At 67.4% G+C, this 55251-nt stretch carries 64 protein-coding genes and 2 tRNA genes (1 of these 66 only partly in view); 32 read left to right on the top strand and 34 right to left on the bottom strand.

Annotation, left to right across the window (positions count from 1 at the left end; all coding sequences use genetic code 11):
• Together ABN028_RS29825 and ABN028_RS29820 are read left to right on the top strand one after the other, a co-directional pair.
• A protein-coding gene (locus ABN028_RS29825) for an N-acetylmuramoyl-L-alanine amidase (RefSeq protein WP_349698904.1) crosses the window boundary here: on the top strand, nt 1–821 show its 3' portion. 325 nt of this gene lie to the left of the window's left edge; 821 of the gene's 1146 nt are visible here — the last part of the coding sequence; the start codon falls outside the window, past its left edge; the stop codon is at nt 819–821.
• Nucleotides 822–969: 148 nt separating this feature from the next.
• Entirely contained in the window at nt 970–2037 is a 1068-nt protein-coding gene (locus tag ABN028_RS29820; RefSeq protein WP_349698903.1) for a glycerophosphodiester phosphodiesterase family protein, read from the top strand.
• A 3-nt stretch (nt 2038–2040) separates the two neighbouring features.
• Here ABN028_RS29820 and ABN028_RS29815 read toward each other — a convergent pair whose 3' ends face one another.
• The gene (locus ABN028_RS29815; RefSeq protein WP_349330351.1) at nt 2041–2670 is read right to left on the bottom strand and encodes a GNAT family N-acetyltransferase; all 630 of its coding nucleotides are present in this window, start codon (nt 2668–2670) and stop codon (nt 2041–2043) included.
• A 343-nt stretch (nt 2671–3013) separates the two neighbouring features.
• Between ABN028_RS29815 and ABN028_RS29810 the strand changes: the two genes are divergently transcribed.
• On the top strand, nt 3014–4333 hold the full coding sequence (locus ABN028_RS29810; RefSeq protein WP_349330350.1) for an aminotransferase-like domain-containing protein: 1320 nt from the start codon (nt 3014–3016) through the stop codon (nt 4331–4333).
• Nucleotides 4334–4370: 37 nt separating this feature from the next.
• A complete protein-coding gene (locus ABN028_RS29805) occupies nt 4371–5336 on the top strand; it encodes a D-alanine--D-alanine ligase family protein (RefSeq protein WP_349330349.1) in 966 nt (321 codons plus the stop codon).
• Between the two features lie 82 nt (nt 5337–5418).
• Here the strand turns inward: ABN028_RS29805 and ABN028_RS29800 are convergent, their stop codons facing one another.
• From ABN028_RS29800 to rpmH, 8 genes are all read right to left on the bottom strand, one after another.
• Entirely contained in the window at nt 5419–6387 is a 969-nt protein-coding gene (locus ABN028_RS29800) for a ParB/RepB/Spo0J family partition protein (protein ID WP_349330348.1), read from the bottom strand.
• On the bottom strand, nt 6384–7715 hold the full coding sequence (locus ABN028_RS29795; RefSeq protein WP_349698902.1) for a ParA family protein: 1332 nt from the start codon (nt 7713–7715) through the stop codon (nt 6384–6386). Before ABN028_RS29795 ends, ABN028_RS29800 begins: the two co-directional genes overlap by 4 nt.
• A gap of 69 nt (nt 7716–7784) precedes the next feature.
• Nucleotides 7785–8411 (bottom strand): 16S rRNA (guanine(527)-N(7))-methyltransferase RsmG, encoded by a 627-nt coding sequence (gene rsmG / locus ABN028_RS29790; protein WP_349698901.1) that lies wholly within the window; start codon nt 8409–8411, stop codon nt 7785–7787.
• A 55-nt stretch (nt 8412–8466) separates the two neighbouring features.
• The gene (locus ABN028_RS29785) at nt 8467–9045 is read right to left on the bottom strand and encodes a Jag family protein (protein WP_502879224.1); all 579 of its coding nucleotides are present in this window, start codon (nt 9043–9045) and stop codon (nt 8467–8469) included.
• Nucleotides 9046–9132: 87 nt separating this feature from the next.
• The gene (yidC, locus tag ABN028_RS29780) at nt 9133–10101 is read right to left on the bottom strand and encodes a membrane protein insertase YidC (RefSeq protein ID WP_349698900.1); all 969 of its coding nucleotides are present in this window, start codon (nt 10099–10101) and stop codon (nt 9133–9135) included.
• Nucleotides 10102–10104: 3 nt separating this feature from the next.
• Nucleotides 10105–10350, bottom strand: a complete 246-nt coding sequence (gene yidD, locus ABN028_RS29775) for a membrane protein insertion efficiency factor YidD (protein ID WP_502877621.1) — start codon at nt 10348–10350, stop codon at nt 10105–10107.
• An 11-nt stretch (nt 10351–10361) separates the two neighbouring features.
• Complete coding sequence (rnpA, locus tag ABN028_RS29770) at nt 10362–10730, bottom strand: ribonuclease P protein component (RefSeq protein ID WP_349698899.1); 369 nt, start codon at nt 10728–10730, stop codon at nt 10362–10364.
• A 37-nt stretch (nt 10731–10767) separates the two neighbouring features.
• The gene (rpmH, locus tag ABN028_RS29765) at nt 10768–10902 is read right to left on the bottom strand and encodes a 50S ribosomal protein L34 (protein ID WP_092883951.1); all 135 of its coding nucleotides are present in this window, start codon (nt 10900–10902) and stop codon (nt 10768–10770) included.
• Between the two features lie 567 nt (nt 10903–11469).
• Between rpmH and dnaA the strand changes: the two genes are divergently transcribed.
• From dnaA to ABN028_RS29720, 9 genes are all read left to right on the top strand, one after another.
• The gene (dnaA, locus tag ABN028_RS29760; protein WP_502879223.1) at nt 11470–12990 is read left to right on the top strand and encodes a chromosomal replication initiator protein DnaA; all 1521 of its coding nucleotides are present in this window, start codon (nt 11470–11472) and stop codon (nt 12988–12990) included.
• Nucleotides 12991–13413: 423 nt separating this feature from the next.
• Nucleotides 13414–14562: a DNA polymerase III subunit beta gene (gene dnaN / locus ABN028_RS29755; protein WP_349330342.1), complete on the top strand. Its 1149-nt coding sequence runs from the start codon at nt 13414–13416 to the stop codon at nt 14560–14562.
• On the top strand, nt 14562–15512 hold the full coding sequence (gene gnd / locus ABN028_RS29750; RefSeq protein ID WP_502877620.1) for a phosphogluconate dehydrogenase (NAD(+)-dependent, decarboxylating): 951 nt from the start codon (nt 14562–14564) through the stop codon (nt 15510–15512). The genes dnaN and gnd overlap by 1 nt, the downstream gene beginning before the upstream one ends.
• Before the next feature lie 123 nt (nt 15513–15635).
• Nucleotides 15636–16760, top strand: coding sequence for a DNA replication/repair protein RecF (gene recF / locus ABN028_RS29745; RefSeq protein ID WP_349330340.1), 1125 nt, complete (start codon nt 15636–15638; stop codon nt 16758–16760).
• Nucleotides 16750–17433: a DciA family protein gene (locus ABN028_RS29740; protein WP_349698898.1), complete on the top strand. Its 684-nt coding sequence runs from the start codon at nt 16750–16752 to the stop codon at nt 17431–17433. The genes recF and ABN028_RS29740 overlap by 11 nt, the downstream gene beginning before the upstream one ends.
• A gap of 421 nt (nt 17434–17854) precedes the next feature.
• The gene (gyrB, locus tag ABN028_RS29735) at nt 17855–19867 is read left to right on the top strand and encodes a DNA topoisomerase (ATP-hydrolyzing) subunit B (protein ID WP_502877619.1); all 2013 of its coding nucleotides are present in this window, start codon (nt 17855–17857) and stop codon (nt 19865–19867) included.
• Nucleotides 19868–20065: 198 nt separating this feature from the next.
• Nucleotides 20066–22588: a DNA gyrase subunit A gene (gene gyrA / locus ABN028_RS29730; RefSeq protein WP_502877618.1), complete on the top strand. Its 2523-nt coding sequence runs from the start codon at nt 20066–20068 to the stop codon at nt 22586–22588.
• Between the two features lie 542 nt (nt 22589–23130).
• Nucleotides 23131–23451, top strand: coding sequence for a DUF3566 domain-containing protein (locus tag ABN028_RS35535; protein ID WP_502877613.1), 321 nt, complete (start codon nt 23131–23133; stop codon nt 23449–23451).
• A 139-nt stretch (nt 23452–23590) separates the two neighbouring features.
• Nucleotides 23591–23664, top strand: a tRNA-Ile gene (locus ABN028_RS29720).
• Between the two features lie 345 nt (nt 23665–24009).
• On the opposite strand, the gene ABN028_RS29715 is transcribed toward ABN028_RS29720, so the two are convergent.
• Nucleotides 24010–24369 carry a YciI family protein gene (locus tag ABN028_RS29715; RefSeq protein WP_349330335.1) on the bottom strand — a complete coding sequence of 120 codons (360 nt, stop codon included), beginning with the start codon at nt 24367–24369 and terminating at the stop codon, nt 24010–24012.
• Between the two features lie 548 nt (nt 24370–24917).
• Nucleotides 24918–25358 (bottom strand): DoxX family protein, encoded by a 441-nt coding sequence (locus ABN028_RS29710; protein WP_349698897.1) that lies wholly within the window; start codon nt 25356–25358, stop codon nt 24918–24920.
• 110 nt (nt 25359–25468) lie between these two features.
• Here ABN028_RS29710 and ABN028_RS29705 point away from each other — a divergent pair, with 110 nt between their 5' ends.
• The 3 genes from ABN028_RS29705 to ABN028_RS29695 all read left to right on the top strand — a co-directional run bounded on the left by ABN028_RS29705 (nt 25469) and on the right by ABN028_RS29695 (nt 26709).
• Nucleotides 25469–26212, top strand: a complete 744-nt coding sequence (locus ABN028_RS29705; RefSeq protein ID WP_349698896.1) for a TetR/AcrR family transcriptional regulator — start codon at nt 25469–25471, stop codon at nt 26210–26212.
• Between the two features lie 243 nt (nt 26213–26455).
• Nucleotides 26456–26596 (top strand): DLW-39 family protein, encoded by a 141-nt coding sequence (locus ABN028_RS29700; protein ID WP_349330332.1) that lies wholly within the window; start codon nt 26456–26458, stop codon nt 26594–26596.
• Between the two features lie 37 nt (nt 26597–26633).
• Nucleotides 26634–26709, top strand: a tRNA-Ala gene (locus tag ABN028_RS29695).
• 91 nt (nt 26710–26800) lie between these two features.
• Here ABN028_RS29695 and ABN028_RS29690 read toward each other — a convergent pair.
• Complete coding sequence (locus ABN028_RS29690) at nt 26801–27391, bottom strand: tyrosine-type recombinase/integrase (protein ID WP_349698895.1); 591 nt, start codon at nt 27389–27391, stop codon at nt 26801–26803.
• Between the two features lie 3 nt (nt 27392–27394).
• Between ABN028_RS29690 and ABN028_RS29685 the strand changes: the two genes are divergently transcribed.
• Entirely contained in the window at nt 27395–28096 is a 702-nt protein-coding gene (locus ABN028_RS29685) for a GntR family transcriptional regulator (protein ID WP_349698894.1), read from the top strand.
• Complete coding sequence (locus ABN028_RS29680; RefSeq protein WP_349698893.1) at nt 28093–28632, top strand: GNAT family N-acetyltransferase; 540 nt, start codon at nt 28093–28095, stop codon at nt 28630–28632. The genes ABN028_RS29685 and ABN028_RS29680 overlap by 4 nt, the downstream gene beginning before the upstream one ends.
• 27 nt (nt 28633–28659) lie before the next feature.
• Here the strand turns inward: ABN028_RS29680 and ABN028_RS29675 are convergent, their stop codons facing one another.
• Nucleotides 28660–29022: a hypothetical protein gene (locus ABN028_RS29675; protein ID WP_349698892.1), complete on the bottom strand. Its 363-nt coding sequence runs from the start codon at nt 29020–29022 to the stop codon at nt 28660–28662.
• Nucleotides 29023–29551: 529 nt separating this feature from the next.
• Between ABN028_RS29675 and ABN028_RS29670 the strand changes: the two genes are divergently transcribed.
• Nucleotides 29552–30037: a hypothetical protein gene (locus ABN028_RS29670; protein ID WP_349698891.1), complete on the top strand. Its 486-nt coding sequence runs from the start codon at nt 29552–29554 to the stop codon at nt 30035–30037.
• Between the two features lie 1020 nt (nt 30038–31057).
• Here ABN028_RS29670 and ABN028_RS29665 read toward each other — a convergent pair.
• The 5 genes from ABN028_RS29665 to ABN028_RS29645 form a co-directional block, all read right to left on the bottom strand.
• The gene (locus tag ABN028_RS29665) at nt 31058–31396 is read right to left on the bottom strand and encodes a hypothetical protein (RefSeq protein WP_349330331.1); all 339 of its coding nucleotides are present in this window, start codon (nt 31394–31396) and stop codon (nt 31058–31060) included.
• A 244-nt stretch (nt 31397–31640) separates the two neighbouring features.
• On the bottom strand, nt 31641–32003 hold the full coding sequence (locus ABN028_RS29660; RefSeq protein ID WP_349330330.1) for a fluoride efflux transporter FluC: 363 nt from the start codon (nt 32001–32003) through the stop codon (nt 31641–31643).
• Nucleotides 32000–32347 (bottom strand): DUF190 domain-containing protein, encoded by a 348-nt coding sequence (locus ABN028_RS29655; RefSeq protein WP_349698890.1) that lies wholly within the window; start codon nt 32345–32347, stop codon nt 32000–32002. The genes ABN028_RS29660 and ABN028_RS29655 overlap by 4 nt, the downstream gene beginning before the upstream one ends.
• Nucleotides 32344–32739: a fluoride efflux transporter FluC gene (locus ABN028_RS29650; RefSeq protein WP_349698889.1), complete on the bottom strand. Its 396-nt coding sequence runs from the start codon at nt 32737–32739 to the stop codon at nt 32344–32346. The genes ABN028_RS29655 and ABN028_RS29650 overlap by 4 nt, the downstream gene beginning before the upstream one ends.
• 230 nt (nt 32740–32969) lie before the next feature.
• Entirely contained in the window at nt 32970–33557 is a 588-nt protein-coding gene (locus ABN028_RS29645; RefSeq protein WP_349698888.1) for a dihydrofolate reductase family protein, read from the bottom strand.
• 214 nt (nt 33558–33771) lie between these two features.
• Here ABN028_RS29645 and ABN028_RS29640 point away from each other — a divergent pair, with 214 nt between their 5' ends.
• The gene (locus ABN028_RS29640; protein ID WP_349698887.1) at nt 33772–35379 is read left to right on the top strand and encodes a 4a-hydroxytetrahydrobiopterin dehydratase family protein; all 1608 of its coding nucleotides are present in this window, start codon (nt 33772–33774) and stop codon (nt 35377–35379) included.
• Nucleotides 35380–35408: 29 nt separating this feature from the next.
• Here ABN028_RS29640 and ABN028_RS29635 read toward each other — a convergent pair whose 3' ends face one another.
• Both ABN028_RS29635 and ABN028_RS29630 read right to left on the bottom strand, forming a co-directional pair.
• Entirely contained in the window at nt 35409–36110 is a 702-nt protein-coding gene (locus ABN028_RS29635) for a M23 family metallopeptidase (RefSeq protein ID WP_349698886.1), read from the bottom strand.
• A 4-nt stretch (nt 36111–36114) separates the two neighbouring features.
• Nucleotides 36115–36585, bottom strand: a complete 471-nt coding sequence (locus tag ABN028_RS29630) for a MarR family winged helix-turn-helix transcriptional regulator (RefSeq protein ID WP_349330323.1) — start codon at nt 36583–36585, stop codon at nt 36115–36117.
• 117 nt (nt 36586–36702) lie between these two features.
• On the opposite strand from ABN028_RS29630, the gene ABN028_RS29625 reads away from it, so the two are divergent.
• Nucleotides 36703–36927, top strand: a complete 225-nt coding sequence (locus ABN028_RS29625; protein ID WP_349698885.1) for an LPXTG cell wall anchor domain-containing protein — start codon at nt 36703–36705, stop codon at nt 36925–36927.
• A gap of 142 nt (nt 36928–37069) precedes the next feature.
• Here ABN028_RS29625 and ABN028_RS29620 read toward each other — a convergent pair whose 3' ends face one another.
• The 5 genes from ABN028_RS29620 to ABN028_RS29600 all read right to left on the bottom strand — a co-directional run bounded on the left by ABN028_RS29620 (nt 37070) and on the right by ABN028_RS29600 (nt 39909).
• On the bottom strand, nt 37070–37390 hold the full coding sequence (locus ABN028_RS29620; protein ID WP_349330321.1) for a VOC family protein: 321 nt from the start codon (nt 37388–37390) through the stop codon (nt 37070–37072).
• 67 nt (nt 37391–37457) lie between these two features.
• Nucleotides 37458–38399: a P-loop nucleotide/nucleoside kinase family protein gene (locus tag ABN028_RS29615; RefSeq protein ID WP_349698884.1), complete on the bottom strand. Its 942-nt coding sequence runs from the start codon at nt 38397–38399 to the stop codon at nt 37458–37460.
• A 154-nt stretch (nt 38400–38553) separates the two neighbouring features.
• On the bottom strand, nt 38554–38937 hold the full coding sequence (locus ABN028_RS29610; RefSeq protein ID WP_349698883.1) for a hypothetical protein: 384 nt from the start codon (nt 38935–38937) through the stop codon (nt 38554–38556).
• A gap of 19 nt (nt 38938–38956) precedes the next feature.
• Nucleotides 38957–39421 carry an HIT family protein gene (locus ABN028_RS29605; protein WP_349698908.1) on the bottom strand — a complete coding sequence of 155 codons (465 nt, stop codon included), beginning with the start codon at nt 39419–39421 and terminating at the stop codon, nt 38957–38959.
• 113 nt (nt 39422–39534) lie between these two features.
• On the bottom strand, nt 39535–39909 hold the full coding sequence (locus tag ABN028_RS29600; protein WP_349698882.1) for a VOC family protein: 375 nt from the start codon (nt 39907–39909) through the stop codon (nt 39535–39537).
• Here ABN028_RS29600 and ABN028_RS29595 point away from each other — a divergent pair.
• A complete protein-coding gene (locus ABN028_RS29595; RefSeq protein WP_349698881.1) occupies nt 39908–40513 on the top strand; it encodes a DUF1990 domain-containing protein in 606 nt (201 codons plus the stop codon). The genes ABN028_RS29600 and ABN028_RS29595 overlap by 2 nt on opposite strands.
• 13 nt (nt 40514–40526) lie before the next feature.
• Here the strand turns inward: ABN028_RS29595 and ABN028_RS29590 are convergent, their stop codons facing one another.
• The 5 genes from ABN028_RS29590 to ABN028_RS29570 all read right to left on the bottom strand — a co-directional run bounded on the left by ABN028_RS29590 (nt 40527) and on the right by ABN028_RS29570 (nt 44808).
• The gene (locus ABN028_RS29590) at nt 40527–41462 is read right to left on the bottom strand and encodes a S66 peptidase family protein (protein ID WP_349698880.1); all 936 of its coding nucleotides are present in this window, start codon (nt 41460–41462) and stop codon (nt 40527–40529) included.
• A 104-nt stretch (nt 41463–41566) separates the two neighbouring features.
• Nucleotides 41567–42463 carry a PAS domain S-box protein gene (locus tag ABN028_RS29585; protein WP_349330315.1) on the bottom strand — a complete coding sequence of 299 codons (897 nt, stop codon included), beginning with the start codon at nt 42461–42463 and terminating at the stop codon, nt 41567–41569.
• 57 nt (nt 42464–42520) lie between these two features.
• Complete coding sequence (locus ABN028_RS29580) at nt 42521–43774, bottom strand: RNA polymerase sigma factor (protein ID WP_349698879.1); 1254 nt, start codon at nt 43772–43774, stop codon at nt 42521–42523.
• A gap of 7 nt (nt 43775–43781) precedes the next feature.
• The gene (locus ABN028_RS29575; RefSeq protein WP_349330313.1) at nt 43782–44135 is read right to left on the bottom strand and encodes a YciI family protein; all 354 of its coding nucleotides are present in this window, start codon (nt 44133–44135) and stop codon (nt 43782–43784) included.
• A gap of 205 nt (nt 44136–44340) precedes the next feature.
• A complete protein-coding gene (locus tag ABN028_RS29570) occupies nt 44341–44808 on the bottom strand; it encodes a GNAT family N-acetyltransferase (protein WP_349698878.1) in 468 nt (155 codons plus the stop codon).
• Nucleotides 44809–44857: 49 nt separating this feature from the next.
• On the opposite strand from ABN028_RS29570, the gene ABN028_RS29565 reads away from it, so the two are divergent.
• A complete protein-coding gene (locus ABN028_RS29565; protein ID WP_349330311.1) occupies nt 44858–45211 on the top strand; it encodes a VOC family protein in 354 nt (117 codons plus the stop codon).
• A gap of 14 nt (nt 45212–45225) precedes the next feature.
• Here ABN028_RS29565 and ABN028_RS35530 read toward each other — a convergent pair whose 3' ends face one another.
• Complete coding sequence (locus tag ABN028_RS35530) at nt 45226–45432, bottom strand: GrpB family protein (protein WP_502879225.1); 207 nt, start codon at nt 45430–45432, stop codon at nt 45226–45228.
• Nucleotides 45433–45596: 164 nt separating this feature from the next.
• Between ABN028_RS35530 and ABN028_RS29560 the strand changes: the two genes are divergently transcribed.
• From ABN028_RS29560 to ABN028_RS29540, 5 genes are all read left to right on the top strand, one after another.
• Nucleotides 45597–46235: a LysE family translocator gene (locus ABN028_RS29560; RefSeq protein ID WP_349698877.1), complete on the top strand. Its 639-nt coding sequence runs from the start codon at nt 45597–45599 to the stop codon at nt 46233–46235.
• Nucleotides 46236–46327: 92 nt separating this feature from the next.
• The gene (locus ABN028_RS29555; RefSeq protein ID WP_349698876.1) at nt 46328–46960 is read left to right on the top strand and encodes a MarR family winged helix-turn-helix transcriptional regulator; all 633 of its coding nucleotides are present in this window, start codon (nt 46328–46330) and stop codon (nt 46958–46960) included.
• The gene (locus ABN028_RS29550) at nt 46957–47817 is read left to right on the top strand and encodes an ATP-binding cassette domain-containing protein (RefSeq protein WP_349698875.1); all 861 of its coding nucleotides are present in this window, start codon (nt 46957–46959) and stop codon (nt 47815–47817) included. Before ABN028_RS29555 ends, ABN028_RS29550 begins: the two co-directional genes overlap by 4 nt.
• Nucleotides 47774–48604 carry an ABC transporter permease gene (locus ABN028_RS29545; protein WP_349330307.1) on the top strand — a complete coding sequence of 277 codons (831 nt, stop codon included), beginning with the start codon at nt 47774–47776 and terminating at the stop codon, nt 48602–48604. The genes ABN028_RS29550 and ABN028_RS29545 overlap by 44 nt, the downstream gene beginning before the upstream one ends.
• A gap of 130 nt (nt 48605–48734) precedes the next feature.
• Nucleotides 48735–50012: a sulfatase family protein gene (locus ABN028_RS29540; RefSeq protein WP_349698874.1), complete on the top strand. Its 1278-nt coding sequence runs from the start codon at nt 48735–48737 to the stop codon at nt 50010–50012.
• Between the two features lie 99 nt (nt 50013–50111).
• On the opposite strand, the gene ABN028_RS29535 is transcribed toward ABN028_RS29540, so the two are convergent.
• Nucleotides 50112–50981: a DUF5324 family protein gene (locus tag ABN028_RS29535; RefSeq protein WP_349330305.1), complete on the bottom strand. Its 870-nt coding sequence runs from the start codon at nt 50979–50981 to the stop codon at nt 50112–50114.
• Nucleotides 50982–51250: 269 nt separating this feature from the next.
• Between ABN028_RS29535 and ABN028_RS29530 the strand changes: the two genes are divergently transcribed.
• Both ABN028_RS29530 and ABN028_RS29525 read left to right on the top strand, forming a co-directional pair.
• Nucleotides 51251–51781, top strand: coding sequence for a peptidylprolyl isomerase (locus ABN028_RS29530; protein ID WP_349330304.1), 531 nt, complete (start codon nt 51251–51253; stop codon nt 51779–51781).
• A gap of 77 nt (nt 51782–51858) precedes the next feature.
• Complete coding sequence (locus tag ABN028_RS29525; RefSeq protein ID WP_349330303.1) at nt 51859–52758, top strand: rhomboid family intramembrane serine protease; 900 nt, start codon at nt 51859–51861, stop codon at nt 52756–52758.
• A gap of 219 nt (nt 52759–52977) precedes the next feature.
• Here ABN028_RS29525 and ABN028_RS29520 read toward each other — a convergent pair whose 3' ends face one another.
• Nucleotides 52978–53232, bottom strand: a complete 255-nt coding sequence (locus tag ABN028_RS29520) for a cell division protein CrgA (protein WP_349330302.1) — start codon at nt 53230–53232, stop codon at nt 52978–52980.
• 99 nt (nt 53233–53331) lie between these two features.
• On the opposite strand from ABN028_RS29520, the gene ABN028_RS29515 reads away from it, so the two are divergent.
• Nucleotides 53332–54147: a DUF881 domain-containing protein gene (locus ABN028_RS29515; protein WP_349330301.1), complete on the top strand. Its 816-nt coding sequence runs from the start codon at nt 53332–53334 to the stop codon at nt 54145–54147.
• A 22-nt stretch (nt 54148–54169) separates the two neighbouring features.
• Nucleotides 54170–54793: an aminodeoxychorismate/anthranilate synthase component II gene (locus ABN028_RS29510; RefSeq protein ID WP_349330300.1), complete on the top strand. Its 624-nt coding sequence runs from the start codon at nt 54170–54172 to the stop codon at nt 54791–54793.
• 77 nt (nt 54794–54870) lie between these two features.
• Here ABN028_RS29510 and ABN028_RS29505 read toward each other — a convergent pair.
• Nucleotides 54871–55251 (bottom strand): PASTA domain-containing protein (locus tag ABN028_RS29505; RefSeq protein ID WP_349330299.1); only part of this gene is annotated, 381 nt, incomplete at its 5' end.

The raw sequence follows: 55251 nt of genomic DNA, 5'->3' as shown, positions 1-55251 counted from the left end.
TGGGATTCGGCGTCGACCGGGTCGACGGGGTCTACGGTCCATCCACCGAACGTGCCGTCAAGGAGTTCCAACGCAGCGTTGGGGCGCCGCCCGACGGCACCTGCGGCCCCGCGACGTTCAAGGCCCTGGCGCGCCTCTCCCCGATCGTGACCGGCGGACGCGCCGACGCCCTGCGCGAGTCCGAACGCATCCACCGGGCCGGCCCGCAACTTCCAGGCAAGGTCGTCGTCATCGACCCGGGCCACGGCGGTGTCGACCGCGGCTGCTTCTCCCACGGCCTGTCCGAAGCGGAGATCGCATTCGACCTGGCATCCCGGATCGAGGGTCGGCTCGCCGCCACCGGCGTACGGGTCTTCCTCACCCGCGGTCGCGACACCAGCCCTGACGAGGCGGAGCGGGCCAGGTTCGCCAACGAGACCCGCGGCGACCTGGTGGTCTCCCTCCACGTCGACGAGCACCCCAGTCCGGAGGCGGGCGGCGTCGCGACGTACTACTACGGCACGGTGGGCGACGACGACATGCGGTCGACGCTCGGCGAGCGGTTCGCCGGCCTGGTGCAGCGGGAAGTGGTTGCCCGTACGGACCTTCGGGACTGCCGTACGCATGCCAAGACCTGGGATCTGCTCCGCTACACGAAGATGCCGGCCGTGCGCATCGAGCTCGGCTACGTCACCAACGCAGGCGACGCACTCCGGTTGTCCGATCCGGGATTCCGCGACGTCGTCGCCGAGGCCATCGTCGTCGCCGTCCAGCGGGTCTACCTCCCACCGGACATGGACTCACCGACCGGGGTTCTCCAACTCGGCCAGCTCATCCGCTGATCGAGGACACGCCCCCGCCGCGCACCCCTGCACCCTCACCAGGTCACCTGGCCAGCCTTGCCGTTCCGTAGGACAATTCGTTCGCCGTCCGGTATCTCTTTCTCCCGTCGTCGTGCATCGTTTCGCCGCTCGCGGGAGGTTCCTCGACATGAAGTCTTGGCGCACCATCGCGGTCACTGTCGCCGCCACATCGCTCCTGCTCGCCGGACCTGCGTCCGCGGCACCACAGGTCGACGCCGGGCACGGGCGCAAGGCCTTCGACCTGCAGGCGCATCGGGGCGGCCTCGGCCTCGTGGTCGAGAGCACCCTTCCCGCGTTTGCCCACGCACTCGAACTCGGTGTCAGCACCCTCGAGCTCGACATCCAGATCACCGAGGACGGCGAGGCCGTCGTCACCCATGACCGGCGGATCAGCGACCGCAAGTGCCAGGACACGGCGCCGGTGGTGGCGGGCGACCCGGAGTTTCCGTACGTCGGCAAGTACATCAACACGCTCACCCTCGCCCAGGTCAGGACGCTCGACTGCGGGACGCTGACGCTGCCGGAGTTTCCCGGTCAGCAGGCGTTCCCCGGCGAGCGCATGCCGCGCCTTCGGGAGGTGTTCGCGCTCGTCCACCGGTACAGGGCATACGGTGTGACGCTCAACATCGAGACCAAGGTCGAGGCCGGGGCACCCAGCGAGACGGCTCCGCGGGAGCAGTTCGTCCAGGTGGCGGTGAAGGAGATCCGGCGGGCCCGAATGCTCGGCCAGGTGACGATCCAGAGCTTCGACTGGGGCGCCCTCATGCGGATGCGTGAGGTCGAACCCCGGCTACCGATCGTCGCCCTGACCAACCGGGACTTCCTGCAGACCGGGCAGGCCGGAGCGTCACCGTGGCTCGGCGGTCTCGACATCGACGACTTCGGCGGTGACCCGCTGGCGGCGATCGCGTCGTTCGGTGCGGACGCCTTCTCGCCGGTCCACGGCTTCCCTCAGAACGGCAAGGTCACCGACCCTGGCTACGAGCCGTACGTCACCGCCGACATGGTCGCGGCCGCCCATGCACGTGGGATCCAGGTGATCCCCTGGACCGTCGACGACGAACCGACCATGAACAAACTCATCGACGACGGTGTCGACGGGATCATCACCGACTACCCCGACCGGCTGCGGTCGGTGATGACAGAGCGAGGGTTCCGGCTGCCCCGCGCGTACGCTCCCCCACCGGAGAGCTGAGCATCAACTCCGGACCGGACGGAACGCACCTTCGGGTGTCATCGAGCCGAGGAGCTTCTCCAACGCCGCCTCGACATCTTCCTTCCAGGTAAGGGCGTTGCGGAGTTCGAGCCGGAGCCGGGGATAGCGGTGGTGCGGGCGTACCGTCTTGAAGCCCACGGACAGCAGGTAGTCCGCCGGGACGACGCACGACGGCTTGCGCCACTTCGCGTCACCGAAGGCCTCGATCGCGCGGATTCCACGCTTGACCAGGTCCTTGGCAAGGCCCTGGACCAGCATGCGTCCCAGGCCGGCACCCGCGAACTCCGGTATGACGTAGGCCGTCATCAACAAAACGGCGTCCCCGCTCACCGGAGAGGTGGGAAAGGCGACCGAACGCGGGACGTACGTCGGTGGTGCGTACACGACGAATCCGGCCGGCGTCCCGTCGACGTAGCAGACCTTGCCGCAGGAGCCCCATTCGAGGAGTACGGCGGAAATCCACGCCTCCTTCTCGAGGGCTGGATCACCGGCCTCCTCGGCCCGACGGCGCGCCACCGGGTCCAATTCCCAGAAGACACAACGACGACATGGCCGCGGCAGATCGTCGAGGTTGTCCAGAGTGATGTTGGCAAGGCGGCGCATCGTACTCATATCGCGGTATGTGGTGTGGTGCCAAAGGGTGCTATTCCCGATAATTACTGACCGGGTTGGACGGCGGTGTGATCGTCAGACGGCGTGGGCGCGAAATATCCACCCGCATAGTTCGTCACGAGAGGTTCCGGATGCTTCGGCCGACGACGGAGCAGACCCGTGGCAAAGCCGGCCAGAACGCCGGCACCTATTCCGCACAGAATCCAGGACACGATCCGCATGACAACCCTTCCAGCGAGCACCCACTCCCCAAGGGGACGCCTCATGAGGCATCGTAGTAGCTGGGTGGCCCGCCTGGTGACAACGGCTGGGCCGCTCTCGAACGGAGAGGAGCCGTATCCCCATGGAGGAGAGCCCGGATCGTCAACCCTTGCACCGTGAGACGCGTTTCGACGCCGACGTCGCACGGTACGCATCCCGAGCTCGCGGCATGGTCGCCTCCGAGATCCGCGCACTCTTCTCCGTCGCCAACCGGCCCGAGGTGGTGTCGCTCGCGGGCGGTTCGCCCAATATTTCCGGACTGCCCCTCGACGTCGTGAGCTCCCTGATCGGGGACCTGGTCCTGCATCGGGGCACCACGGCTCTGCAGTACTGCACCGCGCAGGGCGACCAGACCCTGCGGGAGCAGATCACCGACGTGATGCGGCTCGTCGGCATCGAGGGGTCGGCCGACGACGTGGTGGTGACCGTTGGGAGCCAGCAGGCACTCGACCTGGTCACGCGGATCTTCTGCGATCCGGGCGACGTGGTGATCTGCGAGGCGCCCAGCTATGTGGGGGCGCTCGGGGTGTTCGCGTCGTACGAATGCGACGTCGTTCACGTCGCCATGGACGACGACGGGCTGATCCCCGAGCACCTCGACGCCGCTCTCCGCAGCGTGGCGGCCAGTGGACGGCGCGCCAAGTTCCTCTACACGATCCCGAGCTACCACAACCCGGCCGGTGTCTCCCTCAGTGCCGAACGCCGGGCTGCTGTGCTGGAGATCTGCCACCGGTACGACGTCCTGGTGGTGGAGGACGATCCGTACGGCCTGCTCGGGTTCGACGGTGAGCCCTACCGCGCGCTCCGCGCGGACGACCCGGGACGTGTGGTCTACCTCGGGTCGTTCTCCAAGACGTTCTCCCCCGGGCTCCGGGTGGGGTGGGCGCTCGCGCCACATGCCATCAGGGACAAGCTGATCCTCGCCCAGGAGTCGGCGACGCTGTGCCCGCCGGCGTTCAACCAGATGGCCGTGTCGACCTATCTCGCCAACCATGACTGGCACGGCCAGATCAAGGCGTTCCGCGAGATGTACCGCGAACGCCGGGACGCCATGCTCGAGGCACTCGCCGACCTGATGCCGGCCACGACGACGTGGACCACGCCCAAGGGCGGGTTCTTCGTCTGGGTGACACTGCCAGACGGCATCGACGCCAAGGCCATGTCACCACGTGCTGTAACCGCTCGCGTCGCCTACGTACCCGGCACGGCGTTCTACGCCGACGGGTTCGGCAGCCAGTGCATGCGCCTGTCGTATTGTTTCCCGCCACCTGATCGGATCCGGGAAGGGATCCGTAGGCTCGCCGCCGTCGTCGAACATGAGATGGAACTTCGGGAGACCTTCGGACCGCTTCATCTGGGTAGAGGTCAAGGTGTCGAGTTTCCCGGGCCAGATCTGCGATGAGTGGCCGGCGACCCGGGTGGAAGTGAAGGGGCAACAGATGAGCGATCTCGGACGGGTCCAGGTGTTGGCCGGCGGACTCTCCCATGAGAGAGACGTGTCCCTGCGGTCCGGGCGGCGGGTGAGTGAGGCGCTGCGGGCGGTCGGCGTCGAGGTCGAGGAACGCGACGCCGATGCAGGCCTCATCTCCGCACTGGAGAACGATCCACCTTCGGCGGTCTTCCCGCTCCTGCATGGCGCCGCCGGCGAGGACGGTGCGTTGCGGGAGGTCCTCGACCTGCTCGACGTGCCGTACGTCGGATCCACGGCGGTCGCGTGCCGAGCGGCGTTCGAGAAGCCGGTGGCGAAGACGATCGTGGCCGCCGCCGGTGTGCGGACTCCGCCGTCGGTCGTTCTCCCGCACGACACCTTCCGGGAACTCGGCGCACAGACGGTCCTCGAACGCATCGCCGACCGGCTCGGTCTGCCGTTGGTCGTGAAGCCGTCCCGCGGCGGATCCGCGCTGGGCTGCACGGTGGTCCACACGATCGCGGACCTTCCGGCGGCCATGGTGAGCTGCTTCGCCTACGGCGAGGTGGCGCTGCTCGAACGCCACGTGGCTGGCACCGAGGTCAGCGTGGCCGTGATCGATGTCGGCGACGGACCTCGCGCCCTGCCTGGTGTGGAGATCGTTCCCGACAGTGGGATCTACGACTACGCGTCGCGCTACAACGCCGGCGCGACGGAGTTCGTCGCTCCTGCCCGGCTCCCCGATTCGGCGGCCGACGCCTGCGAGGAAGCCGCGCTCGCCGCGCATCGGGCGCTGGGGTTGCGCGACCTGTCGCGTACCGACCTGATCGTGGACTCCGCGGGGGTCCCGTGGTTCCTCGAGGTCAACGTCGCGCCTGGGATGACCGAGACCTCACTCGTGCCGCTCGCCATCGAGTCGGCCGGTCGGGATCTCGGGGTGCTCTGCCGCGACCTGCTCCAGGCCGCCGCCCAGCGGTCCGAGATTCGACGTTCCTGACGATCGGCCCACCCGACGCCGGTCGACCCTCCCGGGTCGGTCGGTCGCGGTCCGGCGGGGACCAGGGCGGCTCCGGCTAGCGTCAGGCGCCGCGCGGATCCATCAGGTCGACGATCCGCTCGAGGTCCTCGAGCGACGCGAACTCCAGCGTGATCTTGCCCTTCTGACGACCCAGATCGACCTTCACCCGGGTGTCGAAACGGTCGGTGAGCCGGGCCTCCAGATCGCCGAGCCGAGGGGCGACCGGCTTCGGTGAACGGGCGGCCTTGCTCTTGCGTTCCTTTCCGCCGGCGCTCACCGTGACGATCTCTTCGAGCGCCCGGACCGAGAGTCCTTCCGCGACGACTCGGTGCGCAAGCTTCTCCTGCGCCTCCTCTTCGGCGACGGACAACAGCGCTCGCGCGTGACCAGCCGAGAGGATCCCGGCCGCCACTCGGCGCTGCACCGCTGGTGGCAGCTTGAGCAGTCGGAGCGTGTTCGTGATCTGAGGGCGCGACCGTCCGATCCGCTGGGCGAGTTCGTCGTGGGTGCAGCCGAAGTCGTCGAGCAGCTGCCCGTAGGCCGCCGCCTCCTCCAGCGGGTTGAGCTGCGCGCGGTGCAGGTTCTCCAGCAGCGCGTCACGCAACATGTTCTCGTCGCCGGTGTCGCGCACGATCGCCGGGATGACGTCGAGGCCCGCCTGCTGCGTGGCGCGCCAGCGCCGTTCGCCCATGACGAGCTCGTAGCGCTCATCCCCCAGCCGGCGTACGACGACGGGCTGGAGAAGGCCGATCTCCTTGATCGAGTGAACCAGCTCAGCCATCGCCTCCTCGTCGAAGACCTGGCGCGGCTGGCGCGGGTTGGGCGAGATCGCGTCGATGGGCAGTTCGGCGAAGTGTGCACCCTGAACCAGTGCCGGCTCGTCGGGAGCAGACGGGGAGGGGTGGTCGACATCCACCGCCGCACGATGCGCCGGTTCGGCGCCGCGCTCCGGCGGGGCCACCTCGCTGGCGGGTGGAGCGGACTGGATCAGGGCGCCGAGTCCACGCCCCAAGCCACGTCGAACCGTCATCTGAGATCCCCTCGATCGACTCCAGTCGCGGTCGCCGAGCCTAGTACTTCCTGCCGAGCGACGTCGGGTGCCGCGATCGAACGGTTGGCGCCGGCCGCGGCTGGTGCCGCCGGATCGCGGAGCGCGAGCTCGCGCGCCGCCTCGAGATAGGACAGAGCTCCCGGCGAACCGGCATCCCATGTCATGACCGTCTGCCCGAAGCTCGGCGCCTCCGAGATTCGTACGGACCGAGGGATCGCGCTGCGGAGCACTGTGTGGCCAAGGCTTTCCCGAGCGTTCTCCGCCACCTGGGCCGAGAGCCGCGTGCGGGCGTCGTACATCGTGAGGATGACTGTCGTCACCTGCAGGGAACGGTTGAGCTCGCGGACGAGGTTGACGATGCGGAAGAGCGTCTCGACGCCTTCGAGTGCGTAGTACTCGCACTGGATCGGGACCAGCACCTCCCTGCCGGCAACCAAGGCGTTCATGGTCAGGAGGCCGAGTGAGGGCGGGCAGTCGATCAGGACGTAGTCGTACCGCTCGCCCGCGGCCGCCTGCTCGTCGAGGTACGCATCGAGGAACTTCTTGAGCCGGGCCTCTCGTGCGACGACACTCGCGAGTTCGAGCTCGGCACCGGAGAGGTCGATCGTGGCAGGGACACCGAACAGCGTCGGGAAGCGATGAACCGGATAGACGAAGTTCCGCATCGGTTCACCCTCGACGATCACGTCGTAGATGTTCGGTACACCTTCGGTGTGGTCGATGCCGAGGGCGGTCGACGCATTGCCCTGGGGGTCAAGATCGACGACGAGGACACGTGCACCGGAACCAGCCAGGGCGGCTGCGAGATTGACGGCGGTCGTGGTCTTGCCGACGCCGCCCTTCTGGTTCGCCACCACGAAGACCCGGGTCTGCACCGGGCGGGGAAGGGTGGGACTGAAGACGACGGGCACATTGGACTGGAGTCCGGCCGTTGGCGGTGGTTCGGCATCTTCGGGTGTTTCACGTGAAACGGTCGCTGCCGCGGCATTGGTGGCGCCCAGATCGGCCGGCTCCTCGGTGGACATCTCGACCGTTGACGACACCTGTGGAATCGCATCGAGGTCCGCGGACAACGCCGACGTTCCAGGGGTGCCACCCTCGCGCCCTTCGTCCTCCACTACCGCAGTGGAGGTCGACCTGGCCGACCCTTCGCCGGTGCCGACCTCCGCCGACCAACCGAGTCCGGCGGGTCCTTCGACCGGCCAGCCCAGTCCACCCACGGCCTGACGACGAGGTCGAGTCTCTTCGGCATCCTGTTCCTCGGTAGTCGACGGCCAGTCGAGCGGCCATCCAAGTCCAGTGGTCACGTGAACCTCCGTCACACTCAGCCTCCCCACCAAGCCGAAGCTCGGGGGCGACGGCCACTTCGACACTTGCTACCGCCGACGGCGGTTGGCCCCAGCGGAACGTGCGATGAGCCGGACGATGGTCGTCGGTGGCGACACGATGCCTTCACCGACCTTCTCGACCGACCAGGTCGCCACCCCCCACCGCGGGAGCTCGGGCGCTGCTTCACGAAGCTCTTCTTCGGCCCGCTCACCCTTCACCGCCCACAATGAACCACCGGGCCGACAAAGCCGCATCGCGACACGAGCAAGCCGGCCCAACGGCGCCACGGCGCGCGCGGTCACGACGTCATAGCGTCCCTCATGTTCCTCGGCGCGCGCGCGTACGACACAGGCATTTGCCACACCAAGTTCAGCGACGGCTTCGAGAAGGAAGTCTGCCCGACGTAACAACGGATCGAGAAGGGTGACGGAGACGTCAGGGCGAGCAAGTGCGATGACGAGCCCCGGGAGTCCGGCTCCGGTACCGACGTCGCACAGCGATGCATCCGCGGGGACGAGCGGAGCGAGTACACCACAGTTCAACAGGTGCCGGTCCCACAACCGCGGCACCTCCCTGGGCCCGAGCAGCCCGCGTTCGACCCCCGCGCTGGCCAGCAGTGCGGCGTAGCGCTCGACACGCTCGAGATGTTCACCGAAGACCTGTCTTGCGACCAACGGCGGGGAAGGAACGTCTACCGTCGTCCCGGTTTCACGTGAAACACCCTCAGGCTCACGCCGGCTGGATGACCACCCGTCGTTCGGGCTCTTCGCCCTCCGACTCACTCGTCAGTCCCTTCGCAGCCACCGTGTCGTGGACGATCTTTCGTTCGAACGGTGTCATGGGCTCCAGTCGCGCCGGTTCACCACTCGCGATGACCTCAGCCACGATCTTTTCAGTGAGAGCGATGAGGTCACTGCGTCGCTGTGCCCGGTATCCGGCGACGTCCAACATCAACCGGCTCCGCTCGCCGGTCTCCCTGTAAACGGCCAGTCGGGTCAGCTCCTGGAGCGCCTCGAGGACCTCGCCGTCCCGACCCACCAGGTGCTGCAGGTCACCTCCGACCACGGCCACCATCGCTCGACTTCCTTCGACGTCCAGGTCGATGTCGCCGTCCACGTCGGCGATGTCGAGCAACTCCTCGAGATAGTCAGCCGCCACGTCCCCCTCGCGCTCGAGGCGCGCCACGTCCTCCGGCGGCGGGTCGGCGGAGTCTTGGCGGGCCGCCGCCCCCGCCTCCTCGGCGTCGACCGCCTGGCCTTCACCGCCGTCGTTGTCGTCCTCGACGAACGAGGTAGCGCGATCACCCACGACCTACTCCTTCATTCCCCGCGCCCTCGATCGGACGCCAACAGCCAGGTTCGTTCGCCCCGACGACACACAGCCGGGTCGAGAGTCTCAACGGCTCTTACGCTTGCTCCGCGGCAACCGCTGCGGCTGCACTCGCTTGACGGTGGGCGCCGGTGTCGCCGCCTCACCGTTGTCCGTGACAGCCGGCGTCGCGCCGTTCGGCGTCTCCTTCGTCCCCGGAATCAATGCGGCCAGGCCACTCCGTGCGCCCTTCCCGCCCTTCCGCTTCTGGTACGCCTCGAACGCCGGGCTCCCCGGTGCGGGGTTGCGGCGGATCACCCAGAACTGCTGGCCCATCGTCCACACGTTGGTCGTGAACCAGTAGATGAGGACACCGATCGGGAAGTTGACACCGCCGACCGCGAAGACAACCGGCAGCACATACAGAAGGATCTTCTGCTGCTGCGCGAACTGACCCGTCAACGCCTCGGGCGGCATGTTCTTGCGCATCAACTGCCGCTGGGTCGTGAAGGTCGTCGCCGTCATCAGCAGGATCAGGACGACCGTGACGATCTGGACGTTCAGGCTGTCGGCGCCGATGAACTTGTCCGAGATCTTGGCGCCGAACAGGGTCGCGTCGCTCAGCGAGTTGACCAGCTCCTGGTTCAACCCGCGACCGCGCACGATCTTGTGCGCCGCGCCATCCAGCACCCGGAAGAGCGCGATGAAGATCGGTGACTGCAACAGGATCGGCATACACGAGGAGAACGGGTTGGTCCCGCTCTCCTTGTAGAGCTTCATGAGCTCCTGGCCCATCCGCTCCCGGTCGCCGCCGTACTTCTTCTGCAGCTCCTTCACCTTCGGCTGGATCAGGGCCATGTTCCGACTCGCCCGGATCTGCCGTACGAACAACGGGATCAGGACGATCCGGATGACCACCACGAGGCCGACGATGGACAGCGCCCACGTGAAGCCCGAGTCAGGTCCGAGGATCGGGGCGAAGAGAGAGTGGAACGCCCACATGATCCACGACACGACGTCGTAGAGGGGCGACAGGATCTTGTCGTACCAGGCCACGCTTTATGCACCTCTGGTGTGGGTTGGCGCGCCCACACCGGCGCGCGTTCGGGCGGGCGGAACGGGGTCATATCCGCCAGGGGTCCATGGGTGACACCGCACCAGCCGACGGGCGGCGAGCCAGCTGCCGCGTACGGCCCCGTGGGTCTCGACGGACTCGAGGGCGTACGCGGAACAAGACGGGTGGTAGCGACACACCTGGCCATACAACGGGCTCACCACCAGGCGATAGCCCTTCAGCAGCATCACAAGGATCGTTTTCACCGCGCACTCTCCACCGCGAGGTATCGCGGCCGTGCAAGCGCCTCTTCGAGCGCCGCGTCGATCTCCTGACCCAGCCGCTCCGACGTCGCCTCCGCTGCCGACGGTAACGCGCGGACCACCAGCAAGGTTCCGGCGGGGAGGCCGGTGAGCCGCTCACGCATGAGGTGACGCAGCCGCCGGCGCACCGTGTTGCGGACAACCGCGTTGCCCACGGAGCGACTCACGACGAACCCGATCCGTGCGGGTTCGTCGCGGCGGCTGAGTACCAGGTGGACGACCAGCCTCGACCGGGACGCGCGCCGGCCACGACGAACCGCCGTCGCGAAGTCGACCGAACGACGCATCCGGTGAATGGCCGGCACCACGACATCGCACTCGACCTGGGCGAGACCGCGTGGCGCCTCAGACCGCGAGGCGCTGGCGCCCCTTGCGCCGCCGGGCGGAAAGGATCGCGCGACCCGCCCGGGTCCGCATGCGGAGGCGAAAGCCGTGCGTCTTGTGACGTCGCCGGTTGTTGGGCTGGAACGTACGCTTCACAGGAATTCTCCCGATCAGGAATCATGAGGACGCGGGCACCGACGCCCCGACGTCACCGTCCACCCGCGGCTGCGTTGTCGCGTCCTGCACCCGACGACCTCAAGTCGGCCCCCTGGACCGACTCCGCCTGAGGCGCAGTGTTGCGACTGTCCGTGAGCATACGGCGATCGCCGAGAGAACGGCATCGTGACCGACTTACGGTACGGGCCGGCCGGTCGCCCGGTCAAACTGCCCCACCAGATCAGGTGGACCAAAACCGCCCATCATTCGGATGGCGCCGTGGCGTGTCGACGCGACACGCTGACAGGACGCCAGTCCGCACGGCGATTTCGAGCGTACGACCCCGCTCCCGCCTTGAACGCCACCTTGTGAGCTTGTTACCGTCCTGCCCTTCTAGTGTCATCCACAACCTCTTTGCACAGGTTGTGGAACAATCTGTGGACGTCAGCCGGCCGCCCCGCGGCGCTCACCGTGAGCCACCAACGTGGCTCACGGACGCCGTAGCAGAGCCACGTCGCAGGCGCACGGGGAGTCAGGACATCGCCTGAGTAGAACGGGAGTAGCGCAGTGGTCGCGGAGTCTGACGCGTTGACCGCCACCTGGCGACAGGTGCGGGACAGCCTCGACCAGGACCTGCAGGCCACTCACCGGGTGTGGCTGGCACAGTGCAGGCCGGTCACGTTGCACGGCAACACGGCCATCGTCGCCGTCCGCGACGACTTCACCCGCACTCAGCTCGAGACCAAGCTGCGCCCCCGGCTCGAGGACGCACTGTCCTCCGCCCTGGGCGAGTCGGTCCGCCTCGCCATCACCGTCGAACCGTCCCTCTCACTCGACGACCTCGACCATGCCGACGAGACCGACAGGGCCGACTCGAGTGACGATGCGTCGCGCCAGTCCTACTCCACGTCATCGGCCGATCCTGCACCGCTTCCCGATCATGACGAGGCGGACAGCCACCACCGGTCCGGGCTCGCGGTCGCGCCCAAGGGCACCGATGCGTTCACGCTCTCCTCGGCACCACCGGGCCAACCGGTGCGCTCCGACACCGAGCCGCCGCGGCTGAACCCGAAGTACATGTTCGACACGTTCGTCATCGGCTCGTCCAACCGCTTCGCGCACGCGGCGGCGGTCGCGGTCTCCGAGGCGCCGGGCAAGGCGTACAACCCGCTGTTGATCTACGGCGACTCAGGGCTCGGCAAGACCCACCTGCTGCACGCGATCGGTCACTACGTACGCAATCTGTACGCGAACGCGCGGATCCGGTACGTGTCGAGCGAGGAGTTCACCAACGACTTCATCAACTCGATCCGCGATGACAAGGCCGCGACGTTCCAGCGCCGCTACCGCGATGTCGACGTACTCCTCGTCGACGACATCCAGTTCCTGGAGAACAAGGAGCGGACGCAGGAAGAGTTCTTCCATACGTTCAACGCCCTTCACAACGCCAACAAGCAGATCGTGATCTCCTCCGACCGGCCACCGAAGCGGCTGGAGACGCTGGAGGACCGGCTGCGCAACCGGTTCGAGTGGGGGCTGATCACCGACATCCAGCCGCCCGACCTCGAGACGAGGATCGCGATCCTCCGGAAGAAGGCCGCGCAGGAACGCCTGACCGCCCCGCCGGAGGTGCTGGAGTTCATCGCGAGCAAGATCCAGACCAACATCCGCGAACTCGAGGGCGCACTGATCCGCGTCACGGCGTTCGCGAGCCTCAACCGGCAGGCCGTCGACATCGCCCTGGCCGAGATCGTGCTCAAGGACCTGATCCCGACCGGTGGCGAGCCGGAGATCACCGCCGGACAGATCATGGCCCAGACCTCGTCGTACTTCGGGCTGTCGCTCGACGACCTCTGCGGGTCGAGCCGGAGCCGCGTCCTCGTCACCGCCCGGCAGATCGCGATGTACCTCTGCCGCGAGCTGACCGACCTCTCTCTCCCCAAGATCGGCCAGCAGTTCGGCGGCCGCGACCACACGACGGTGATGCACGCGGACCGCAAGATCCGCCAGCTCATGGCGGAGCGCCGCAGCGTCTACAACCAGGTCACCGAACTGACCAACCGGATCAAGCAACAGGCCCGGCCATGACGGCCCGCGTCCCCACGTCTACTGCCCACGATCCGTTCCATCGCGCCGTTCAATCCGGCCCAGCGCACCTCCGAACCCGGTCCACACAGGCTGGGGACAACTCTGTGGATCAAGCCCGGGTCGTCGTGGGAAGGACTGTGGACGACGAAGGACGACGCTTCGCCCTCCACCGAGGATTCGGCGCACGCCCCCCTTCGCCCACAGCCGGCGTGGACAACGCCAGACCTACTGACCTGCAAAAACGCCCGTCGTCCACAACATCCACCGCACCTAAGACGATGTCGAGTCTCCTTACGTGAATGACAAAAACACCACAATCCACAACGCGCACCCGGCTCCACCAGGTCGCTTCGCCCCGGTGTACCGTCGTGCTCCCGGCACTCGTTCCATGCCGGCCGCCGTACGTCGAGGAGGCGATGAGCGGTGAAGTTCCGCGTAGACCGTGACGTCCTCGCCGATGCTGTGGCGTGGGTGGCGCGCAGCCTCCCCACCCGACCCTCCCTGCCCGTCCTCGCCGGCATGCTCGTCGACGCCCGCGACGGCGAGATCCTGCTCTCCGGCTTCGACTACGAGACCTCGGCCCGGGTGTCCGTACCCGCCGACGTCGAGGTCGAGGGCGTGGTGCTCGTCTCCGGCCGACTGCTCGCCGACATCAGCCGGAGCCTGCCTGCCCAGCCAGTCGAGTTGACCGCGGAGGGCGGCAAGGTCGTCGTGACCTGCCGCAGCGCGAGGTTCACCGTCCAGACCCTCCCGGTCGAGGACTACCCCGCACTTCCGGAGATGCCGACCGCTTCGGGCACCGTCAAGGGCGACGTGTTCGCCAACGCGGTCTCCCAGGTCGCGGTGGCCGCTGGGCGCGACGACATGCTGCCGGTCCTCACCGGCGTACGCATCGAGATCGAAGGCGCGGCGGTCACCCTCGCGGCCACCGACCGCTACCGGTTGGCGGTCCGGGAGTTCAGCTGGACGCCCGAGCAGCCCGACCTCTCGGCGACCGCTCTCGTCCCAGCCCGCGTGCTGGCCGACACGGCGAAGGCGTTCGCGAGCGGCTCCGACGTGACGATCGCTCTCGCGAGTCCCGGCACCGGTGCCGGCGAAGGCCTCGTCGGGTTCGCCGGGACCAGCGGTGGGTCGATGCGGCGGACGACCACCCGACTCCTGGACGGCGAGTTCCCGAAGTACCGCACCCTGTTCCCACCCGAGCAGCAGACGGTCGCCAGGGTCGAGACCGGCCCTCTCGTCGAGTCACTCAAGCGGGTCGCCCTGGTAGCCGAACGCAACACCCCCATCCGGCTCACCCTCGGCGACGGGATGGCCACCCTCGAGGCCGGCAGCAGCGACGAGGCGCAGGCGTCGGAATCGATCGAGGCCGGCATCGACGGCGAGGCGCTGACAATCGGGTTCAACCCGCAGTACCTCCTCGACGGGCTTGGTGCGATCGAGTCGCCGGTGGCGCAGTTCGCGTTCACCCAACCGACCCGGCCCGCCGTCCTCACCGGACTCACGGCCATCGACGCCGAACCCAACCTCGACTACCGCTACCTCCTCATGCCGGTGCGCCTGCAGGGCTGATCGCGGAGCCGCACCTACGCCCGGGGAAGGACCGCTTCGTCATGGACATCGGCCTCGTCGGACTCGGCAAGATGGGCGCCAACATGCGCGAGCGGTTGCGCGCCAAGGGCCAGACCGTCGTCGGTTTCGACCCGCACACCGACACCTCGGACGCAGACAGCCTCTCCGACCTCGTCCAGCGCCTTCCGTCGCCGCGGGTGGTCTGGGTGATGGTGCCCGCGGGTGCGCCGACGCGGCAGGTGATCGCCGACCTTGCCGAGCTGCTCGGCCCGGGCGACGTCGTGGTGGACGGCGGCAACTCGCGGTGGACCGACGATGACGACAGCGCCCGGCTGCTCGGTGGGCGCGGCATCGGCTTCGTGGACTGCGGGGTCTCGGGCGGAGTCTGGGGTCGTACGAACGGCTACGCCCTCATGTGCGGAGGCGACGCCGAGAACGTCGCGAAGGTCCAGCCAGCGTTCGACGCGCTCAAGCCCGACGGCGAGTTCGGTTTCGTCCATGCCGGCCGGGTCGGAGCCGGGCACTTCGCGAAGATGGTCCACAACGGGATCGAGTACGCCATCATGCAGGCCTACGCCGAAGGTTACGAGCTGCTCGAGGCCACCGAGATCGTCGACAACGTCTGCGATGTGTTCCGGTCGTGGCGCGAAGGCACCGTCATCCGGTCGTGGCTGCTCGACCTGCTCGTCGCGGCGCTGGAGAAGGACGACGGTCTGACCGCGATCAAGGGGTACGCCGAGGACTCGGGCGAAGGCCGCTGGACGGTCGAAGCCGCGATCCAGAACGCCGTCCCGATGCCCGCCATCGCGGCCGCCCTCTTCGCTCGGTTCGCGTCCCGGCAGGACGACTCGCCTGCCATGAAGGCGATCGCGGCGATGCGCAACCAGTTCGGGGGACATGCGGTCCTCCCGGACTCGAGTGCCGCGCGGCCGGATACCGAAGCACCCTGACCGATGGCGACTTCCCTGGTATAGACCTGGATCCCCTGTCCGTGGGCGAGATCCCGTGTCCGTGGCAGAACCTCAGGCGCCCGCGCGGCGGGTGACGGCGGGGCCGGCTAGCGTGGAGCCACCGTGTTTGTCGCCCGCCTCTCCCTCACCGACTTCCGGAACTATCCGGCGGTCGACCTGACCCTGGCACCGGGCGCGACGGTCTTCGTCGGCCTGAACGGCCACGGCAAGACCAACCTGGTCGAAGCCGTCGGCTATCTCGCCACCCTGGGCTCGCACCGGGTACCCCACGACGCTCCGATGGTGCGGTCGGGTGCCGAACGCGCCATCGTCCGCGGTGACATCGTGCGCGACGGACGGCACGCCCTGATCGAGATCGAGATCACGCCTCGGCGGACCAACCGGGCGCGGCTCAACCGGGCGCCGGTGTCGCGGCCGCGGGACGTCCTCGGGATCCTGCGTACCGTCCTCTTCGCGCCGGAGGATCTCGCCCTGGTGAAGGGCGACCCCGACACCCGGCGGCGGTTCCTCGACGACCTGCTCGTGGCCCGTACCCCCCGGATGGCCGGGGTACGCCAGGACTACGACCGGGTCCTCAAGCAGCGCAACACCCTGCTCAAGACCGCGGCCCAGGCCTCCTCGGGAGCACTCAAGACGCTCGACGCGTGGGACGCGCACCTGACCCGCCTTGGCGGCGAGCTGCTCGCGGCCCGGCTGGCCGTGGTCGACCTGCTGCAGCCGTTGGTCGCCAAGGCGTACGCCCATGTGTCCCCGGCCCAGGACGAGACCCGGCTCGACTACCGCAGCAACTGCGACCTCGGCGACGCGGCCGACAAGCCGAGCGCCGACGCGCTCGCGGCGAAGCTCACCGACGCGCTCGCCGAACGCAGGGAGGAGGAGCTCCGGCGCGGCGTCTCGCTGGTCGGGCCGCACCGCGACGACCTGGTGCTCAGTCTGGGCGAGTTTCCCGCCAAGGGGTACGCCAGCCACGGCGAGTGCTGGTCGATCGCGCTGTCACTGCGGCTTGCGGCGTACGACCTGCTGTGCGCCGACGGCGGCGGCGAGCCGGTGCTGGTGCTCGACGATGTCTTCGCCGAGCTCGACAGTGGTCGGCGTGCCAGGCTGGCCAGCCTGGTCGCCGGGGCCGAACAGGTCCTGGTGACGGCGGCGGTGCGCGAGGATGTCCCGGAGCAGCTGGCCGGGCTGTGGTACGACGTGGCCGGTGGGGAGGTACACGGTGTCGAGTGAGCGTGGCAACCGTGACCGCGGGGATCGTGACTCCGACTACCGCGATCGTCCAACATCCCGGAGCGCGGACGGTCCCTCGGATCCTTCGACGGCCGACCCGACGGCCGGCGCCCCGGGCGACGCAACGGGGGGCGATCCGGCGGCACCCGCGTGGGATCCGGCCGGGGTCGAGCTTGCCCGGGCGGTGGCCGCCGCCTTCGGCGCCACGGCGAAGGACCGCGGCAGGCGTACTCCCAGGTCCGGGGGGCGGGCCACGCGTGGTCGTGGTCGCGCACGCGGCGACCGCTCGACGCGGTCCGGAGCGGCGCCCGACGATCGCGATCCGCAGCTGCTGGACAACACGATCGATCGGCTGGTCAACGATCGGGGGTGGGCCACCGACGTGGCCGTCGCCGGCGCGATCGCGCGCTGGGACCAGATCGTCGGACCGGACGTGGCGGCGCACTGCCGCGCGGAGCGGTACGCCGACACCGAGCTGACTGTCCGTGCCGATTCGACCGCGTGGGCGACCCAAGTCCGGCTTCTCGCCCCGAGTCTGGTGAAGCGACTGAACGAGGAACTCGGTGACAACACCGTCAGCCGAGTGACGGTTCTCGGACCAACCGCGCCGAGCTGGCGTCGCGGTCCTCGCAGCGTGCGGGACGGCCGTGGCCCTCGCGATACGTACGGTTAGCAGCTCCGCACACAGCGGAAATCGCGGTGGTCGCTCGACGCGCCCGGTTTGGTGGAGGGTGCCCCTGTCGCGAACGGTGGTTGGTGAAGGGTGCCCCTGCGCGAACCTATTGGATGACGGTGCCCCTCATCCAACGCGACCAGCTCCCGAAATCTGCCGGTTTGACGTATTTGTGACAACTTCTACGTACTCCCGCTCATGACCGGCAGAAGCGCCGCACGCCGCTTCGGAGATCAGGAGCATGATGGGGGATACGTGTCCCGCAACTTCTCAGGCGAGGACCCCTTCTACGGCCTGCCAGCGGGCGTCTTGAAGTCCGAGCCAGGTACACTGAACAGGAGTTCAACGGCTGCTCCGCCGTCTGGGGCGCCACGTTCCGTCAGGCGCCGGACGTCCACACGGAGCGGCCCCTTTTCGTGTCCTGTTGGCAGGAGGTCAACCCCACGTGACGACTGCTGAAGTGCCTCAGCCGCCGGTGGCCCAAGCATCAGTAACAGAGTACGACGCAAGCGCGATCACAGTTCTGGAAGGTTTGGACGCGGTACGTAAGCGTCCGGGTATGTACATCGGCTCGACCGGCGAACGCGGACTGCACCAGCTTGTCACGGAGGCGGTCGACAACGCCGTCGATGAGGCGATGGCCGGGCACGCCGACCGGGTTGAGGTCACTCTGTTGGCTGATGGCGGCGTTCGCGTGGTCGACAACGGACGCGGATTCCCGACCGGGATCATCGAGAGCGAAGGACGCTCGGCGGTCGAGGTCGTGCTCACGGTGTTGCACGCGGGTGGGAAGTTCGGCGGCGGTGGCTACAAGGTGTCGGGTGGCCTGCACGGCGTTGGTATCTCTGTGGTCAATGCTCTGTCGACCAAGCTCGAGGTCGACATCAAGAACGCCGGCTACCGCTGGACGCAGTCCTACCATCTGAGCGAGCCGGACCATCCGTTGCAGCGGCACGAGGAGACGGACGAGACCGGCAGCACTGTGGCGTTCTGGCCGAGCCCCGACATCTTCGAGACGACGACGTTCTCCTACGAGACGATTTCGACCCGGCTGCGTGAGATGGCCTTTCTCAACAAGGGCCTGACGATGGTGCTGCGCGACGAGCGTACGGAGATGAGCGAGTCTGGTGAGGTGCGCGAGGTCGTCTACCGCTACGACGGTGGTCTCGTGGACTACGTTCAGCACCTCAACGCGACCAAGGATCCGGTGCACCGCAGTGTGGTGTCGTTCGAGGCCGAGGACGCCAACGTCGGGATGAGTCTCGATGTGGCGATGCAGTGGAACATGTCGTTCACCGAGTCGGTGCACACGTTCGCCAACACGATCAACACTCATGAGGGTGGTACGCACGAGGAGGGTTTCCGTTCTGCGTTGACGAGTCTGGTCAACAAGTGGGGCGAGGACTGGGGCCTGATCAAGAAGCGGGAGGACCGGCTCTCCGGCGACGATGTGCGGGAGGGTCTGACCGCGATCATCTCGGTGAAGCTCGAGGAGCCGCAGTTCGAGGGTCAGACCAAGACAAAGCTCGGTAACACCGAGGCGAAGACGTTCGTTCAGACGCTGCTCTATGACCGGCTCGGTGAGTGGTTCGAGAAGAACCCGGGCGAGGGCAAAGACATTGTGCGTAAGGGCATCGCGGCTGCGACGGCCCGGATCGCGGCGCGTAAGGCACGTGATCTGGCCCGTAACCGCAAGGGTCTGCTCGGTGGTGGTGGGCTTCCCGGCAAGCTGTCCGACTGCCAGTCGACCAACCCCGAAGAGTGTGAGATCTTCATCGTCGAGGGTGACTCGGCGGGTGGGTCGGCCAAGGGTGGTCGTGATCCGCGGATCCAGGCGATCCTGCCGATTCGCGGCAAGATCCTCAATGTCGAACGGGCGCGCATCGACAGGGTCCTGCAGAACAACGAGGTCCAGGCAATCATCGCTGCCCTCGGCACGGGGATCCACGAGGACTTCGACATCGACAAGCTGCGCTATCACAAGATCGTGCTGATGGCGGATGCGGATGTCGATGGCCAGCACATCACCACGCTGTTGTTGACGTTGCTGTTCCGGTTCATGAAGCCGTTGATCGAAGCCGGCTACGTCTATCTCGCCCAGCCGCCGTTGTTCAAGATTCGTTGGTCGGGTGCGCCGCACGAGTTGGCCTACACCGACCGGGAACGTGACGGCCTGCTCGCTGCGGGCCAGGAGGCAGGTCGGAAGCTTCCCAAGGAGAACCCGATCCAGCGTTACAAGGGTCTGGGTGAGATGAATGCCGACGAACTGTGGGAAACCACGATGGATCCGGTCGGCCGCATCCTGGGGCAGGTGACCCTTGACGACGCCGCACAGGCCGACGAGATCTTCTCCGTACTCATGGGAGAAGACGTCGGTGAGCGACGTTCGTTCATCCAACGCAACGCCAAAGACGTCCGCTTCCTCGACATCTAGAGCCGCCTCGATATCGAGTGCAGCCGTGACATCTGGGAAACAGCCTGCTGTTCGAGCACAGTCGTCGAGAACTGAGAGAGACCTTTCGGGGACCGAAGTCGTGCTGACCGCACGTGTGAAGGAATTGAACCAGTGACCGAAGACACCACCGCCCTCCCGCCGCCTTCGCGGATCAACCCGGTCGACCTCCAGGCCGCGATGCAGCGCAACTATCTCGACTATGCGATGAGTGTGATCGTGGGTCGAGCCCTGCCGGACGTGCGCGACGGCCTCAAGCCCGTGCACGTACGCGTCTTGTACGCGATGTATGACGGCGGCTACCGGCCCGACCGAGGGTTCTCGAAGTGTTCGCGTGTCGTCGGTGACGTCATGGGTCAGTACCATCCGCACGGCGACACCGCGATCTACGACACCCTCGTGGGTCTCGCTCAGCCGTGGACGAAGCGTTATCCGTTGGTGCAGGGGCAGGGGAATTTCGGTTCGCCGGGCAACGACCCGCCGGCGGCGATGCGGTACACCGAGTGCCGGATGGCGCCGTTGGCGTTGGAGATGGTGCGTGACATCGACGAGGACACCGTCGATTTCCGGCCCAACTATGACGGCCGTAGCCAGGAGCCGGTTGTTCTGCCGAGCCGGTTTCCGAATCTTTTGGTGAACGGTTCGGCTGGGATCGCGGTCGGGATGGCGACCAACATTCCGCCGCACAACATGCGTGAGGTTGCGGCTGGGGCGTTGTGGGCGTTGGAGAATCCGGAGGCGTCGCGCGAGGAGTTGCTCGAGGCGCTGATGGAGCGGGTGCACGGGCCTGACTTTCCGACGGGTGCGCTGGTTGTCGGGCGGCGGGGTATCGAGGATGCGTACCGGACGGGTCGGGGTTCGATCACGATGCGGGCCATCGTCGATATCGATGAGGACTCCCGGGGCCGTACCTGTCTGGTGATCACGGAGCTGCCGTATCAGGTGAATCCGGACAATCTGGCGTTACGGATCGCCGAGCTTGCCGATTCGGGCAGGGTGACGGGGATCGCCGAGGTTCGGGACGATTCGTCGTCGCGGACGGGCCAGCGGCTGGTGGTGGTGCTGAAGCGGGACGCGATCGCGAAGGTCGTGTTGAACAACCTGTACAAGCACACGCAGTTGCAGGACAACTTCGGCGCCAACATGTTGGCGTTGGTCGACGGGATTCCGCGGACGCTGTCGCTGGATCAGTTCATCTCGCACTGGATCGACCACCAGATCGAGGTGATCCAGCGGCGTACCCGGTTCCGGCTGCGTAAGGCCGAAGAGGATGCGCACATCTACCGCGGTCTGGTGAAGGCGCTGGATGCGTTGGATGAGGTGATCGCGTTGATTCGGCGGAGCCCGTCGGCTGAGGAGGCGCGGACCGGGCTGATCGAGTTGCTTGACATCGACGAGGTGCAGGCGCGGGCGATCCTGGACATGCAGCTGCGCAGGTTGGCGGCGCTGGAGCGTCAGCAGATTGTGGACCGGCTGCGGGAGTTCGAGGCGCTGATCGCGGACTTGCAGGACATTCTCGCCTCGCCGGCCCGGCAGCGGGCGATCGTGGCTGAGGAGCTGAGCGCGATCGTCGAGAAGTACGGGGATGAGCGGCGGAGCCGGCTGATCCCGGCCGATGGTGATCTGACCGAGGCGGACCTGATCCCGGATGAGGACGTGGTGGTCACGATCACCCTCGGCGGCTATGCCAAGCGGACCCGCGCCGATCTCTACCGCAGCCAGCGGCGTGGTGGCAGGGGTGTGCGGGGTGCGGCGCTGCGGGGTGATGACGTGGTAGGGCAGTTGTTCGTGACCCGTACCCATCATTGGATCTTGTTCTTCACCAACCGTGGCCGGGTGTATCGGGCAAAGGCCTACGAACTGCCCGAAGCGGCACGGGATGCCAAAGGTGGGCATGTCGCCGGGCTGTTGTCGTTCCAGCCTGATGAGGAGATCGCGAAGGTCGTTGCGCTCGGGGACTATCAGCAGGCGCCGTATCTCGTCCTGGCGACGAAGAAGGGTCTGGTCAAGAAGACGCCTCTCACCGAGTACGACTCCAACCGCGCGGCTGGGATCATCGCGCTGAACTTCCGCGAGGACGACGACGAGTTGATCGGTGCCGAACTGGTCGGCCCCGACGATGAGTTGCTCCTCGTGTCCCGCAAGGCCCAGGCGGTGCGATTCCGGGCCGACGACGCCCAGCTGCGTCCGATGGGCCGGGCCACGTCCGGTGTGACTGGCATGCGGTTCCGCGACGACGACGAGCTTCTGGCCATGGCGGTGATCGGCGCCGGGCAGGAGGAAGGACAGTACGTGTTCACCGTCACCGATGGCGGGTATGCCAAGCGTACGGCCGTCTCCGAATACCGACGCCAGGGCCGGGGCGGTCTCGGTATCAAGGCCATGCGGATCTCCGATGCGCGTGGATCTTTGGTCGGAGCGATCGTCGTAAGCAACGGAGATCAGGTGTTGTGCGTCAAGACAAGTGGGCAGGTGACCCGTAGTCCCGCTGCCGACGTGCCCGTCAAGGGGCGTGACACGATGGGCGTCATCTTTGCCGGCGTGCGGGAGGGTGACGCGGTCGTTGCCATCGCACGAAACACCGAGGACGATGCTGGGGACGATGGGAAACCTGAGACGGACGGGGACCTGCCCGCAGATGATGGGCTTACGGATGGTCCGGATGAACAGCCCCGGGTCGACAGCCAGGAGGACAGCACGTGACAGGGAAGCGCGGGCCTGACGAATCCGCAACCCAGGTCATCTCCACGTCGGGTTCCGGATCGGGCTCCGCGCCTGGCGGTGGTAGCCAGCAGTCAGGACAGACTCGCCCAGGTTCGGGGGCCGCGGGTTCGACGGGTTCGGGTTCGGGGAAGTCGCCGGGCCCGACCGGCTCGGCCACGTCCGGAAGTTCCGGGGCAAGTGGTTCGCACCCTCCGACCGGTTCACCCGGGTCAGCGGGTTCACCCGGGTCCGCTGGACTGGGTGCGCCGGCAGGTACGGAACGATCCGAGCGCGCGGAGCACCAGCCGCGGAGCACAGCGTCGCGGCCGGACGTCCGGCGGCCGGAACCGCAGCGACCGGATCCCACGAACGCCGGCGCCGGTGCGTCCCGTGAGGCGGGCCCGCGCGACACCATCGCCCTCGACAACAACAGCCTTCGCCGCTGGCAGCAACGCCCCGCCCCGCCTCGTCCCGAGCCGCCGGATCGTGCCCGGGTCCGCCGCGCCCGGCTGCGCGCCGTACGTGTCGACCCGTGGTCGGTGATGAAGACCGCCTTCCTGCTGTCGATCGCGTTCGCCATCGTGACCGTCGTCGCGGTAACGGTGGTGTGGTACGTCCTGGATGCCGCCGGGGTCTATGACTCGATCAGCCGGACCATCACCGATGTGCTCGGCAGCGCGTCTGACACCCGCTTCAACCTCGAGGACTACATCGGACTGCAGCGGGTCCTCGGGTTCACCGCCCTGATCTGCGTGGTCGACGTCGTACTCATCACGGCGATCTCCACCCTCTGCGCGTTCCTCTACAACCTTTCCGGCAGCCTGCTCGGCGGCCTGGAAGTCACCCTGGCCGAAGAGGACTGACCGCTCGGCGCACATCGTTTCTGACCTGGTCCCGCCAACCTTCCGCCACGGTCCCCGCCCCCGGCTGTTGTGATCCCGCCCTGGTCGGGCCCGGTTTTGGGTGGACGCTAGGGTTGAGGTAGCGTTCCTTGGCGCGCTGGGGCCTATAGCTCAGTTGGTTAGAGTGCTTCCCTGATAAGGAAGAGGTCACTGGTTCAAGTCCAGTTAGGCCCACCCAGTGTTTCCCCAGGTCAGAGCCATCCACTCCCCTGACCGGCGCGCGGCCACCGATCCCGGTGGGAGAATCTGGTAGATCATCTTCCGCGCTCTCACAAGTGGATGGTCTTGGCTGACTACTCACGCTCGGCTTGGACCGCGGACCGCAGGCCAGGAATCCAGGCCACGAGCTGCGACCGTTCTGGCCCCGAGAGCTCACCTAGAGAGGCCGACCAGTGCTCCTCCAGCGTCTTGCGTGTGACGCTCCATGTTCGGCGTCACGTGATCGTAGACACGGCTAGCGACGTAGCCCAGATAGTGGCATCGCCTGGCTCAGCCCTCCGTTGACGAGTCGCGACCTCGTCACTGGGTTCTGGGCCGCGGCTTGAATCGGCGAACCTCCTGGGGCCAGCCGCACGCTTCCGCGACCTTGCCGGCCCACATCTTGGCGGCATCGTCGTCGGCAACGTCCACCACGGTGAGCCCGCCCAGGAACTCCTTGGACTCGACGAAGGGCCCGTCGGTGAACATCAACGTGCCGCTGGTCGCGTCAGCACTGAAGGCCTCCTCGACTTCCTCCTCCAGCCCCCCGGCGAACACGTACACGCCAGCAGCCTTCATCTCGTTCACGACCGCCATGGCGAGCGGCCCGCGCCCGCGGAACCACTCCTCGGTGTGGTCGCCCACCCACTGCTGGTTGAAGTAGATGAGGTACTCGGTCATGTCTGCTCCTTGTCCCGGCGGCCTCCTCCGGCAGCCTCTCACCTGTTCTACGAACGCCTCGCTTCGGATCCGACAGCCTGCCGGCAAAATCTTCACGGCTATGAGTAGTCCAACCGCACTGATCTGCCACTGAGCGCGCCGTCGACCCCGAAGGCATGATCGTGCATTCCGTCCCGACGTCACCACGATGGCGGAATGGGCTAGAGGCATCGTCCGAACCAGTCAAGGAGTCGGGCCTGTGGTGGAGCCTCCGGGACGCAATGTCCCGCGGGGTCCCTTGCCATACGCGCCGTAGGCAAGCATGTCGTCCAGATGGGATCTGACCAGAGTCAACAGTCGGTCAACAACCAGCGGATCAAGACTCTCGTCGAGATGCGGCCCGCGGAGTAGGGCCCATGGGTGCACCACGGCGGAGCACATGGAGCATGTATATGCCCAGGTCAGAGCCGGTACCGTGGATCCTGGTGTCCGACTCTGACCTTCGTCAGGCGATCACAGCGCTGCCGGGCTCGGAGATCCTTCCGTGCAGCCGGGGATGTTCATCGGCCTCACGATCGTCTGCTCGTCAGCAGTGCCCACAGCTGGGTCGTGCGGTGACGACGACCCCATGCGACGATCGCGACCAGGATGCCTACCGTCGCTGGGATGACCGCCAGGGCAAGGTCTCCGTACACGGCGATGGTCATGATCACCGCGCCGATCATCAGCCCGGTGAATGCCAACGCGGCGAGGCCCGAGAGGATCGGGATCATCAAGGCGACCGCTCCGGCGAGTTCCAGCACGCCGATCAGGACCCGGAACCAGTCGCCCCAGCCGATCGCGTCGAACCCGGCCACCGTCTGTGCCTCACCACCGACTTTGTTGACGCCGCTGAACAGGTACGTGAGGGCCAGGAGTGCCTGCAGCACCCACATTCCGATGTTGGCCCAGCGAGGCGGCGTGGTGGTTCTGATGGCCTGGGTTCCTGCCACTGCTTCGTTCGTTGTCATCGACCGCTCTCCCCATACGTGACGCGTGAGTAAATTGTGTCCCATGGACACTGTGTGTGCTAGACACGGTTCTCGAACACTGGCAAGGCCCGACATGGACGGGAGTACGAATGGCGGACCAGAACGGCAGCCGTACCCTCCAGCTGCTCTGGGGGCTACGGGAGTCTCCGACCCGCGGACCCAAGCCGGCGTTGAGCGTGAGCCAGATCGCCCAGACAGCGGTGACCATCGCCGACGCGGAGGGCCTTGGCGCGGTCTCCATGCAGCGAGTCGCCGGTGAACTCGACTTCACCAAGATGTCGCTGTACCGGTACGTCGCCGGCAAGGCTGAGCTGATCGCGGTGATGATCGAAGAAGCGGTAGGCGACCCGCCCGATCTAGGTGCCGTAGCCGGCGACTGGCGGGAGAAGCTGACGACGTGGGCCCAACTGCTCTGGGAGACCTGGGACCGGCATCAATGGCTGCCCGCTGCCACCGAAGGCGCCCGGCTGATGGGCCCAAAGGAAGCAGGGTGGGTCGAGGCGGCGCTTCGCTCCCTGGGCCGTACCGGCCTCAAGGACGCCGAACAGCTCGCGGTGGTCCGGCTGATCAGCGGCCACATCCGCAACACCCAGTCGACCCGCCGTGCCGGCACCGGCCTTGACCCGGCGCAGTTTGGATCCGAATTCTCATCCGTCCTCGCCGACCACGGTGACGAATACCCGGCGCTCCTGGCGGCCAGCAAGTCTCCCGCCACGCTGGACATCCGATCGTTCGGCTTGGCCCGGATCATCCACGGTGTCAGCCAGTTGATCGAGGAACGGACTCCGAAGGACGTTCCGGGAGGCGCAGGCGGCTCAGGTGACGGGGGTTGAGCTGGCAACTGCGGATAGCGACCCGCAGCCTCTGCGTAGCCACAAGTCACGGTAGGCTCGCAGCGACCCTGACAAGGAAGCGGTCGCTGGTTGCGGTCCAGGAAAGGCCGGTCATCTGGAGCGGGATCGGCGGGTGGGGACGCCTGGCCGTCGGCCACACCCGGGATGTCCGGGTGTTGGTCCGCGTCGGCCAGCCAGGCTTCCGCGATGGGCTGTTGGACCGTTCGCTAGGAGGCTCCACTCATGAGCAAGAAGTTGCTTCTCGTCGTACTCGCCGTCCTGGGCGGCTGGCTCGCCTACCGGCGGCTGCAGGCCGACAAGGCAGAGGAGAGCCTCTGGGCCGAAGCCACCGACACGGTCCCGCCGGCAGGTGGCGTGCGCTGAGCCGGGCGCGGCGAGGTACCCTGCGTCCACACCCCCAGGGGGCGTAGCTCAACTGGCAGAGCACTGCCTTTGCAAGGCAGGGGTTAGGGGTTCGAGTCCCCTCGTCTCCACCACCACGAAACCCCAGGTCAGCCGCCATGGAGCGGACATCTGTCGTACCGCCACCCGGCACCGCAGTTGCCCGGCGTGCCCCCTGCGTGCCCTTCACGCCTCCTCCGCTCGGTCAGATGGGAGCCGAAGTGCACCCGCCAAGTGGACGTTCATCGAGTCCGCGATAGCCCGGTCTCTGTCGTTCGCCGCGTGCAGGTAGATCAGCGCTGCCCGTGAGCTGGCGTGGCCCATCCTCTCCATCAGCTCCCGGAGGTTGGCCCCACTGCTTGCCGCCAGCGTGTTGCCGGTGTGACGGAGATCGTGGAAGTGGACAGGGGCGACGTCAGCCTTGCTCAGGGCACGAACCCAGATGCGTCGGAAGTTCTGCCGCCGCAAGTAACCGCCATACGGCCCGACAAAGACGCGGCCGGACGGACCAGGCTCGGCGAACTTCGAGATGTGCCACCGAAGCGCAGGCAGCAGCTCGGACGGGATGCCCACACGCCGCCGGCCGGCCTCAGACTTCGGCCCCTTGATGATGAGCTGGCCCGTGCTCAGCTCGACCTGACCGTGGACCACCCTGACCCATCCGTCGTCGAGGTCCAGGTCCTGCCTACGAAGTGCCGCCAGCTCACCAAGACGCAGACTCGTGAACGTCGCAAGAAGGACCAGAAGCCGGTACCGCTCCTGCATGGCGTCAACCACACGATGAACCTCAGCGACGGTGAGGACCTGGCGTTCAGGGCCACGGTCATCGGGGAGCGCTACGACGTCTTCCGCAACACCGTCCGCCTGGCGCTGGCGATGCTCGCCAACGAGGGCGCCACCACCAGCGCACCCAGACGCGGGACCTTCGTCCGCGATCGCGTCATGACCACCTATCACGCGAGCTGGGCAGAGTCTCGCGACCGGATGGCCAGCGACCAGTCCGACGCCTACCGCGCCGAAGTCGACCAGCAAGGCCGCGAACCGTCGTACGAGAACTTCGAGATGAGGATCGTCGAGGCCTCCGCCGACCTGGCCCAGCGGCTCGGGGGCGACGAGGGCGACTCGCTGGTCTGCCGTGCGATCGAGCGCCACGTCGACGGCGAGGCGTCCAGCCTGCAGGACAGCTACTACACGATGGACATCGCCCAAGAGTGCGGGCTCATCACGCCGCGCGACATCGCCAAGGGGACGATCCGCGCGATGGCCGACAAGGGCTACGTCGACGAGATCACCACCCGGATGCCCAGCCCCGACGAGGCCCGCAAGCTCGGACTCGGGACCGGTACACCCGTGCTCGTTTACGCCCGCACGACCTACACCAACGAACGTCCTCTCCGGCTCACCCTGACGATCTTCGCCGCGGATCGGAACAGGGTTGTCTACGAACTCGGCGACCTCACCGCCTACCCGGGCGACCAATGATCATCACCCAGGCCGGCGACGGCGACCTGTCCGCCGTCCTCGCCATGCGGTACGAGGCCAGCGCGTGGCTGGCAGAGATCGGCATCGACCAGTGGCGCCAGCACTGGCCCAACAAGGACGCCATGGTCGAACGTGTCGGGGCCAGCATCCAGGCCGGCGAGACCTGGATGGTCCGCGACGACCAGGGCCAGCTCGCAGCCACCGTCGCGCTCGACAGCTACGCCGACCCCCACCTCTGGGCACCTGAGGAGATCGGCGAACCGGCGATGTACCTACACCGCCTCATCGTCCGCCGCCCCTACGCAGGACTCGGAGCCGAGATCCTCGACTGGGCATCCGCCGAGGCCGTCAAGCTGGGCAAGAGATGGGTACGCATCGACGTCTGGACCAACAACCGCTCGCTCCACCGCTACTACCAGCGCAACGGCTTCCAGCACGTCCGAACCCTCGACAGCGACTACCCCTCCGGCGCCCTCTTCCAGCGCCCGGCCAATACCACCGACTGGGACGGCAGCGGCCGGCTCAAGGAAGTGTGAGGCGGCGCCACTGGTCGCACACGGAGCTCATGCCGGCGTTGTCGGCAAGCCGCCTGCTCCCGCCCTGCCGGCTGACTGTGTGGCGACGTACCAGCGGCGGGCGAGGACGATCCCGCCGGCGCCGACCAGTCCAACCGCTGGTATCCGCACCAGCCATCGCAGCTCGTCGCATTGGGACGCCGGCGGGTCAACGATCCTAATCGCGCCGCCGGGCTGCCGGTCAGCCAAGTCGTTCACGCGTGCGTCGTTCACGCGTGCATACTCCCGCTCGTAGCTACTCGGGACGAAGGCCGAGCCACAGTCGTAGCCGTAGCTGGTGAAGGGTACGAACCCGGCGATCAGCCCGACGCCGAACAGGACCGCACCGACGATGCCAAGTCTCGTGGCCATGACCGGAGAGTATGTGCGTACAGCAGCCAAGAGAAGACCATCGCTGACCGGAACTGAGTCCGGAACGCCGGCGAAACAGGTTGGCCGAACACGACGAGTGTCAAGCATCAGGTGGCACAGGACACAGGGCGTCATCTCTGCATTGCTGAGTTGACCTCTATGAGATCAAGGGCGCCGCTGACGCGGCGCACCGCCCGGCTGCCGCCCTTGCGGGCGGCCGTGGGCGGCCGTCCTCGGGCGCGCCGGGCGGACCAGCGGCAAAGGATCCCCAGAGAATGCGGGGGCCGGGCTGGCAGCGGTTCTAACCGTCCCGTCCTCCTCGCACGCCAGTCTCCGGCCTCCACTCCACGCGTCAAGACCGCCTTCGGCGTCACAAGTGATCGGCTCCGCCGAGTCTTGACCCGTTCCGTTGCGGCCTTCAATCTGGCTGGCTGCGAGGACGACGGGGGCCTATGGTCGACGTCGTACCCGGCCACGGCTGGCGACCAACGTGATCTGCATACCGGCGCGCAACGTTGGGAGGTTCGGCATGAGCAGTCGAGCCCGGAAACAGATGCGGCTACAGCTGAGCTTCGACGCCGCTCAGGAGTACGGCAAGCAGCACCCAGACGACTTCGGCGGCATCTACTGGGATGAGTCCCCCGTCATGCACGGCGCGTTGCTGTTCACCGGACAAGTCGAGGACCACCGCCGCGCACTCCGCCACCTGGTGCCACACCCAGACCGGATCGAGGTTCGACCCTGCCGCTACAGCCAAGCCCAGAACATGGCCTGGCAGGACCAGATCCGGCAGCGGATCCACGGCCGCTGGACCAGCCTGTCAGTCACCACGTTCGGACCGTCGCGTACCGACATCGGCTACGTCCCACACGTGTGGATCTGGCCGTGGTCGGAGGAAAAGGCCGAACACATCCGCCAGGAGCTTGCACCGATCCCCGTCGAACTCGGTGCCCAGCCGGGCGCCGTCAACCCCGAACTAACTCCACACCCTCGTCCGCGTCCTCGCCCCCGTTAATCAAAGAGCACCCAGCCGTGAGGGCGTGCAACCCGCCTATAGTCGCTTGTATGGAGGGTTCACCGCACAACTCTGGTCGACCACCGGCAGGTCAACCGATCGCGATCGCCACTTCATCATGGAAGCCCGGTGATCCAGGCAGGCGTGCGCGAATCAGTGGTGCACTAGGAGCAGAGGCCTCCGGCTGCCCCTTCCTTACCGATCACGGGGGAAGTCGGCTCTGGGTGGTCTGGCCGGACGGCTTCACAGCTCGCGTTGGCCGCGACGGCAAGGTGGAGCTTGTTGGACCAGACGGCTTGGTTGTGGCCAGAGAGGGCGACCACATCCAAGCCGGAGGAGTGCGAGCGGGGATCACCACCACGAAACCCATGCCATGCATCCCAGCCGGTGTCGTCCTCACCTACGTCCAGTCCAAGATCACCGTCGAGCCCATGCCGACAAGTTGACTGCTTGGTTGGTCCGAGGCCGGCGTGCCCTCCACGTGCCCCAAGCCAGAGCCAACCATGGTCTGCAGCGGTCAATGACGGTCACAACGAACAGTCTCGCGCGCCTGCATGGTCTACGCTCAGCGCAGCCTGAAGGACCGACGTGCCTTTGCAAGGCAGGGGTTAGGGGTTCGAGTCCCCTCGTCTCCACACGTACAAATCCCCAGGTCAACGCCCGGATGGATTCCCGAGACTTTCCACGTGTCGGACGTCGCGACCGTTCCGCGCGGCCCTCGCGCGTCCGCCCTGTGCTGGAAGGGGAGCCGAAGGGCACCCGCTCCCCGCCTGCACCGTGGGATGGCCGGATCCCAGGTGGACGTTCAACGAGTCCGCAATGGCGCGGTCCCGGTCGTTCACTGCGTGCAGGTAGATCAGCGCAGCCCGCGCTGGTGTGACCCACCCTCTCCAGCTCGCCGCCACCGTCGCGCTCGACACCTACGCTGATCCCCACCTCTGGACACCTCAGGCCGCGGACTGCAACGGCAACGGTGGCTTCAACGAGGTGTAACACCGGCCCACTGGGGCCAGACTGAGCTCACGTCGGAGTTGTCGGCCAGCCTGCACGCGCTCTGCCGGCTGACTGTGTGGCGACATACCAACGGCTGATGAGCACAGCTCCGCCGGCCGCGACCAGTCCGAAGGCTGGCATCCGCACGAGCAGTCGCAGGTCGTCGCATTGGGACGCCGGCGGGTCAACCGTCGGGCGGCCGGGCTGCAGGTCAGCCAAGTCGTTCACGCGTGCAAACTCGCGCTCGTGGCTACTCGGGACGAAGGCGGAGCCGCAGTCGTAGAAGCCGCTTGTGAAGGGCACGAACCCGGCGATCAGCCCGACGCCGAGAAGGATCGCACCGACGATGCCGAGTTTCGTGACCATGACCGGAGAGTATGTGGGGCCGACAGGCATGAGAAGACCGTTGGTGACAGAAACAGACGTCGTGGCTGCGATCTCGCCACCTGTGTGCGCGTGAAGGCATCGTCCGTCGGACCCGTGCGTGCGGTCAGAACCTGAGCGCTCAACGCATCCGGCCTATCACCGCGGGAGGGCCGAGTCACAAGAACCTGACGCCGCGCGAACTTCGGACCGCTAGGCCGGGTGCAGTCAACATGCGCTCGCTGCGTCAGCCATGGATGGCTCGGGCAAGGAGCAGTCCGGTGTAGCCGGCGCCGAGTCCGGCGGCGACACTGGCCGCCGCGTTGAGGACGGCGTACAGACGCGCGCCGTCCTGGGTGAGTCGTAACGTCTCGTATCCGAACGTGGAGTACGTGGTCAGCGCCCCGCAGAATCCGATGCCAGCAAGGGACATGACTCCGCTGGGGGCAGGTAGTCCGGCCAGCAGGCCGAGGAGGAGGGAGCCGGCGACGTTGACCGCGAAGGTGCCCCAGGGAAACAGGCTGTCATGGCGGGCACGTACGGCCTGGTCCACCAGATAGCGCAGCGGCGCACCGATCGCGGCGCCGAGCGCGACCAGCAGGATGGTCATCGCGCCCCGCGCCCCCGGCCGACGTAGCGGATCACTTCAACTGGCTCGACGATGACCAGCCCCTCACCGATCAACTCGTCGAGCTGAGGGAGGAACGCCCGAATGCGGTCGGGATCGTCGACGATGACGATGATGAGTGGAAGGTCTTCGCTCAGGCTGAGGATCCGGGTGGTGTGGATGTGGTTGGAGGCGCCGTAGCCCTCGATTCCGCGGAGTGCGGTGGCGCCGGCCAGGCCCGCCTTGTGAGCTCGGTGGATGATCTCGTGGTACAGCGGCCTGTGGTGCCACTGGTCAGTGTCGCCGACAAAGATCGTCAGCCGCAGGGCTTGACCCTCGAGCTTCATGAGGACTCCTGGCGTCGTCGGGCGATGGTCTTGTGGGTGAGCGTGGCGCCGATCCACACCGCGGACAGTGCCAGGAGCAACGTGCCGGCCAGGTAGGCCAACCCGGTCCGCGGCCCCTCGGCTGATGTACGGATGGCGTCGAGGATGTAGGTCGAGAACGTCGTGAACCCGCCCAGTACCCCAATCCCCAGGAACGGGCGCAGCAGCCGTCGGCCGGTCCATACCTGCTCGAGGAGCACCATCAACACACCAATGAGCAGGCATCCAGAGACGTTGATCCCGAACGTTGCCCACGCGAACTCGCCGGGCCTGTGAGGGAAGGCGACGGACACGCCGTAGCGGACCAACGAACCGAGCACCCCACCCGCCGACACCGCCGCCAGCACCGGCATCGCTCCTCGCGACCGCTGGAGCCGACGGGTCCGAAGCGGTAGATCATCGCTGGCGGTGGCCGGACGAGAATGCATCGGATCGGGCATATGGGCCTCCTACCAGCAACACGCGCTCTCCACTGGCAGGGACCGTTGGCGGCATACGCCGCAGTTCTCCCGAACATGGCCGGGGCGGCGGGCCCCACCGCCGCGGTCCCTCGCACAGACGGACCGCTCGCAGCCTAGCGGGCTCAGCGCCTGACTGGGTATCGCAGGTGAAGGGCACGGTGTCCCTGGACGACGATCGGGTCCTCGAGGAGTTGGTGGCCCTTTTCCAGCTTCGTGAAGTAGGGGATCCCCTCGCCGAACAGCACTGGCACGAGGCTGACACACACCTCATCTACCAGACCGAGGGCGATTGCCTGTTGGGTGATCGCCGCACTCGCGATGGTGACGTCCTGGTCGCCGGCGATCTTTCTGGCCTGGGTGATCGCGGCTTCGACGCCGTCGACGAACGTCGTTCTCGGCCACCTCTTGGCGGCGTCCTCGGGTGCGCGATGGGTGACCACGACGACGGGAGCGCCGACCGGATGCTTGTCTCCCCAACCGTCGGCGATGTCGAACAGGCGTCGGCCGGAGACGAGTGCACCGGTGTTTCCGGTCAACTCTCGTAGCACCTCCGCACTGGCATCGTCGACCTGGAAGGAAACGTCCTCATTTGGGTTGGGCACGGTCACGTCCCCGGCCTCGTACCAGTCGAACAGTTCCCGGGGGTGATCGTTCGGATCCGCGATGAACCCGTCCAGCGACATCGTCATGTGGGTGAGCACCTTGCCCATCGTGGGCCTCCTCTGCTTGTCAGCTGTCACTCGTACCGACCTCCCATGACCGGGAAACTCATCGGCACCGGAAGGGACGGCGTGACACCGGCCAGGAGTTCGTGCCGCTCAATCGGCAGGGAGCACGTGGTAAGTCAGGTATGCGACCTGGCCAATCTGTTCGACGTTCGACAGCGAGAGCCGTGACGAGGTGAGGTGGCCAGTAAACAAGGGCTTGCCACTCACCAGCATCACCGGCACGACACCGATGAACATCTCGTCCAACAAGCCGGCATCGACGAACGCCGTGGCATGCACTCGTAGGTGGCGGCGCCCGTCGCCAACGCGCCAATCTCGGCGACGAACGACGACACGTCTCGACTTCCCGGATCGATCTCGTAGCCGGGCGGTAATAACCGCAAGAAGCACACTGGATACGCCTGCGGTTCGAAGCGCCAAACCCGAAGGGGTTCCGCGGGAGGTCACGGGCTGGCATTCTGCGGCCATGCCCGACGTGAGACTTACCGCGAAGCAGTTCCAGGAAGCTGGTGGCACGGAGGACTGGCGCGTGCTCGCCGTCGGGGCGAGCAGCTGGTTCGATGCGCCGTCTCATGCGGCTGGTGCGGAGCTGCTGCGCGGCATCGTCGCTCTGGTCGACGATGGCGCACCGCAGCCGGACGTCGACCTGCGCCCGAGCGGAGTCCACGTACGGATTCCATCCGGCCCGACCGGCCTGTCGGCCGCGGACGTGTCGTTCGCCCGTGCGATCTCGGATATCGCCCGGGGCCTGGAGCTCAGGGCCGATCCAGCGGCGCTCCAGTCCGTACAGCTCGCGATCGACGCTGTCGACACGAAAGCGGTGATGCCGTTCTGGCGGATTGTCTTCGGTTACGAGGAGTCGGAGGACGGCCTCACCGACAGCCTGCGCCGGGATCCGGGAATCTGGTTCCAGCAGGCCGATCAGCTGCGTCCGCTGCGTAACCGGATCCACGTCGATGTCGCTTGGGCGGACGACATCGACAACACGCGACGTGCGGAGGTGCTGGCCAACGGTGGTCACGTGGTCAACGACGAGCGCCCGTGGGTGATCGACGACCCCGAGGGAAACGAGGCCTGCCTCCCGCTCGGGCCGACCGCAGCCCTGGGCGACGACCCGGAAACTCAAGACTGGCGGCAGATGGGCAGCGCGATTACCTGCTACCCGACAGGCTCTTTCCGCGAGTCGGTCGACCTTGCTACGGCCGTTGCCCGCCTCGCCGACGATGCCGGGAAGGGGCTGATGGTGGACGTGCGTCCCGGCTGCATCACGCTCGACTCCGGCAAAGACCAACACGAGACCGAGAACTTCGGCCTCGACGAGGGGTTCATGGAGCTGGCTCGTCGGGCGCAGGCCGCGGCCCGTGGGATGGGGCGGCCCGCCGATCCCTCTCCCCGCCGACGGTTCCTCCAGATCTCGATCCACGCCGTCGACGTTCCAGCGGTGCGGCCGTTCTGGATGGCAGTACTCGGATATCAGCAGGGTCCTTACCAGCGTTTACTTCAGGACATCTACGATCCACGCCGGATCAACCCGGTGTTCTGGTTTCAACAGATCGACGCCAAGGACGTCCATGACGAAGCGCGGCGGGCGCAGCGCAACCGGATCCACGTCGACCTGTTCGTCCCCGACGACCAGGCACAGGCCCGGATCGACGCCGCGCTGGCAGCCGGCGGCCGGATCGCCAACGACTCCGAAGCACCCGCGTGGTGGACCCTCGCCGACCCCGAGGGCAACGAGGTGGATGTCGCCGTCGCATCCGGACGCGAGGAGGCACCTCGTCCGACGTCGCACGCACCTGCCTGAGACCTTGCGCTCAGCGTCCCACGCACCGATCAGGTGCCCATGTCCGAGGCAATGATGGGCAGCGGTTCGACCACGGCGCCCTCCTCGGGGAGGCCAGACTCGCGGATCTGGAAATGATCCGCCCTTCGCGACCACTCACGGAAGCGCCGAAATGCCATCGGAACGCCTCGAGCAGCAGAAGCGTCCGGGCCGTCCATCACTTGTACGTGCACATGCGGGTGAGTCGAGTTGCCGGAGTTGCCACAGTCCGCGACCCGCTGCCCCGCCGTCACCTTCTCGCCGACCGTCACCCGAACGGAACCGGCCCGCAGGTGGGCCAGGGCAACGAATGCGCTCTCGTGCCGCATCGCGATGACCAGGTGGTTGCCGGCCAAGGCAGTTACACCCTGGCGGAGGCGGGCAGCCTGACCTAACGCGTAGGGCACGAGGGCCAACTGCGACCGGCGCGCCACGTGATCGATCTCGCCCTGGTGCACCTGGACGACGACGCCGTCTGCGGGTGCCAGGACTGGTCGGCCGTAGGCGAAGAACCGCTCCACCGGTTCGGTGGCGAGAAGAGTTCGCCAGTCACGGCGCTCTGCGACACGATGGCGGTGATCGACACCGATGAAGTCGATGGCGTACCGCCCGCCCATCAGGTCCGTACCGTGACTGGGAACCCGCCCGGCAGGACTGTTTCTCGCAAGCCAACGGCCCTCGAACGGCAACGAGATCACGATCTCCGGAGTCACACCGTCAGCCCGTCTTGGTAGTGGACGTGCCGGTCGAGGAGGAGCTGAGGATCTCAGCCAGCGCAACCTTCACGTCCTGGAACCGGTCACGTCCGACGATGCCGTCCCACCGAGCCTCCAGGTCGGCGAAGAAGCTGGTCGCGACCATGGCGGCGCTCGTACCGCGGTCGGCGTAGACGACGACCCGGCCTCGACGGTCGACAGGATCGGGGACCCGCCGCACGTAGCCGTGTTGCTCGAGGTGGCTGACCAGATCGCTCATCGCCTGAGGTGTCATCCCTGCTCGGCGCGCCAACTCCGTCGGCCGTGTGCCCTCGCAGTCCATGAGCCGGAGGACGTTGAAGCAGTGGGTGGGTCGCAAGTCCTCATACCCGGCCTCGATGAGATGGCGGTGCAGGTCGTCGAGAAGTCGGTCGAAGACCTGACCGATGAGCTGGGGCAGGAACAGAGTCTCACTTGCCGGTTGTTCGGTCACCTTATAAGTTTACCTTCTAAGGGCACCTGTATATATCAACCGTAACCGAAAGGTCGAGCGATGTCATACCCCGAACCTCCCACCCCAGAAGGTGTCCGAGCGCGGGCGAGACCGGCGATGACGTGGCGCAGGGCCGCCCGGGTGAGCGTGGGAGTAGCCATGACGCTGCTCGGCCTGTTGTGGGTCCTTCAGGGTGCCGACCTCGTTCGGATTCAGCCCATCGCGTGTGTGGCTGACTGCCGACCCATGACCGGTGGATCATTCGTGTGGTTCGCGGTCGGTGCGCTGACCCTGCTCGGCGGGCTCGTAGTGCTCGGTGTACGACGGCGCCGCCCCCGCTGAACGGCGCTCACAACCCGGCGGGAAGAACCAAAATTCCTGGGGCGCGGTTACCGCATGATCGGGCAAACTAACTCCGCGCGTGTATCCGTTGTCCGCGGTGAGCCCGAATTGATCGGGACCGCGACGGGATTGCCTTCAGCTATTAACCGATGACGCAGAAGAGGTTGCCTTCCGTATCGGCGAGAACCACGAAGTCGGCACCTTCTGGATACACCCAGTCCACTCGCTTTGCGCCGAGTGAGATGAGCCGCTCGACTTCAGCCTGCACCTCTTCTCCCTCGTCCACCCACAGGTCCAGATGGGTCCTGTCATCCTCGTCCAGGTGAAGGCGGGCGCCCTCGCCGTTCGCAGGGATGAGAAACGCTGGATTGCCGTTGGGAACGTATCCGAGGGCATTGCTCCAGAAATCAGCAGCCCGGTTGATACTCGAAACCTTCAACACGATCGATCCGAGACTCACCATCGCCGTAGCATCCCATGATCTGGGTGGAAAGCACTACAGCAACTGCCAGCAGAAAGGTCCTTGACGCCTAACGACCAAGATGATCGAGAACGGCCGCGAGATTGCGATCCCGTGGCTGTATCGAATCGATGATCAACGCCTCTTCGTCCCAGGAAGGGAACTTCGCGAGGCGTTGCGCGACGTTGGTCCAGTCGCCGCCATCGTGCCAGCCGGGGATACCACGCTGGCGGTCCTCGACGCGGGCGCGATGGACTTTCGGGTCTGAGCACGTACACACGATCACCTTGAAGTCGGCGTTCGAGCGCCGGGCGAGGCTGCGCCAACGTACGCGGGTGGCGTGGTCCTCGACGGGGGTGTCGAGGATCGCGGACTGTCCGAGCGTGAGCTGGCGTAGGGCGAGGGTGGTCAGCTGTTCCACTCCGATATCCCACAGTTCTGCGAAGTGACGTCCACCGAAGGGTGTGAGCGCACCCAGCAGCCAGTCGATCGCGAAGACTGGGATGTTGAGCTTCCGCCCGGTGGCCTCTGCGATGGTGCTCTTACCACTCCCCGGTACGCCGGAGAAGATCACGAGTGCGGTCCGGCGCCCGGATTGCGCGCCGTCCTGGCCGTCGAAGTCGGCGAAGTCGGCGAAGTCGGCGGAGTCGGCAAAGTCCATCGGCAATCGAGGCGTCAGGCCGGCCGGAACCATGCCGAGAATCCACGTCATCGTGATGCGGTGCGGCGGCTCAGGTTCGACCTCGCAGCTGAGGACATCGACGTCGCCGTCCGGCCGGCGCAAACGAGCCTTGGCGGTGTGGTCGGAGACGTCGACACCAACGACCACCACCGGCGCGTACGTCTGTGTGCGGGTTCGTACCCGGTCCACGAAGACATCCGGTGCCACGACCGCCGCGAACTCCGGTGCCAGCGCCGAATCCACGTCTGCGCCCCAGTCCTCGGCGCCGTCAAGTCCTGCGAGGATCCACTCCAGCCGTTCGACGGCTGGTGTCCTGTGTAGGCGGATCATGATTCCCCCAGCTTCGACCTGGCACCGAAGTGTATGCGCGCCAGGTGGCTCGCGGGTGGGTGCGCTGGGGCGATGGTGGACCGCCTGCATCGAGACTCCCGACCATGACCCGGATCTCGCCATGACTCACATCTCCCCAGCGTGATTGCCCGCGTCACGATGTCGTCCGTTCGGGCGCGTTCACGCGCACGAGCAGCTCGCGTTGCGTGACTGCGGTTTCGTCAAGCCGGTCGACGATTTCGGCGGCCGTCTCGGCTTCGAATACGTTGTCGGTGATCACGGCGTCGAAGCCGGCTCGGCGGTACAGGCTGGACACGGTCATGGCAGCTGCGTAGCGCAACGTCAACTGCTCAACGGCTCCTGGTGGCGGTGGCACATCCATCGGCACGGCGCCGGAGACGACGAAGCGCTGCATGGCGTCGCCGTCGATGTGCACGGCTCGTGACAGCAACGAGGCAACTTCGTGGCCCACGGTCGTCTTGCCGGCGGCGCTGGCTCCGGTGATCAGCAGCAGCCGACCGATGACGGGATCCGGCATGCACTCTCCCGACGAGATGTCAGACGGCGAACTCTCTGTGCTTCGGTGAGTTCGTGCCCGGCGAGAGGTGGGGGCGCAGCCGATCTGCGATGCCGTCGGTCTCGGCGATCGAAAGTCTGGGGACCTCGCCCCACTCCGTTCCTCCGCCGGGCAACGTCCCGGCCACGTGAATGTGCAGGTGCGGAACGGACTGGCGCGCTGACACGCCGTTGTTCTGCCACACGGCTACGCCTTCGACGTCGAAGGCTCCTACTATCGCGGCCGTTGCCCGCTGGGTCAGTTCCAGCAGCGGCGCGAACTCGTCTGGTTGGAGGTCGAGCATGGTGGGCCGGTGAGCAGTCGGAATCGCCAGCAGGTGGCCGATACCGCGCTGCTCCCTCGTGACCAGGAGGGCTACCGTGGCGGAGCGCTCCAGGATGGTGTACGGGCGGTGCCCGAGCAGGAAGACGCAGAACGAGCAGTCGTCCTGGGCAGGAAGGATCATCGCCACGGGGAGAGTGTTACCGGTGCGATCCCTGAAGTCCAGCAACGTGTCCCCGCGTGAGGGTCATGACTCCACTCCCTCAGGTCGCCGCCGAAGGGTGTCGAACGCAGCGATCAGCCAGAACGCTCGGCGGCGCCGCGCTCCACGCAGAACTCGTTCCCCTCGATATCGGCGAGGGTCACCCAACCCCTGCCGTCCGGCACGCGGTGGTCGCCGACCAGCGTCGCGCCCAGGGCAAGCAGCCGCTCCACCTCCTCGTCGCGGGTGCGGTCCCGCGGCTGGAGATCCAGGTGCACCCGGTTCTTTACGCCCTTGGGCTCGGGCACGGTGACGAACAGCAAGGCGGCGCCCGTCGTGGTGACCAGCGCTTCAGAGTCACCCGGCTTGTCCTCGTCGGAAACCGCACTGTCGAGGACCTTCGCCCAGAACGACGCCAGCTGGTAGGCGTCGGCGCAGTCGATGGTCACGTGTCGTACGAGAGATGCCATGCACCAGACCCTACGACCCTGTTTCGGCAAGACTGGTGGTGTGTGGGTGATGCTGCGCGTTCCACCACTCGCGGAACTCGCCGAGGCTGAGGTGACCTACCCGGAGGTCGGCGCCACCGCGAGCGAGCTACCGGCCGGCTACCGGCATGTGGTCCGGAGGGCAGAACTGGGGCACGGGGACGACGTCTTCGAGCGCTGCGGGCAGGCCGTCCTGTCCTGGCAGCTGCATCGGGGTGCGGGCCTTCGCGTCCACCCGAGCCATCCTGTCGCGCAGTCTGACGCCGTTGTCGCGGTCGTGTTCGGCGTCGGCAACGTCGGAGTCGTGGCGCCGTGCCGGGTGATCTATGTCGTACGCGAGGAGAATCGGCGGGGTTTCGCCTATGGGACCCTGCCCGGCCATCCCGAGTCCGGCGAGGAGTCCTTCGTGGTGTCGCGCCAGCCCGATGGCTCCGTGGTCCTGGAGGTGACCGCGTTCTCCCGTCCGGCGAATCCGTTGAGCCGCTTCGGCGACCCGGTGATCCGACGGATCCAGGACTGGGTGACGAATCGCTACGTCACCGCGACCAGAAGGGTCGCCCTCGCCGCCGAGCGGCCCACTCGTTAGGTCGTGGTCCGGGCTACCGCACACCTGCGGCGACCGTCAGGGTGCCGGCCGCCGTGTCGACGGTGGCGTTGGTGCCGAGCGGCAGGGTGGGCAGATGCGGGTTGTGCGCGTGACCGATAGGCAGCCCGCCGAGGACGGGAACGCCAAGCCTGGTGAGCCGGTCACGGAGTACGTCGATGATCGTCCACCCTCCTCGAACCGTCTCCTCGAAACCCGGGAACTGCCCGACCGCGACTCCGCGGAGCCCGTCGAATGAGCCTGACTTCATGAGCTGGGTGAGTTCCCGGTCGACCTGGCCGAGCCCCGTGCCTTTGACGTCCTCGATGAACAGGATGGCGCCGTCGAGGCTGGGCAGCTCGACGCCGACTTCGCCGCGGACCTCGCTGAGGTTCCCGCCCATGAGGAAACCGCTGGCGCTGCCCTCGACCGTGACCGCGGCGGTGGGTTCGGCCGGGTCCTGGTGGACCGTGATGGGGTCGGTCGTCATCAGCGCCCGCCGCAGCGACTCCGCCGATGCCGGCCCGGTGTATTCGTCGTACCAGTTGACGAACGGGCCGCTCAGGCCGACCAGCCGGCACCGCCGCCACAACGCGAGATGCAGGTGCGTGATGTCGCTGAATCCGACAAGGGGCTTCGGGTCGCGTCGGGCGGCGGCGAAGTCGAGGTCACCGGCGATCCGGTAGGCACCCTTGCCGCCCGTGGTCGCGAAGATCGCGCGAACGCCCGGGTCGCGAATGGCCTCGTTCAGGTCGGCCAGACGATCCTCGTCCGCTCCCGCGAGATAACCCACCTGATCGAAGGCGTGCTCGCCGATCTCGACCCTGAGTCCCCAGCCCGTCAGCAGTTCCTCGCCGCGCTTGACCCCATCGCGGGTCGGCGGACTGGCCGGCGAAACGAAGCGGACGCGGTCCCCGTGCTCGAGGCGGGGTGGAACCAGCGCGGTGCGCATGCCGGCGAAGTCTGGCACGGGTCGCCGACAGTCCTGCGTACGCCGGATGTGCAGACCACGGGGCTGGTGACGCCAGTCGACATAAGCCCCCGAACGTCCTGGGATCAGACGCCTCCCGGCCACGAGGGCCGCTCTGTGCTGTGGCCGAGGCCGAACCGCTCCGCGTCGTCGCCGCCCGGATGCCCGCTGCCGGGCGTACTCGGCTGGTCCTCCAACAACCGCAACGCCAACTGCAGGGCGTCACGCAGGGTCGAGCGCGACCGGAGCTGCCCGAGGTCGACGCCGAGGTTCACCATGGATTGGGCCACCTCCGCACGTACGCCGCTCAGGATGCTCACCGTGCCCATCAGGGCGACTGCGCGAACCGTGTTGAGCAGGTGCTGGGCGAGGACGGAGTCGATGGTGGGTACGCCGGTGACCTCCAGGATGATGACCTTCGCCTGCGTCTCGGCGATCGTCGCCAGCAGCCCTTCGGTCAGGCGGGCCGCGCGGCGAGAGTCGAGGGTGCCGATGATGGGGAGGACGAGTACGTCGTCCCAGACCTGGACGACCGGCGTCGACAGCTCGAGGATCTCATCCCGTTGCCGCTGTTGGCGTTCCTCGATGTCGCGGCGTTCGGTCTCGTCACGGGTGACCGAGACGAACCCGGTCAATTCACCGGTGTCGCGGCGAACCGGCGCGAGAACCACACCGGCCCAGTACTTGTCGCCGTCCTTGCGCCAACGCCATCCCTGGAACTCCGACCGGCCGACGTCCTGCGCGGTCCGCAGGCGGCGCTCGATCTCGGGCCGGTCGTCATCGGCGTAGAACATCGAGGCGGGCTGGCCGAGGACCTCCGCCGCCGTGTAGCCGGTCAGGGCTTCCCCACCAGCACTCCAACTGGCGATACGTCCGGACATATCGAGCATGGTGACCTCGAATGCCGTAATCGCGGCCAACATCGCCTCGATCTCACGGATTCGTTCCGCCGGGTCCTCTGACCGCTTTTGCACGCCAGGCATACCGCGACACCCCCTCTTCCCTTCATACCTCACGTGGATCCGTGCGTCAGGCGACCGTCAGGCGAGCGTCTGCCGGCTGCGCTGGAGGAAGGTGCGCTCGGCGGCGTTCTGGGTATGGGCGATCGCGGCGTCGTACGCCTGCGCGGCCTCAACGGTGCGGCCCAGGCGGCGGAGAAGATCGGCGCGGATGGCGTGGAACATGTGGTAGCGCTCAAGACCGAGGCCGTCGACCAGGGCGAGTGCGGCCGCGGGCCCTTCGACCTCGGCCACCGCGACGGCGCGGTTGAGCGCGACGACCGGCGTGGGGGTCAGCGCCAGCAGATGGTCGTACAGCTGGAGGATCTGCGCCCAGTCCGTGTTTTCGGCGGTGGTCGCCTCGCTGTGGACGGCGTTGATCGCCGCCTGGATCTGGTACGGACCGGGCTGGTTGCGCCGGAGGCACTGTCGTACGAGGGACTGACCCTCGGCGATCAGCTCACGGTCCCAGCGTCCGCGGTCCTGGGCAGCGAGCAGCACCAGGTCGCCGTCCGTTGTCGTACGGGTGGTGCGCCGTGACTCGATCAGCAGCATCAGCGCGAGCAGGCCGATGACCTCCGGTTCGTCGGGCATGAGGTCGGCGAGCACCCGGCCGAGCCGGATGGCCTCACCGCAGAGGTCCTCGCGCACGAGCCGGTCGCCCGAGCTCGCGGTGTAGCCCTCGTTGAAGACGAGATAGACGACTGCGAGTACGGAACGGAGCCGGTCGGGAAGGTCGGCATCGCGGGGGACGCGGTACGGGATCCTGGCGTCGCGGATCTTGCCCTTGGCGCGAACCAGTCGCTGCGCCATGGTCGGCTCGGGTACGAAAAACGCGTGGGCGACCTCCGCCGTGGTGAGCCCGCCCAGCAGCCGGAGCGTCAACGCCACCTGGACGCTGGTGGCGAGCGCCGGGTGGCAGCAGGTGAAGATCAGGCGTAGCCGGTCGTCGTGCACTGGTCCCTCCTCGGCGTAGCCCGAAGACTCGTCGCGGGCGTGGAGCAGGGCGGCTTGGGCGTGGCGGTCCTCACGTGAGGACTCCCGGCGGAGCCGGTCGATCGCCCGGTTGCGGGCCGTGGTGATAATCCATCCCGCGGGGCTCGGGGGGAGCCCGGTGTCCGGCCATCGTTGGACGGCCGCGGCGAAGGCGTCCTGGACCGCGTCCTCGGCGATGTCGATGTCACCGAAGACGCGCACCAGGACGGCGACCGCACGGCCGTGCTCCTCACGGAAGACGCGGCCGATCTCGGCGGCGGACACCGGTGGGTCGGGTGCGTCCGGTGGGTCGGGCGTCACCGGCATCTCACGTGCAGGTTCCGTACCGCATCGGCCACACCTCGATCGGGAGCGTGATCGCCCGGGCGAGCTTGCGGCCCCACTCGAGCGCGGCGTCGAGATCCGGCGCCTCGATGACGGTGAATCCGCCGATGTGTTCCTTGCCCTCGGTGTAGGGGCCGTCGGTCGTGAGCACGTCGTCGTCCTGGAGTCGCACCACGGTCGCGGCACCCGGAGAGTGCAGGCCGCCGGAGAACACCCAGGCGCCGGCTGCCCGAAGTTCGGCGTTGACCGCCTCGATGTTCCGCATGATCGGCTCGAGGACCTCGGGCGGCGGTGGATCACCATCGGGTTGGTAGATGCTGAGCAGGTATTTCGCCATTTTGTCCTCCTCCTTCGGCGCGCTCTTGAGGCGCTGGGCGTGTTTCGTAGCCGTGATGCCGGCCCTACTCACACCTCTTATACGAATGACGGGCCGTCGGATCGACAGGGTTCGCCGGGGATGATTCCGGACCACACGGCAATTTCCCGTCGGCGCGGGGGTGCCCGTCAGCGATACGTGAGCAGGTGAGCGAAGAACCGCGTCGCTAGCAGAACCCTTGTGAGACAGCAGAAATCACGATCCAACAGTGAATCGGTAGACATTGGTGTCCCGCCGGACGAAGCCGACCCGTTCGTACAGTCGGATCGCCGACGCCCGCGACGGGCGCGACGTCAGGTCGACTGTCCGGGCGCCTGCCTCCGCTGCCGATCCGTACGGCCTCCGATGTGAGAGCCGCACCGATGCCCACGCCGCGCATGTCGGTGTCGACGACGACATCCTCGATCCAAGCACGTACCCCGGTAGGAATCGGGATCATGACCAGGGTCAGCGCGCCCACCAGGCGTCCGTCGCCTCGCGCCGCGAGCACGGTATTCGTGGGACACGCGATGATCTTCTCGAGGCTGGCGCGGGTCAGGGAAGGCGCGGACGAGGACAGTTGTGGCAACAGCCGGGCGAAGCATTCCACCGCTTCCTCGGTTGCCTCGCGAAGTGCCTCCACTCCGATGTCCATGCGTCGGAACGTTACCGACGTGGGTGCCTCCGGCGGATAGCATCCGCCAATGAAAGTCACCGCGATTGTCCCCAACCTGCGGGTCGACAGCACCGACGCGACCCGGGACTTCCTGATCGAGTTCCTCGGCCTACGCATGGGTTTCGACCATCGTGGAGTCGTCAACCTCCGCTCGCGCGACAATCCTCTGGCGCAGGTCCAACTGACACAGGACGACGGACCGGCGATCTCCATTCACGTGCCCGACGCACGCGAGGCGTACGAAGAGGCGAAGTTCCGTGACTACGACATCGCCTACCCGCTGACGCATGAGCCGGACGGCAGGGTGCGGTTCTTCGTCCGGGCACCTGGCGGCATGCTCATCAACATCATCGAACACGACGACTCGGCACACCTTCCTTAGCGACGAGGCAAATCTCAGCCTGAAAGCAATCTCCGCCTGAAACGTCGAGACGATGGCCGTGCGCGCTCGAGGAGTGCCCGCACGGTCCGGGCCTTGGCCGCCGCGTACGCCCGCAGTCGGCTCTCCCGGCGGATGGCCGCTTGCTTGGCGGCCGCATATTCCGCGACGGCGTCTGGATGCGTACGCAGGACGTCGCGGAACGCCAGGTTGTCGCGCCACAACTCCAACGCCAGAAGGACTTCGGCCCGCAGCGACCGGCCCTGTGTGAGCCACTCCGGCTGCGCGGGTACGACCTCCGGTTCGTCGCTGAGGTCACATGGGCCATTGTCTGCAGTCGGGTTGTCGGGGCAGTCGGGTTGTCGGGGCAGTCGGAGAGGATGGGCGCATGAACCATGCGCTGCTCATCGGATTCGTCGTCGCCGTCGCCCTCGTCAGTCTCGCACCCGGCCCCGACATGCTCTTCATCGTCGCCAACGCCATCACCGGTGGCCGCCGGGCTGGCGTGGTCGCGGCGCTCGGCATGTCGACCGGGCTGGCGTGCCACACGGTGGCGGCCGCGTTGGGTCTGGGCGCGTTGATGCAGGCGGCACCGACCCTCCTGGAGGGCGTACGCATCGCGGGCGCGGTTTTCCTCGTCTACCTCGCCGTGACCACATGGCGTTCGAGTCGTACGCGCCAGGCGATGACGGTCGAGCGGCTCGAGCGCCCCCGATCGGTGTCCCGCGTCTATGCGATGGCTGTGTTGACGAACCTCGCGAACCCGAAGGTGATCCTCTTCTACCTCGCGTTCTTCCCACAGTTCCTCACGACCGGTGCGGGCAGTTGGCCGGCGACTATGCAGTTCCTGGTGCTTGGCGGGACGTTCATCGTGGTCGGGTTGGCCGTCGACGCGTCGGCAGGAGTGGCGGCCGGAGCACTCTCCGAGCAGGTGCTGCGGCGTACCGGTGTCCGCCGGTGGCTCGACCGCGCCTCGGCGGCAATCTTCGGTGGCCTCGCCGTGCGCCTGGCACTCGACTCCCGCTGATCTCGACCCGACGCTTTCGCGTGGGGAGCGCCCTGCGCCAATGGGCCCGCAGTTCTCTCGCAATACCTCTGCGACAGAGCTATTCTGCGGGGGTGGTGTCATCGGTACCCAACGAGGCTCCGGTCCAGGAAGCGATCGAGGGCACCCCCCTCGAGCAGGCCGCGGTGGCTGACACCTCGAGAGAGCCCTCCCCGACCCTCGAGGACGAAGCCGAACTGACACTCGCCGAGGAGCTCCTGAGCGGCATCGGCGCACTCCGTCGTGGTCTGCTGCGCTGCGGTCCCGACTGGCCGTTCGGGCCGCTGACCGGCGCACAGGCTGAACTGCTACGCCTCGTCCGCCGCGAACCAGGCATCTCGGTCGCGAACGCCGCCGCCACGTTGCGGGTCGCACCCAACACGGTGAGCACACTCGTCCGCCAGCTCTCCGCGGCCGAGCTACTGCGCCGGGACGCCGACGCCAGCGATCGTCGGGTGGCCCGCCTTCAGCTCACCGCTGCGGCGGAGGGACGGCTCGGAGCCTGGCGCGACCGCCGCAGCCATGCCGTCGCGGCGGCCCTGCGGACCCTGCCCGCCGACCAGCGCGCCGTCCTCGCCGCCGTCGTACCCGCTCTCGCCGCCCTCACCAACCACCTCGAGGCGACCACCGGCCCCACCGGCCCCACAGGCGCCACGAAGGCAGCCACCAAGTCCGCCCAGGAAGCAATACGAGGGGGCAGCCAGTGACCGACGACACCCTCATCACCAGCGATGCGGCCCCCACAAACGAGGACGGCGCGTTCGCGGTGGTCATCCGTGGCCTCACCTACCGCTTCAAGGAGCAGGTGGCCGTCGCCGACCTCGACCTGGACGTACGCAGGGGCGAAGTGTTCGGCCTCCTCGGACCCAACGGTGCCGGCAAGACCACCACGCTCCGCGTCCTCACGACCCTGCTGCCGGTCCAGGAAGGCGAGGCCAGCGTCTTCGGCTACGACGTGCGCCACCGCAAGATCGCCATCCGTCGGCTCCTCGGTTACGTGCCCCAACAGCTGTCCGCCGACGCCGCCCTCACCGGCCGTGAGAACGTCATGCTGTTCGCCCGACTCTTCGACGTACCTCGCCGCGACCGCCGCCGCCAGGTCGACGAGTCGCTGGAGGTCATGGGTCTGCAGGACGCGGCCGACCGGCTCGCCGGTACGTACTCCGGTGGCATGATCCGCCGGCTCGAACTGGCCCAGGCTCTCATCAACCGGCCGCGCCTGCTGGTCCTCGACGAGCCGACCATCGGCCTCGACCCGATCGCCCGCGGCACCGTCTGGGAGCGCGTCGCAGAACTCCGTGCCGACACCGGCACGACCGTCCTCGTCACCACGCACTACATGGACGAGGCCGACCAGATGTGTGACCGGCTCGGTCTCATGCACCTGGGCAGGCTCCGCGCCGTCGGGGCACCGGCCGAGCTGAAGGCCGCCCTCGGTCCGGACGCGTCGCTCGAGGACGTGTTCCGCCACCACGCCGGCGACACCTTCACCGACAACGACAACCCGGAAGGGGGGTTCCGTGCCGTACGCAGCACCCGCCGCACCGCCCGCCGACTCGGCTGAGGCCCGCATCGCCGGGCGCTCGCTCGGATGGCGGCTGCCCAGCCGGGTCGCGACCCTGTGCCTGCTCGAACTGCAGAAGCTCCGCCACGACCGCACCGAGCTCGTCACGCGGGTGATCCAGCCGGCGTTGTGGCTCACGATCTTCGGTACGACGTTCAGCCAGCTGCGGGTCATCCCCACCGGGGACGTGCCGTACCTCGACTATCTCGCCCCCGGGATCCTCGCCCAGTCGGCGTTGTTCATCGCGATCTTCTACGGCATCCAGATCATCTGGGAACGCGACGCGGGTGTCCTCGCGAAGCTGCTCGTCACGCCGACGCCTCGGGCCGCGCTGGTCACCGGCAAGGCGTTCGCGGCGGGCGTTCGCGCCTCGGTACAGGGCGTCATCGTCCTGCTGCTCGCCCTGGTGCTGGGCGTGACGTTCACCCCCAACCCGCTGCGGATCCTCGGGGCGTTCGTCGCCCTGGTCCTCGGTGCGGCGTTCTTCTCGTGCCTGTCGCTCACGATCGCCGGGCTGGTGCTCAACCGTGACCGGTTGATGGGGATCGGGCAGGCGATCACGATGCCGTTGTTCTTCGCGTCCAACGCGCTCTACCCGATCGACGTGATGCCGCACTGGGTGCGCTGGATCGCCCACGCCAACCCCCTGAGTTACGAGGTCGACGCCCTGCGTGGGCTCCTGATCGGTACGCCCGCGAACCTCTGGCTCGACTTCGGGGTGCTCGTCGTCGCGGCCGTTGCCGGCATCACCGCCGCGTCCGCCCTGCTCGGCCGGCTCGCGCGCTGACGATCCGGCCGCCCGGATCGGGATCGGGACTGGTCACGACCACGCGATGACCCGGCCATGTTGATCGAACGCGCCCGTGAACCCGTTGCCGGGGTGCCGCCATGCCGCCGCCGGCGGCTAGCCTCGGTCCGTGACCTCGATCGAGCGACCGAACATCGTCCTGGTCCACTGGCATGATCTCGGCACCCGGCTCGGCACCTACGGCGTGCCTGGCGTTCCGAGCCCCGCCGTCGACCGGATCGCGGCCGAGGGCGTGCGCTTCGATCGGGCGTTCTGCGCCACGCCGCTGTGCAGCCCGGCACGGTCGGCGCTGATGTCCGGCCGCTACCCGCACGCCAACGGCATGATGGGCCTGCAGCATCTCGGCTGGGAGTACGCACCCGGGATCGAGACGATGCCGATGCACCTGCGTGGGCTCGGCTACCACAGTGCGAACTTCGGCATGCAGCACGAGTCACAGGACCCGTCGCGACTGGGCTATGACGAGGTGTACGAAGGGCGCGATCCCGCGACCGGCTGGCAGCGCGCCGACACGGTGGTCGACGAGGCGACGACGTGGCTGGCGGCACCCGACCGGCGCCGCGAGCCGTTCCTCGCTGTCGTGGGCTTCTTCGAGGTCCACCGCCCCTACCCCGCCGACCTCTATCCGCCGGACGACCCGGCGACCGTCTCCGTCCCGGCGTACCTCCCGGACAATCCGCACACCCGGGAGGACCTCGCGGCGTTCCACGGATCGATCCGGGTCGCCGACCGGGCCGTCGGCCGGCTCGTCGAGACTCTGCGCGCCGAAGGCCTGCTCGACCGCACCTGGATCGTCTTCACCACCGACCACGGAATGGCCTTCCCGGGTGCGAAGTCGACGTTGTACGACCCGGGCATCCAGGTGTCGTTGCTCATGCGCCCACCGGACGGGTCGGCGTACCGGCGCGAACCCACCAGTCGGCTGGCCGCACACGTCGACGTCCTGCCGACGCTGATCGACCTCGCCGGTGGAGCGCAGCCGGCCGGCCTGCACGGCGTGAGCCACGCGGCGTGGTTGCGGGGCTCCGACATCCCGGTGCGGGCGGAGGTGTTCGCGGAGAAGACCTACCACGATGCGTACGACCCGATGCGGGCCGTACGCACGGATCGGTGGAAGTACATCCACAACGCCGAGCCGGGTCCACGGCTCCTGCTTCCACGCGACATCGAAGCGAGCGCGACCAGAGCCGGAATGGGTGACGCCCACCTGGTGGAGCGGGCCGCGGTCGAGGTCTACGACCTCACGGCCGACCCGTGGGAACGCGACAACCTCGCCGGGAAACCCGAGGTCGCCGATGTCGAACGCGAGCTGGCGGACACGCTCGTCCGCTGGCAGCGCGCCACCGGTGACCCGCTGCTCGACGGGCCCATCCCAGCGCCCGCGTGAGGCGTACTCGGGAACTGTGTCGGCCGGGTGTGGTCCGTGCGCACCGGGCCGAGGCGTCCCCGGGAGCGTTGTCGTTGCCGTCAGGTCCCGGCGGCGGAGTCAGCCGTTGTTCGGGCGGTTCCGGTTGCCGGCCGAACGCCCGCCGGTACCGGTCGATCCTCCGGACCTGCCGGGGCCACTCGACCCACCGGCGCCGCCTGATCCACCCGATCCAGCGGACCCGCCGGAACCGGACGAGCGGGGCGAACGCCGACGTGCGGCCTGACTCGGCGACGACGTACCCGACCTCGCTCCACTCCCGCTGTCCCCCGACTTCTGTGGAGGAACCGCCCCGCCTTCGGACGAGCCGCTCGTGGCCGTCTCGGTGTGGGTCGTCGGATTGTCAGGGGTGGTCGGCCGGGTCGGCGGCGGGTTCGTAGCCGCCTCGTCAGCGACCGCCTCGTCAGGTGCCGCGCCGGCCGGATCGGACTCCTGCGCCGCACCCCGACTCGGCCCGGACGGCCCGGCGCTGTCCGAACGCGACGGCGGCGTGGTCGACGGCATCGGCTCCCACTGCCGGTCCGTACCGCCCTTGAGATATCGGTACGCCGCCACCGCACCCGCGCCCAGCGCCGCGATGAACAGCAGCCCGGGCCAGCGGCGCCTGCGCCGGCGGGTCTCCACCTCGCCCTTGAGCGCGGCGACCGCGGCGGTCCCCCGCCTCTTCGCCTCGGCACGGTAGGGCTCACTGGCCGCCACCGCCGAGGACATGGCGGTGCTCACCTTGGGGGCGACGTCCTCGGCGAGGATGTTTCGCGCATGGTCCATCGCGGGCGCGATCCTGGTCCTGGCCTCGTCGACAGCCGGAGCGATCCGTTGCCGTGCGTTCGTCATCGCCGGGTTGACCTTCTCCCACGCGTGCTCGGCGGCCAAGTTGGCTTTGTTCAGGGCCTTCGGGGCCTTGCCGCCCCGTTTGTTGTGGCGTCCCATCAGGTTGCGCCTCCTCGTCCCGCAGCTGGAAGTGTGGGCTGGTCCGTCGGTTCCTGTACCGGTACCCCGTGCGTGATGCCTTCCCACGTTGCTTCCCGATCATGCCCCTCCATGAGGGACCTTGTCCGACGCATGCAGCACAGACCGAATACCACCGCACAGGCACCGCACACCTGGCCTCGCGCAAAGGGCACCCCGAAACCACCTTGTACGTTGCCGTGAAAGGATCGCACTCGACGGCAATGAGCTGCAGACAAGGGGACATTCTCGTGACGGACGAGACCTTCGCGACACTTCGGACCTCGGCGGGCGACATCCAGATCAAGCTGCTACCCGACCACGCGCCGAAGACCGTGCAGAACTTCGCCGGCCTTGCCGAGGGTGACCGCGAGTGGGTCGACCCCTCGACGGGTGAGAAGACGACGAAGCGGTTCTACGACGGACTGACGTTCCATCGGGTCATCCCGGGCTTCATGATCCAGGGAGGCTGCCCGGTCGGGACGGGCACCGGCGGGCCCGGCTACCGGTTCGCCGACGAGATCCACCCCGACCTGCGCTTCGACCGGCCCTACCTGCTGGCGATGGCGAACGCCGGACCCAACACCAACGGCTCGCAGTTCTTCATCACCGTGGGGCCGACCCCGCACCTCAACGGCAAGCACACGATCTTCGGCGAGGTCACCGACCCGGCGAGCCAGGGAGTCGTCGACGGGATCAGCACCGTGGAGACCGGGCCGATGGACCGCCCGATCAAGACCGTGGTCATCGAGTCGGTCGAGATCGAACACCGCGCGGCGTGACGGCCTGCGATGACCGAACGAAGTGAGGTCAGCAATAGGCAGAGCACCTTGGTCGTGGGACCGACGAAGGAGGTCCCATGACCGACCACCCGCGACCGGACGAGCCAGCTGAGAGTGGCAGTTCGGCGCCGCAGGAGCAGCCGGCCTGCTTCCGGCATCCCGAACGCGAGACCTACATCCGGTGCCAGCGGTGCGGGCGTCACATCTGCCCGGACTGCCAGCGACAGGCCGCCGTCGGGTTCCAGTGTGTCGAATGCGTACGCGAGGGCGCGCGGACCGTGCGGGCGCCGCGTACGCGCTTCGGTGGCGTCGTCCGCGGTGAAGGTGCGGTAGCCACCAAGGTCATCATCGGGATCAACGTCGCCGTCTTCGTCGCGGTGCTGTTGTTCGGTCCGGTGTTGTCCCAGTGGCTCGTGCTCCTGGGCGGCGACTCGTTCGTCGGCGTCAACGGCGGCGAAGTCCCGGGTGTCTCGGGTGGCGGCTACTGGCGCATCGTCACGTCGGCGTTCGTCCACCTCGAGATCTGGCATCTCGCGGTCAACATGTTCTCGCTGTGGATCCTGGGCCCGATGCTCGAGCAGTTGTTGGGTCGCGAGCTGTTCGTGAACCTCTACGTGATCTCGGCGATCGCCGGCGGGGCCGTCGCCTACGCGTTCACGCCGCCGGGCGTCCCGGTCGTCGGTGCCTCAGGTGCGGTGTTCGGACTGTTCGGGGCGATGGTCGTGCTCGCCCGCAAGCTGCGGGCCGACATGAGCTGGTTCGTCGGCGTCCTGGTGATCAACATCGTCCTCAACGTGCTGTTCCGGAGCTTCCTGTCCTGGCAGGCACACCTGGGTGGCTTCGTCGCCGGGATGGCCGTCGCGGCGGTCCTGGCCTACATGCCCAGGCGGCCGGGACTGCGTGGCCTGGGCCTGTCGGCGGTTCTGCTCGCGTCGTTCGCCCTCATCCTCTGGCGTACCGCCCAACTCACGTCCTGACCAGCACATCCACCTGGAGACGGAGTTCTCCCCAGGAGCCTGTGGAAACTGGGGATAACTCGCGGTGACCACGTCTTCGCATAGGACATCTTCGCAGGTCAGCGACCTATGGGCGGTGTACGCCGGGAGTGTGGACGAAGCCTCGAACGCTGCCTTGGCGGGAGGTTGTCCACAGCTGGGGACGGCGCGGTGGAGAACTACACCGTTGTCATTGCACGGTCACTGCCACTGAGTGGCGACGACGAAGCCGATCGTGATCAGGCCCATGCCCACCAGGATGTTCCAGTTGCCGAGATCACTCATGCCCGGGATCTGGCTGCCGGCGAGATAGAACGTCACAATCCACGCAAGACCGGCCAGGAAGCAGAACAACATGACCGGCGCCACCCAGCGGCCACCGTGGAGTCTGCTGGGGGCCGCCTTCCGGGGTGGAGGCGTGAACGCCTGCTTCTTACGGTTGCGCGACTCAGGCACGTCGCCGACCTCCGCATGTGACGTCTTGGGCTCGGGTCAGTTGACCGCGATGTCCGCTAGCGTAGTCTCCACGGCTGCCGCGACAACGACGGAGGGCACGTGGGTGAGCAACGGGCCGGGCCACCGGCACGTCCAGCCGCCGGGTCCAGCGAGACCACGGCGCACCCGACCAGCCGATCCACCCGCATCATGACCCGGTTACTCGCCGCCGCCACGTTCGGCGCGGCGGGGTTCCTCGGTGCGACCAGCGCCGTCAGCGCCGACGGCACCGACCTGCGTGCCGAACGCCAGACCGACGTCGCCGACCTCGCCCGCGCCCAGGTCCAACGCAACCGCACCCTCGACGCGGACCGGTCCGAACTCCGAGAAGAGGTCAACGACCTCCTCAACAGCCAACTCGGCGGCGTCAACGCCGACAGCATGCAGAAGCAGGCGGAGCAGCTCGCTCCCGCGGCCGGCCTCACCGCGCTCTCCGGACCCGGCGTGAGCGTCACCCTCGACGACGCGCCCGTGAGCAGCCGTTCGGAGGATGTCGACCCGGACGCTCTCGTCGTCCACCAGCAGGACATCCAGGGTGTGGTCAACGCCCTCTGGGCGGGCGGGGCCGAGGCCGTGACCCTGCAGGGCCAGCGGGTCATCTCGACCTCGGCGGTCCGCTGCGTCGGCAACACCGTCCGGATCAACGGATGGGTCTATTCGCCGCCGTACCACATCGAGGCGATCGGTGACGCCGAAGGCATGGTCGAAGCTCTTGGCGAATCGCCGGAAGTCGACATCTATCGCGACTATGCGGCCAAATACCACCTTGGCTGGTCGTTGAAGACGTCCCCGAACATCCAGGTGCCCGCGTTCGACGGGCCGCTCAACCTCGACTACGCCGAGGAACGAAAGGACGCCCAGCCGTCTGACGAGTAGGTCGGCCGAGCACAATGGCCTGGTGACCGCACGCATCCTCGTCGTCGACAACTACGACTCGTTCGTCTTCAACCTCGTTCAGTACCTCTACCAGCTGGGGGTCGAGTGCGAGGTACGACGTAACGACGACCTGGTGCCGGGCGACGTCGACGGGTTCGCCGGCGTCCTGCTGTCTCCGGGCCCGGGCACCCCTGAGCGGGCTGGGGTGTGCATCGACGTCGTGCGCCACGCCGCTGGTCGGATCCCGGTGTTCGGCGTCTGCCTCGGTCTGCAGGCCATCGCGGTCGCCTACGGCGGATCAGTGACCCGCGCACCCGAGTTGCTGCACGGCAAGACCAGCCTGGTCCACCACTCCGGTGTCGGAGTCCTGGCCGGGTTACCCGATCCGTTCACCGCGACCCGGTACCACTCGCTCGCCGTGGAGCCCGGGTCGGTGCCGGACGTTCTCGAGGTCACCGCGCGTACGGAATCAGGCGTCCTGATGGCACTCCGGCATCGCGAGCTGGCCTGCGAGGGCGTGCAGTTCCACCCCGAGTCCGTCCTCACCGAAGGCGGGCACCGAATGCTCGCCAACTGGCTGCAGGTGTGTGGCGAGGCCGACGCCGTGGCACGGTCGGCCGGCCTCGCTCCGGTGGTCAGCCGCTAGACCGCGGGTACGCGTCGCCAGCGTCCCCTAGGTTCCCTTCGAGGTGTGCCATCGGGGTCGGGTGACTCGGGCGAGGCTCACTCGTCGTCCGGAGGGTCGGTCGGCGTGTCCGTCGGGAACGGGAACGTCGGCGTTTCAGTCGGCGTCGGCGTCTCCGTCGGCGTCTCCGTCGGCGTCGGTGTCTCCGTCGGCTCCGGCGTGGGCTCCGGTTCGGGTGTGCGGGCGATCTCGATCGTCACCGTGGAACCACGTTCACGGCGCGTTCCTGAGCTCGGCACCTGCTCGATCACCGTGCCGGCCGGCGCCTCGGTGGTGTACTGGCCAACGGCGTTGACCTTGAAGCCTGCGTCTTCTAGTCGTGCTTCGGCGACTGCTTGGCTTTCGCCGAGGACTTCGGGGACTTCGATGAGGCCGCTGGAGTAGTAGACGGTGATGGTGGAGCCTTCGGGGGCGGGGGT

Origin of the sequence: Actinopolymorpha sp. B17G11, from assembly GCF_040196095.1 — a bacterium.
In the GTDB taxonomy this organism is placed as follows: Bacteria; Actinomycetota; Actinomycetes; order Propionibacteriales; family Actinopolymorphaceae; genus Thermasporomyces.
This window is presented reverse-complemented; position numbering and strand designations above follow the sequence as displayed.

Bases quoted from the DNA above. Each gene is read 5' to 3' on its own strand.
- ABN028_RS29680 (WP_349698893.1), top strand. From the start codon at position 28,093: ATGATCATCACCCAGGCCGGCGACGGCGACCTGTCCGCCGTCCTCGCC.
- ABN028_RS29535 (WP_349330305.1), bottom strand. From the start codon at position 50,981: ATGGGACGCCACAACAAACGGGGCGGCAAGGCCCCGAAGGCCCTGAAC.
- ABN028_RS35535 (WP_502877613.1), top strand. From the start codon at position 23,131: ATGAAGACCGCCTTCCTGCTGTCGATCGCGTTCGCCATCGTGACCGTC.
- ABN028_RS29600 (WP_349698882.1), bottom strand. From the start codon at position 39,909: ATGGCATCTCTCGTACGACACGTGACCATCGACTGCGCCGACGCCTAC.
- ABN028_RS29615 (WP_349698884.1), bottom strand. From the start codon at position 38,399: ATGATCCGCCTACACAGGACACCAGCCGTCGAACGGCTGGAGTGGATC.
- gyrA (WP_502877618.1), top strand. From the start codon at position 20,066: ATGCAGCGCAACTATCTCGACTATGCGATGAGTGTGATCGTGGGTCGA.
- ABN028_RS29620 (WP_349330321.1), bottom strand. From the start codon at position 37,390: ATGGTGAGTCTCGGATCGATCGTGTTGAAGGTTTCGAGTATCAACCGG.
- ABN028_RS29605 (WP_349698908.1), bottom strand. From the start codon at position 39,421: ATGATCCTTCCTGCCCAGGACGACTGCTCGTTCTGCGTCTTCCTGCTC.
- ABN028_RS29610 (WP_349698883.1), bottom strand. From the start codon at position 38,937: ATGCCGGATCCCGTCATCGGTCGGCTGCTGCTGATCACCGGAGCCAGC.
- ABN028_RS29665 (WP_349330331.1), bottom strand. From the start codon at position 31,396: ATGGTCACGAAACTCGGCATCGTCGGTGCGATCCTTCTCGGCGTCGGG.
- ABN028_RS29810 (WP_349330350.1), top strand. From the start codon at position 3,014: ATGGAGGAGAGCCCGGATCGTCAACCCTTGCACCGTGAGACGCGTTTC.
- ABN028_RS29800 (WP_349330348.1), bottom strand. From the start codon at position 6,387: ATGACGGTTCGACGTGGCTTGGGGCGTGGACTCGGCGCCCTGATCCAG.
- ABN028_RS29625 (WP_349698885.1), top strand. From the start codon at position 36,703: ATGACGTGGCGCAGGGCCGCCCGGGTGAGCGTGGGAGTAGCCATGACG.
- ABN028_RS29820 (WP_349698903.1), top strand. From the start codon at position 970: ATGAAGTCTTGGCGCACCATCGCGGTCACTGTCGCCGCCACATCGCTC.
- ABN028_RS29660 (WP_349330330.1), bottom strand. From the start codon at position 32,003: ATGACCATCCTGCTGGTCGCGCTCGGCGCCGCGATCGGTGCGCCGCTG.
- ABN028_RS29595 (WP_349698881.1), top strand. From the start codon at position 39,908: ATGCACCAGACCCTACGACCCTGTTTCGGCAAGACTGGTGGTGTGTGG.
- ABN028_RS29645 (WP_349698888.1), bottom strand. From the start codon at position 33,557: ATGGGCAAGGTGCTCACCCACATGACGATGTCGCTGGACGGGTTCATC.
- ABN028_RS29650 (WP_349698889.1), bottom strand. From the start codon at position 32,739: ATGCCGGTGCTGGCGGCGGTGTCGGCGGGTGGGGTGCTCGGTTCGTTG.
- ABN028_RS29560 (WP_349698877.1), top strand. From the start codon at position 45,597: ATGAACCATGCGCTGCTCATCGGATTCGTCGTCGCCGTCGCCCTCGTC.
- ABN028_RS29570 (WP_349698878.1), bottom strand. From the start codon at position 44,808: ATGGACATCGGAGTGGAGGCACTTCGCGAGGCAACCGAGGAAGCGGTG.
- ABN028_RS29815 (WP_349330351.1), bottom strand. From the start codon at position 2,670: ATGAGTACGATGCGCCGCCTTGCCAACATCACTCTGGACAACCTCGAC.
- ABN028_RS29675 (WP_349698892.1), bottom strand. From the start codon at position 29,022: ATGGCCACGAGACTTGGCATCGTCGGTGCGGTCCTGTTCGGCGTCGGG.
- ABN028_RS29670 (WP_349698891.1), top strand. From the start codon at position 29,552: ATGAGCAGTCGAGCCCGGAAACAGATGCGGCTACAGCTGAGCTTCGAC.
- ABN028_RS29700 (WP_349330332.1), top strand. From the start codon at position 26,456: ATGAGCAAGAAGTTGCTTCTCGTCGTACTCGCCGTCCTGGGCGGCTGG.
- ABN028_RS29590 (WP_349698880.1), bottom strand. From the start codon at position 41,462: ATGCGCACCGCGCTGGTTCCACCCCGCCTCGAGCACGGGGACCGCGTC.
- ABN028_RS29710 (WP_349698897.1), bottom strand. From the start codon at position 25,358: ATGACAACGAACGAAGCAGTGGCAGGAACCCAGGCCATCAGAACCACC.
- ABN028_RS29575 (WP_349330313.1), bottom strand. From the start codon at position 44,135: ATGGCGAAATACCTGCTCAGCATCTACCAACCCGATGGTGATCCACCG.
- ABN028_RS29565 (WP_349330311.1), top strand. From the start codon at position 44,858: ATGAAAGTCACCGCGATTGTCCCCAACCTGCGGGTCGACAGCACCGAC.
- ABN028_RS29525 (WP_349330303.1), top strand. From the start codon at position 51,859: ATGACCGACCACCCGCGACCGGACGAGCCAGCTGAGAGTGGCAGTTCG.
- ABN028_RS29585 (WP_349330315.1), bottom strand. From the start codon at position 42,463: ATGCCTGGCGTGCAAAAGCGGTCAGAGGACCCGGCGGAACGAATCCGT.
- ABN028_RS29805 (WP_349330349.1), top strand. From the start codon at position 4,371: ATGAGCGATCTCGGACGGGTCCAGGTGTTGGCCGGCGGACTCTCCCAT.
- ABN028_RS29685 (WP_349698894.1), top strand. From the start codon at position 27,395: ATGAACCTCAGCGACGGTGAGGACCTGGCGTTCAGGGCCACGGTCATC.
- ABN028_RS29705 (WP_349698896.1), top strand. From the start codon at position 25,469: ATGGCGGACCAGAACGGCAGCCGTACCCTCCAGCTGCTCTGGGGGCTA.
- ABN028_RS29715 (WP_349330335.1), bottom strand. From the start codon at position 24,369: ATGACCGAGTACCTCATCTACTTCAACCAGCAGTGGGTGGGCGACCAC.
- ABN028_RS29655 (WP_349698890.1), bottom strand. From the start codon at position 32,347: ATGAAGCTCGAGGGTCAAGCCCTGCGGCTGACGATCTTTGTCGGCGAC.